Origin of the sequence: Massilia aurea, from assembly GCF_040790145.1 — a bacterium.
In the GTDB taxonomy this organism is placed as follows: domain Bacteria; phylum Pseudomonadota; class Gammaproteobacteria; order Burkholderiales; family Burkholderiaceae_D; genus Telluria; species Telluria aurea_C.
The window spans coordinates 1-55,820 of sequence record NZ_JBFMMP010000012.1 but is presented as its reverse complement, the minus strand read 5'-3'; the positions used below and the strand labels follow the sequence as shown (position 1 = coordinate 55,820).

Genomic DNA, 55,820 nt, shown 5'->3' with positions numbered 1-55,820 from the left:
CTACGGCGTGGCCGGGGCGCTGGAACCCGTCGACGTCATCAAACTGGCCATCGAACGGGCGCGCCTGATGGACGCCTGCGTGGTCGATGGCGCAGGGCAGGGCATGGTGGCGCTGTCCGGCATGCCATCCGGGAGCATCGACGACTTGCTGGCCCGCTGCGGTTTTTATCCCGCGATCGTGACGGGCGACGACGCGCTGGTGGCGGGCGGCCCCGCCGAACGACGCGCCGAGTTGGCGCAGGCTGCCATTGCCGCCGGTGGCCACGCTACCGTGCTGCCAGTCGCCGTCGCGTCGCACACGCCCATGCTGGCAGGTGCGGTTGCGCCATTCGCAGCGCGCCTGGCTGATGCGCATTGGCTTACCCCGGCATTCCCGTTGTTGTCCGGCATCTCGGCCGAACCGGTCTTCGATGCGTACAAGGCAGTGGCCGAACTGCCGCGCCAGATCGCCGAACCGATCCGCTGGCGCGAGTGCATGGACGCCTTGACCGAGGCCGGCGTGACGGTGGCACTGGAACTGGGGCCGGGCGCCGCATTGTCGCGCATGTTGCAGTCACGCAACCCGGGTATCGCCTGCCGCTCGGTGTCCGAGTTCCGCTCGCTCGATGGAATACGGGCCTGGCTAGAGAGGCAGCTCGACTAACATTCACGAGGCTGATGTCTGATATTGCTACTCAGAATTGGAAAACACACTGAGGCGCCTATATAACGGTTGTATTGCAACCGAATAATCAGGCGTTGCCCACGCGGGCGATGCAATCGAAGGAGCCTCACGTGAAGAAAATTGTCCACGCACTGGTCGCCGCTGCCGGCAGCCGCGCCAAGTATGTCCTGCGCAAGCAGGCCGAAGCCTGCAAGCCATTGAAAGTCGACTACCGTCTGAACGCCGGCGGCTGGAACTAAGGAGCACTGACCGCTGCTTGATGGCGGTTCAACACACAGCGGGTGTCAGGTCTGACATTCGGACACGACCTCTGCGTTGTGCCCATCCGTCCCGAAGCATGTCATTCCAAATTTACCGGCTCAGCGCCAAATGCATGCCTATGGCTGAGGCCGTGTCCGAATGTCAGACCTAACACCGGCTTTTCGGACACCGGCTTTTCGTTGCCGCGCCACCGTGAGCCTCAAGCCGTTTCAAACGTCGTGCTCATCACCCCAACCAGTTCCACCATCTCGGCCGATTCGGCCAGCGCCAGCAAAACGTCGCCGCGATCGACATACCCTTGCGCGAGCAGCCCCGTCCAGTCTGCCAGTTCGGTCGCCGTCGCTTCGCGTTCGAGCGCTGTCCGGTACAGCTGCGCGACGAACGTCGGATCATCGAGCCGGTCAGTCGATTCGGTGGCGTCGACAAAGCTGTCGGCGATGTCCGCCAGCGACGTGCCCGCTTCCGAGACACCGATCCAGTAATTCAGGCCATCCAGATCCGGACTGCGGTCATACAGCGCGTTGTACATGCGCATGATCACGCCCACGTCGGTGGCGCCGAACGCGATCTCGTTCGACGCGTCCATCGCCAGCTTTTCGTCCGAATCGACCAGTGCCAGCGCCAGGCCGGCGCGGCTGATGTCGCCGCTGGCCAGCGTCGCCATCCAGTAGGCCAGGCCGCCGGCGTCGGCGGCGCGGCCCAGCACCTGGCCGTACAGCCACGTGACATATGCGCCGTTTGCCTGCGGTACGTCGGCGGCCAGTTCGGATGACGCCAGTATCGATTGCGTCACGTCTTCAAGCGAGGCGGCGCCGGCCAGCGTGCGCATCCAGTAATCCAGGCTGCCGGCGTCGGGCGAGCGTTCCAGCAGGGTTTCATAGAGCCGCGTCACGCTGCCGCGCCCGCCCGTGTCGGCGACTGCCTCGGCAAAGTGGAAGGCTTCGATATTGTGCGCCTCGTAACTCATATTGAGAAGGTTTCCCGGGCGCATGCCGAAGCTGGCATTGCCGTCCAGTGTGTCATAGGCAAAGAACGCGTAGTCGTCACGGCTAGCGCGTTTGAGCTGCAGGGTGTCGTAGCCCTCGCCGCCGTCCATGATGTTGAACGAGATGTGCCCGATCGTGTCCTGGATGCTTTCACCTACGATGATCCGGTCATTGCCGCCGCCGGCGCTGACCCGGTCTTGTCCTCCGTCGAGAATAAAGGTCTGGCTGGCGCCGTCGGCGATGATATTGGCCTGCCCCGGCACCTGCTCGAACGTTCCGGCCCCCGTGACGAGGGTAATATTGAAGCCACTCAGTGCCAGGTGCGCCGCGTCGCCCTGGCCGTTGGTATCGATCAGGACCGCGCTCAATGACGTGCCGGGGCGGCTCGTGAGCCCCATGACCGCGTCCGGTGCGATGCTCGTGGCGGTCGTCGGAGACACCGCCGACAGCAGGAACACCGAATTGAAATCCCAGTAAGACAGCGCAGAGAGGGCGTCGATCATCGCGGCCTGGCCCGCTGCGGGGGCGTGCGCGGTGATCTGCGCGCTCAGCATGTCGAGCGTGCGCAAGGCCGTCTGTGGCGCCTGCGGCCCTTCCATGCGCACGCCGTACCCGGTGGGCAGGTGGGCCGTGAGCGCCGCAGCGCCGCTGGTCAGGTTCAACAGCGGAATATCGGCGACATCGTTGCCGTTCTGGTCCTGGCGCCCTGGCTGGATGATCGGGACGACCACCGTGCGCGTCACGTCGCCCAGCGGCGCCGTCTCGATGGTGATCTGTACCTCGGCGCCATCGATGATGACGGTGGATGACTGGGATGCCATGGGCGGTCCTCGCAGGTGAGTAATGTTGAAGTATCAACTATATGCGGGTTGCAGTGCGCACACGTTATTGCTGGAAAAACTATTCACCACGCATGCCGGCGCCTAGAACCCCACGCCCACGAGCGCGGCCATCTCGGCCGAATCGGCCAATGCCAGCAGCATGTCGCCCCGGTCGGCCTGGCCGCTGGCGAGCATATCGCGCCAATCGGCCAGTTCGTCCGGGCTGGCCTGACGCGCCAGTGCCGTCTGATACAAATGGGCAATGAATGTCGCGTCATCCTGGCCTGCCGGGCTTTCGCCCGCGCCGATGAAGGCGTCCGCGATGTCGGCCAGCGCGGCGCCGCTTTTCGCCTGCCCGATCCAGTAGTTCAAACCGCCAAGGTCGGGACTGCGGTGGTACAAGGCCGCGTACATGCGCGCGATCACGCCGATCTCGCTGGCAGCGACATCGACGCCGGCGGCGGCTTCCTGCGCCAGCTTTTCGCCCGACTCGGCCAAAGCCAGCGCAACGCTGGCGCGCGTCACGCTGCCATCGGCCACGACACTGGTCCAGTAAGCCAGCCCGCTGCCATCGGCCTCGCGGCCCAGTACGCGTGCATAGGCCCACGCCACGAACGCGGCGTCGCCCTCCGGCACCTCGCCGGCCAGTTCAGCGGATGTCATGATCGCCTGCGCGACCTGTTCGAGCGTGGCGCCTTTGCTGGTCTGGCGCACCCAGAAATCCACACCCGCCGCGTCCGGTGTCCGGTCAAGCAAGCCTTCCATCAGGCGCAGCACGCTGCCCTGGGTCGAGGTGTCGGCCGTCGTATCGGCGAACTGCAGGGTCTCGATACTGGACATGAACGTGCTGGCGTCGATGTTGCGGGTCGGGTAGGCCGCGAGGTATGTACCCGGCATCAGCGCGTCACGCTCGACGCGCAGCGAATAGCTTGCGCGTGCGCCGGAAAATTCGGCGACGTCCAGCCCGTCGCCGCCATCGATCAGGCTGATGCTGGCCGGTGGAATGAATGTAGCGGCCGTACCGAGGATGATCCGGTCGTCGCCGCCGCCGGCATCGACCACGTCGCCCCCTCCCGCGAGCACGATGGTCTGCGCGGTGCTGTCGGCCAGGATCTGCACCCGGCCTTCCAGGTGCTCGAAGCGCCCGCCGCCGGCAATCACGGCAGCGGGGATGCCGCGCAGGTCGATGTGCACGGTGTCGCCCTGGGCGCGGGTGTCGATCATCACAACGCTGCGCGCGGTATTGGCGTTACCGATGCCGTCCAGGACCAGCGGCGCGGCCGGCGCCAGTGCGGGATCGGCGGCCAGCAACGGGACGATCGCCTGCACGTAACGCGCCAGCGGCGCGTTCTGGAAGAGGGTCGTGGCGCCCGCGATCAGCGCGGCATGGTCAGCAGGCGAACTATGCGCCTGGATCGCCTGGATCATCCTGAGCAGGCCGACGGAGGCCGACAGCGCCTCGGTGGATCCGGTCACGTCGAGCCCGTAGCCCGTCGGCAGATGTGCCGACAGGGCGTTGGCGCCAGTGGCGGCCAGCAAGAGCGGGATATCGGCCAGGTCGTTGCCGTTCTGGTCCTCGCGGCCGGGGTCCACCACGGGGATCGTCACGGTGCGCATCGCGCCGTCGCTATCGACGAACGATGCGGTGCGCACCACGACGCCATCGATGATGGTGGTCGTGACGGAGGTGGCAGTGCGTGCATCGGTGGGCGTCGTGTAGCTGGACATGGTGGCTTCCCTATGCAGGATTAACTGAAGTTGATTATAAGGCAACTCGGCGCCGGCATGCGAAGCTACCCGGCCCGCTGCCGGAACGGACTACGTTCGTTCAACTCGTCGAGATAGTCATCGATCCCGCCCGCCTCGCGCTGCAGGAAATTCTCCACCGCGTTCGCAAACGACGGATGCGCCAGCCAGTGCGCCGACCAGGTCTTGGTGGGCAGGAAGCCGCGCGCCATCTTGTGCTCGCCCTGCGCGCCGCCTTCGAACGTGGCGATGCCCTGTTCGATGCAAAATTCCAGCGGCTGGTAATAGGCTGCCTCGAAGTGCAGGCACGGCACGTGTTCGAGCGCGCCCCAGTAGCGCCCGTACAACGTGTCGGCGTCGTGGATGACGAGCGAGGCGGCAATTGCCCGGCCCCCGGCCTCGGCGATCACGAGCAGGATATTCTCGGGCATCGTCGCGCCGATGCGCAGGAAAAAATCCAGGTTCAGGTACGGCGTCGAATGGTGCTCCTGATACGTATTGCGGTAGCAGCGGTTGAACAGCACCCAGTCGTCGCGCGTGGCCTCATTGCCGCGCACGCGGCGCATGGTCACGCCGGCATCGACCACCTTGCGCCGCTCGGCGCGGATATTCTTGCGCTTTTTCGGCTCGAGCGTGGCCAGAAACTCATCGAAGCTCGCATAGCCCCGGTTCAGCCAGTGAAATTGCACGCCGCTGCGCAGCAGGAAGCCGGCATCCTTCAGCGCTTGGGCCTCATCCTCTGGCGGGAACAGGATGTGGGTCGACGACACTTCGGTGGCCGACTGCGTGGCCGTCAGCACGGCGATCAGTGCGGCGCGCGCGGCGGCATCGACCGCCAGCAGGCGCGAACCGGCCACCGGCGTGAATGGAATCGCCGACAAGAGCTTCGGGTAATACTCGAGCCCATTGCGCGCATAGGCGTCGGCCCAGGCCCAGTCGAACACGTATTCGCCATACGAGTGCCCCTTGACGTACAGGGGCAGGGCAGCCACCAGCGCATCGGCCGCGTCGTACAGCAGCAAGAACTGCGGCTGCCAGCCGCTCTCGGGCGAGGCGCTGCCCGAGGCGTGCAGCGCGTGCAGGAAGGCGTACGAGAGAAACGGCGTCGGCGCGGCCTGGGCCGCCACCAATGCGTCCCATGGGCCTTGCCCGACTTCGGACAGGCTCGAGACGATATGCGTGCGATAATCTGACATTGCTTTCAACATTGCTTCCAATTCTACGAAGTAAGTGGCGACAGGCAGCGATTCGCCGCGTCGGCACTGCGAGAGACCCATTCATGAACAGCCGATTCTTCAATCTCTATTCGCACCATTTTGCCCGCGTCGCGGTCGCCATTCCGCGCATCCGCGTGGCCGACCCGGCCTACAACGTCGAGCAGACGATCCTGCTGGCCCGGCAAGCGGCCGACGAAGGCGCGGCGCTGGTCGCGTTTCCCGAGCTGGGCTTGTCGGCCTATACCTGCGACGACCTGTTCCACCAGCGCGCCCTGCTCGATGCGTGCCTGGCCGGCTTGCAGAACATCATCGACGCTTCGCGCAGCCTGCCGCTGGCCATCGTGATCGGCATGCCGCTGCGCGTGAATCACATGCTCTTCAACTGCGCCGTCGCCATCGCCAATGGCCGCGTGCTGGGCGTGGTGCCTAAGAGCTATTTGCCTAATTATGGCGAGTTTTACGAATCCCGGCAGTTCACGCCCGCCGATTGCGCGCCAGTCGACCAGATCGACCTGTTCGGCGAGACCGTGCCGTTCGGCGTGAACCTGCTGTTCGAGGTCGCCAACCTGCCGCTGCTGCGCTTTCACCTCGAGATCTGTGAAGACGTCTGGGTGCCGGTGCCGCCGTCGTCGTTCGCGGCCCTGGCGGGCGCCACGGTACTGGTCAACCTGTCGGCATCGAACGTCGTCGTCGGCAAGAGCGGCTACCGCCACCAGCTGGTCGCGCAGCAATCGGCGCGCTGCATGGCGGCGTACCTGTACACGTCGGCCGGGCGGGGCGAATCGACGACTGACATGGCCTGGGACGGTCAATCGCTCATCTACGAAAAAGGCGAGCTGCTGGCCGAATCCGAGCGCTTCAGTGACGAGTCGCACATCATCTTCGCCGACGTCGACCTCGATCGCCTGTCTACCGAGCGCATGAAGGCGACCACGTTCGCGCAAACGGCGCAGCGCCATGCGGCCGAGGTAGCGGCGTTTCGGGTCGTGCGCTTCGAGCTCGCGCTGCCGCTCGAGCGCACCCTGCCGCTGGCGCGCGTGGTCGAGCGCTTCCCGTACGTGCCGGCCGACCGCACGCGGCGCGACGAGCGTTGCACCGAGGTCTACAACATCCAGGTGCAGGCCCTGATCCAGCGCCTGGCCTCGAGCGGCATCCAGAAGGTGGTCATCGGCGTGTCCGGTGGCCTGGATTCCACCCACGCGCTGCTCGTGTGCGCGAAGGTGATGGACCGCCTGGGGCTGCCGCGCACGAACATCCTGGCCTACACGATGCCGGGCTTCGCCACCAGCGAGCGCACGTTGAAACAGGCGCGCGACCTGATGGCGGCGGTGGGCTGCAGCGCGCAGGAGATCGATATCCGGCCGAGCTGCATCCAGATGCTCAAGGACCTGGGCCACCCGTACAGCGCGGGCAAGCTCGATTACGACATCACGTTCGAAAACGTGCAGGCCGGCGAGCGCACCAACCACCTGTTCCGCCTGGCGAACTTCCACAACGGGATCGTGATCGGCACGGGCGATTTGTCCGAGCTGGCGCTGGGCTGGTGCACGTATGGCGTGGGCGACCATATGTCGCACTACAACGTCAACGCCAGCGTGCCCAAGACGCTGATCTCGTATCTCGTGCGCTGGGTTGCCGAAACCGGCACGGTGGTTGCCGAAGGCCAGTCGCAGGTGCTGATCGATATCCTCGACACCGAGATCAGCCCGGAGCTGGTGCCGGGCGGCGGCGCCGATGCAGGCAGCGATGCAAAGCCGGCGCAAAGCACGCAGGAGCGCATCGGCCCCTACGAGCTGCAAGACTTCAATTTGTTCTACACGCTGCGCTACGGCTTCAAGCCGAGCAAGGTCGCGTTCATGTCGTATTCGGCGTGGCACGACAGCGCGGCAGGCCGCTGGCCGGACGACACCGGCGCGCGCAACCAATATGACATGAAAGCAATCAAGCGCAACCTGTCGATCTTTTTGTACCGTTTCTTCAAGACCAGCCAGTTCAAGCGTTCATGCGTGCCGAACGGCCCGAAGGTCGGCAACGGCGGCTCGCTCTCGCCCCGCGGCGACTGGCGCGCACCGTCCGACTCCGAGGTCACCGTCTGGCTCGACGATCTGGCGACCATCCCCGACTAACGAAAGGACCACCACCATGAAACAGATTACCTGCGTGATCAAACCGTTCAAGCTCGACGAAGTGCGCGAAGCACTGGCCGAAGTGAACGTCACCGGCCTGACCGTCACTGAAGTGAAAGGCTTCGGCCGCCAGAAGGGGCACACCGAACTGTATCGCGGCGCCGAATACGTCGTGGACTTTTTGCCGAAGGTGAAGATCGAAGTGGTGGTGGACGATCCGATGGCCGACAGCGTCGTCGACGCCATCATCAAGGCGGCGCGCACCGGCAAGATCGGCGACGGCAAGATCTTCGTGCAGAACATCGAGCAGGTCATCCGCATCCGTACCGGCGAGACCGGCGCCGACGCGGTGTAACGAAGTACAAACCCCGCCGGGGCGGTGCGACGTTACCGCCCCATCCGCATATCGAACTTCCATGTCAGCAGCCGCAGGCCGCTGATGAACAGGCAGCTCGACCACAGCGCAAAGTCCGCTGGCACGCCGTACTTGCCCATGAGCAGGAACAACCAGTTGCCGATGAACGCGCAGATCGCATACGGTTTGCCGTCCCGGAACACCATCGGCACTTCGTTGCAGACGATGTCGCGCAGCACGCCCCCGAAAATCCCCGTGATCACCCCCATCATCGACGCGATGAAGATCGGCATGTCCGCCGCCAGCGCGGCCGACACCCCGGCAATTGAAAACAGGCCCAGCCCCACTGCATCGGCGATGACGATCAGGCGTTCCGAGACGATCTGGCGCAGCGTGCGGATCAGTGGGGAGGCGACCAGGGCGAGAACGAAAATCGCGATGGCATATTCCTGGTGGGTGACCCAGAACAGCGGCCGCTTATCGAGCAGGATGTCGCGCAGCGTGCCGCCGCCGAATGCCGTGATGAACGCCACGGTGAATACCCCGACCAGGTCCATGCGCTTGCGTCGCGCTTCGATGAAGCCGGAAAACGCACCGACCAGGATCGCCATGATTTCGATGAACTTGATGAGCGTCATGCAGCAGGGGGGAGCAGATAGTGTTGTTAGACTACCACGCGGCCCGGCACTTGCATAAGGGTATTTCCGGCGCCGTGGTGGGTGGCCAATGGCGCGATTTGCCAACCGTGTTGTTTTACAGACAATCGCCCATCAATGTTAAGACTTTGCCACAACGATAAGGTAGATTGAGTCGATGTGTCGATGTGTCGATGTGTCGATGTGTCGTGGGGGCGTGGGAGCGCAGGCGGGCTTTCCTTGCCATTCTGCCCACGGCAATACTGACCTCAATGCCCCGGGCGTGCGGCCCCGTCGGGCGTAGTGCGAGGCTACCAGTGCCGCGTCCGGAACGGGGTAGGCATGTGCATTGTGATGCGGGCGGCACTGGGCGCCACGCTGCTGCTCTCCGGCTGCAGCATGTTCGACAAATCCCGCGACGAATATGACGAATTCGCCGACAAGCATTCGGCCTACCAGCTGCTGCCGCGCGAGCAGTTCGAACCCATCGACCTGGCCAGCCTGATTTCAGGCAACGATCCGTCGACCATGACGTTCGGCGCCGTTGGCAGCATCGCTGCTGCGGAGAACCGCAAGCAGGGCGCTCTCATCGACAAGGAATTTGCCGCCTTCGCCGACAAATACCGGGACGGCGGCGAATCCGGGCGTGCCCGCCGCAGCGCGATCCAGGAGCGCATTCTTGCGGCATCGGACCAGCGCTGCAATGACTTCAAGACGCTGCTGCAAAAGAAGTTTTCCAACGTGAGCTTCAAGACTGGCCTTCTGTCCTCGATCACGGCGGTGGCGGCCACGGTCGTGTCCAGTGTCGACACGTCGAAAGCGCTGGCTGGCGTTGCAGGTATTTCGAGCGCGTATCGGGCCGAATACAACCAGGCATACTTTGCCAATGCCGCCGTCCAGGTCGTCGTGGCCGGCATCGATTCCCGGCGGCGGACCGCTTACGAGCAAATACTCCTGGCGCGCAACGAGTCGCTTGCCGCATATCCGCTGGAAGCCGCTGTCAAGGATGCCATCCGCTACCATGGGTTGTGCTCGACCGTGAGCGGACTGCAAGAGGCCGGCGAGGCCGTGCGTTACTACAATGAACCGGGCATTACCGCAGCCACGCGCACGCTGGCGCGCTCGAAGATGATGACGGATATCCAGGGCGCGTCGGCAGACCAGGTCCTTGAACGCATCAAGCACTGGAATGAAGTGATTCCCGCCGAGCGCTATCTGGCCGGCAATCCGCTGGGCACGACGCTTGGTGGCCACAAGCTGGCCGGCGCGAAGCTGATCGACAGCTTCGTGCACACGCTCGCCAGCATTCGCCGGCATGCGACTGGCGTAGGCACGGCGCTCAAGGATCTTTCTGCGGACTTCGTACCGGCGGCCGATATCGAGACAGCCGGCAAGGTTGGGCAAGGGGTCGAGAAGGTGGTGACCGACGGCTGCGAGGGCATTGTCCAGAAGCGTGCTGCAAACCTGGATTTGCTGACGGCCAAGCTGGCGCTGGCCACCAATCCCGGCGAAGACCAGCTGCAGCTTGACGTCAAGCGGGCAATCCAGTCAGCCGAGATGGCCAGGACCGGCTTCGACTTCGTGACCGCTGCCTATCACGACCGCGCCGCCACGCTGCAACGCGCTATTGGAGAGCACAAGCGCAGCAGTACGAAGGACAACGCCGACGCCGTCAAACGTGCGCTGTCGCGCTGGAATGCCTTCATGCCTGCGATCTCGGCCGAATGCGAAGTGCAAAAGCTCGAGTAGGCGCCGTACGCGGCATGCCTGGTCAGCGGTCCAGCAACGGCAAACGCAGCGCAAAGATCACCCGCCCATCCGCATAGCGGTATGCCAGCTCGCCCTGATGCTCGCGCACGATCTGCTGCGCGATGTACAGGCCGAGGCCCATGCCGGTGCGGTTGCGCGGATTGTTCATCGACGCGCGCTTGAACGGATTGAACAGCGTGGCCACCGTCTCGGGCGCGATCGCCTGGCCGGCGTTGGCGACTTCGACCGAGGCGTAATCGCCTCCCGCGCGCAGGCACACGGTCACGGCCGTTCCCGGCTCGCCGTGGTGGCGGGCATTGCTCATCAGGTTCGACAGCACCTGGCCCAGGCGGCCGCTGTCGGCTTTCACGGTGGCCGCGTCGTCGCAGATCAGGTCGAGCGGAATCGACGGGTACGCCATGCGCGCCTCGTCCATCAGGTCGATCAGCAGCTCCTTGAGGTCGACCGGCACGAGCGAGACACCCAGGCCCATGCCGCTGTCGATGCGGCTCATGTCCAGCACCTGGCTGATCATGCGCTGCATGCGGTTGGTCGACGACTGGATGCGCTTGCCCAGCGTCGGCTGGCCATTGCCGCCGCCGTTGCCGGTGCGCTCCAGCACCATGCCGGCCATATTGATCGAGTGTAGCGGGTCGCGCAGGTCGTGGCCGAGCATCGCCAGCAATTGGGCGCGCGTGGCTTCGGTCTGCGAGCGGTGCGAATTCACGGCGCGCACCAGTTCGGCCAGCGTCAGGCGCACGTTGCCCATCACGGTCGCCTCCCACGGATGCGCACAGCCGCGCACCGTTTCATGCCAGGCGTCGAACGAGCCGCGCGGCGTCAGGCGTTCGCCCAGCGGGCCGAAGGTCGAGATCTTGTCGGGGCGGCCGCCCCAGGCCACGGTTTCGATCTGCTCCACGCGCAGCAGCACGCACCAGCCCTGGGCCATCGGGTCGAAGGGCAGGGCCAGCAGGCCGACCCATTTCCCCAGCTGATCTTGCAGCGCCTCGGGCCAGTCGTGCTTGCCTTCGCGGATCAAGAGGTCGTGCTGGTGCTCCGGCAGCGAGGCAATGATGGCCTTGGCCAGATCCGGCGCCAGATCGCCGTGCGCGACCACTTTGCCGTGCTGCGCCACGATCATCGCCTGGGCGCCACACGCGGCCATCAGCGACTTGCCGTGCTCGCCAAGCGCGTCGAGTGGATCGTCGTCGAGCAGCAGCGACTCGACCAGTCCCGTGCGTACCTGGGCCGATTGTTCGGCCAGCGTGGCGTCGGCGCGCGCTTCGATGCTGTGGATGGTCGAGGCCATTACCTGCGCCAGCACGTCAGCCGCCAGGCGCACCGCATACGGCACGATCTTCTTGGACAGGTGATGGCAGGCGATCAGCCCCCACAGGCGCCCGTTGATGACGATCGAGACGCTCATCGACGCCATCACGTGCATGTTTTTCAGGTATTCGATATGCACCGGCGAGACGCTGCGCAACACGGCGAAGCTCATGTCCAGCGGCGCGGCGCCCGGCGCGCCGTACAGCGGCACGGCGGTGTAATCCATGTCGCCGATCATGCGCAGCGTGTTGAGCGTGTACAGGCGGCGCGCCTGGGCCGGGATGTCGCCGGCCGGGTAGCGCTGGCCGAGGTAGGGCACCAGGTCGTCGCGCCGGCTTTCGGCCACCACGTCGCCGCTGTCGTCGGCGCGGAAGCGGTAGGCCATCACGCGGTCGAAACCCGTGAACTCGCGCACCTGGGTCACGGCGGCGTTCAGCAAACCTTCGATGGTTTTCTGGCGGCGCAGGCGGTCGATCGAGCCGTGCGCCTTGACGGCGAACTGCGACACTTCTTCGCTTGACGTTTCGCGCTGCTCGAATTCGACGGTGATGCGTCCGGCGGCGGCGTGCACGACGCAATCGTATTCGGCATCGCCGACCGACAAGCCGGCCACGATGGGGCCGGCGTCGTCGTCGTGCAGGGTGTCGATGCAGTCGGTGATGGCGTCGAAGGCGACCACCGGCAGGGCAAGTGCATCGAGGCTCAGGCCCAGTTGCAGCGAGACGCCCAGCATGGCGGGCGCGTTTTCGCTCCAGCCGGCCAGGCGTGCGTCTTCGGTAAAGAACAGCAGTGCCCCATGCGGCTGGATCGAGCCGGGAATATGAATCGGCTCGTCAGCACAGGACGACAAGTCGACCTGCTGCCCATGCTCCATGGTAACCGCTTGCATTGCCTTCAAATCACACCACCCATAGTCGAATGACCGGCAAATGACCGGTCGAGAGGGATTCTACAATCAACCGACAAATGGTGCGGGCACCGTAAGGACGAACATTGCAATTGTTATATCGCCATGTCGCATCGCCCACACAAAACGACGATTACTCGAGCAGTGCCGCACGCAGCAACGCAATGAGCGCCCCATGGCCACCATCGGAACGGCCGGCCGCGCAGAACGCGATGACTTCGTTTTTCTGCACCAGCCAGCTGTGCACGATCCCGCGCAGCACCGGCTCGCCGCCCGGCGAACCATAGCCGACGCCATGGATGATGCGCACGCAGCGCACACCGCGCCGGTTGGCGCGGTGCAAGAAATCGGTGAGGGCGTCGCGCGCGGCGTCACGGTTCAGGCCGTGCAGGTCGAGTTCGTCCTGGATCGGCCAGTGGCGTTTGCGCAATTTGCGTACGACGTCGGATCCGACGCCGTCGCGCGTGTAGCTCAGGGCCGGGTCTTCGTCCAGCATGCCTTCGACGTCGAACTGATCGGACAGCGACTCGCGCAGGACGGCTTCGGTTTCTTCCTCGGCCGACAGCACCGGACCCTTCTGGATGGGCCGGTTCGGGGCGACGTACACCGGGCGGTGCACGTAGCGGTCGGATTCGGGCAGCTTGCGCACGCCCTGCATCGAGCTGCGAAATTCCACCGCCCGTTCGCGCGCCAGGCGTTCGCGTTTTTCACGCTCGGCCTGTTCGATGGCGCGCACGCGCTCGTCTTCCTTGAGCTGGTCGCGCAAGCCTTTCAGCTCGGCGAAGTCTTTCATGCCTGCCATCGAATACGGTCCTCTTGCGAATTTACTTTGGATCGTCTTCCAGCGCTTCGAGGTAGCGCTGCGCGTCGAGCGCGGCCATGCAACCGGTGCCCGAGCTGGTGATCGCCTGGCGATAGATGTGATCCTGCACGTCGCCGGCGGCGAACACGCCCGGCACGCTGGTGGCGGTGGCCATGCCTTCCAGGCCCGACTTGGTCACCAGGTAGCCGCCGCTATGCATGTCGAGCTGGCCGTCGAAGATGCCGGTGTTCGGCTTGTGGCCGATCGCCACGAACAGGCCGTGCACGGTCAGGTCCTTGAATTCGCCCGTCTGGGTCGATTTCAGGCGCAGGCCGGTCACGCCGCTGTTGTCGCCCAGGACTTCGTCGAGCGTCTGGTTGTATTCCAGCACAATCTTGCCTTCGGAAACCTTGTGCATCAGGCGGTCGACCAGGATCGGCTCGGCGCGGAACTTGTCGCGGCGGTGGATCAGCGTGACCTTCGAGGCGATGCCGGCCAGGTACAGCGCTTCTTCGACGGCGGTATTGCCACCGCCGATGACAGCGACTTCCTGGTTGCGATAGAAGAAGCCGTCGCAGGTGGCGCAGGCCGACACGCCCTTGCCCATGAACGCCTGCTCCGACGGCAGTCCCAGGTACTGGGCCGAGGCGCCGGTGGCGATGATCAGGGCGTCGCAAGTGAAGGTGAAGCTGTCGCCCACCAGGCGGATCGGTTTCTCGTTCAGGTACGTCGTGTGGATCTGGTCGAACACGATCTCGGTATTGAAGCGCTCGGCGTGCTGCAGCAGGCGCTGCATCAGCTCTGGACCTTGCACGCCCAGCGGGTCGCCCGGCCAGTTCTCGACATCGGTGGTGGTCATCAGCTGGCCGCCTTGCTCCACGCCCGTCACCAGCATCGGCTTGAGGTTGGCGCGCGCGGCGTACACGGCGGCGCTGTAGCCGGCAGGACCGGAACCGAGGATGAGGACTTTGGCGTGTTTAGTTGTAGTCATGGCGGCGCTTCAATGATTGTTAATAGACACACGGCAATTGGGGGCGGCTTGAGAAGAATCAAGGTCCACACACAGGCCGATCAGGGTGTGCGAAAGAGGGCAGATTATAGACGATGCGGCGCACCGGCATGAATCGTGGGGGCAGCGCGACCATATATCGCTTAGAATGTCCGGATCGCCGATCCGTACTTACCACGTAGTTACCTAGTTGTGCCTGCAATGAGCAAGAATAGTCCAGCCGCCACCTCCGGATATACCCGCACCAAGCAAACGGCCCGCGCGCCGCTGCCAGGCCGCCTGTCGCGCCTGCTTTCCGAAGCGCGCTGGATTGCCGGCGCCGTCGCTCTATTGTATTTTGTTCTTATTCTGCTCAGCTACAGCAAGGGCGATCCCGGCTGGTCGCACGCCAATTCGGTGCCGCGCATCGACAACCTGGGTGGTCGCGCTGGCGCCTGGCTGTCCGACCTGCTGCTGTTCATCTTCGGCTTTTCGGCCTGGTGGTGGAGCGTCATCTTCCTGCGCCAGGTCTGGCGCGGCTGGCAGCGCCTCACCGACAAGCTGGGCACCGCTGCGGCAGAACCAGTGCACCATGGCGAAATCTATGTGCGCTGGATCGGCTTTGCGCTGATGTTCGCCGGCAGCGTCGGCCTGGAATACCTGCGCATGTGGTCGTGGGATGTCGAACTGCCGCGCGCGCCCGGTGGCGTGCTGGGACAACTGATCGGGCACGCGAGCCAGGTCACGTTTGGCGCCACCGGCGCCACGTTGCTGCTGTTGCTGCTGTTCGGGCTGGGCTTTTCGCTGTTCTTCCAGGTGTCGTGGCTGGCCGTGGCCGAACGCATCGGCGGCGTGTTCGATGACGCGTTCGACTGGTTCCGCCTGCGCATGGAAGACATCGAAGATCGCAAGCAGGGCGAAGTCGCGGCCGTCAAGCGCGACGAAGCCGTGGATCATGGCCGCGCGAAATTTACCGAGAAGCATTCGAACGAGCCGATCCCGGTCGTGAAAGCCGAGCCGTCGCTGGACATGGCGCCGGCGCCCGTCGTCAAATCGACCGCATCGCTGGCGCCAGCCGTCTTGCCGACCGGGCAGGCGGCGGCCTCGACGATCAAGATCGAGCCGCAAATGGTCAGCGTGCCCAAGTCCGAGCGCGCCGAGAAAGAGCGCCAGACGCCGCTGTTTGCCGATCACCGCGGCGACACCGACCTGCCGCCGCTGGCGCTGCTTGATGAAGCCCCGCCCGTGACCGAGACGGTCAGCGTCGAGACGCTGGAATTCACCAGTCGCCTCATTGAAAAGAAATTGTCCGACTTCGGCGTCGACGCCAAGGTCGTGGCCGCGTACCCGGGCCCGGTCGTCACGCGCTACGAGATCGAACCGGCCACCGGCGTGAAGGGCAGCCAGATCGTCAACCTGGCGCGCGACCTGGCGCGTTCGCTGTCGCTGACCTCGATCCGCGTCGTGGAAACCATCCCCGGCAAGAATTACATGGCGCTCGAATTGCCGAACCCGAAACGCCAGATCGTGCGTTTGAGCGAGATCGTCGGCTCCAAGGTGTATGGCGACAGCGCCTCGAGCCTGACCGTGGCGCTGGGCAAGGACATCGCCGGCAAGCCGGTGGTGGCCGACCTGGCCAAGATGCCGCACTTGCTGGTCGCCGGCACCACGGGCTCGGGTAAATCGGTCGGCATCAACGCCACCATCCTGTCGCTGCTCTACAAGTCCGATCCGGCCGATGTGCGCCTGATCCTGATCGACCCGAAGATGCTGGAAATGTCGGTCTACGAAGGCATTCCGCACCTGCTCGCGCCGGTCGTGACCGACATGCGCCAGGCCGGCCACGCGCTGAATTGGGCCGTGAACGAGATGGAGCGCCGCTACAAGCTCATGAGCAAGCTTGGTGTGCGTAACCTGGCCGGCTACAACAACAAGATCCTGGACGCCGCCAAGCGCGAAGAGCACATCCCGAATCCGTTCTCGATCATGCCCGATAATCCCGAGCCGCTCGAGAAGCTGCCGACCATCGTCATCATCATCGACGAACTGGCCGACCTGATGATGGTCGTCGGTAAAAAGGTCGAAGAGCTGATCGCCCGTATCGCGCAAAAGGCGCGCGCGGCCGGCATCCACCTGATTCTGGCGACGCAGCGGCCGTCGGTCGACGTCATCACGGGCCTGATCAAGGCGAACATCCCGACCCGGATCGCGTTCCAGGTGTCGTCCAAGATCGACTCGCGCACGATTCTCGACCAGATGGGCGCCGAGGCGCTGCTGGGCATGGGCGATATGCTGTACATGCCGCCCGGTACCGGCCTGCCAGTGCGCGTGCACGGCGCGTTCGTATCGGACGACGAAGTGCATCGAGTTGTAAAACATCTGCAATCGCTCGGTGAGCCGAACTATATTGAAGGCATCCTCGAAGGCGGCACGCTGGAAGAAGGCGGCGCTGCCGACGGGGCCGCAGCAGGCGAGGGTGGCGGCGAGGCCGACGCGCTGTACGACCAGGCGGTGCAAGTGGTGCTCAAGAACCGCCGCGCGTCGATCTCGCTGGTGCAGCGCCACCTGCGCATCGGCTACAACCGCGCCGCACGGCTGCTGGAACAGATGGAAAACAGCGGCGTCGTCTCGCCAATGCAGTCGAACGGCAACCGCGATATCCTGGTGCCGGCGACGAGCGCCGAATAAGCAGGAACGTTAGCCTTGAAACGTCGTTCCCGCGGACGCGGGAACGACGTGCGTGGGCTAACAGCCAGTTCAACCTGCCATTGCAGACCCCAAAAACAAGAACAGGATCTTCACATGCAATCAACCAAACTCACCATCGCCGCTCTGTTTGCCACGAGCGCGATCATGTTCTCGAACGTGGCCAGCGCCGCCGCCCTCGACCAGTTCAAATCCTTCGTGGCCAGCACCAAGTCGGCCAAGGGCGAATTCACCCAGCAACAACTGGGCAAATCCAAGAGCGGCAAGGCGTCCCCCGCATCGAGCGGCAGCTTCGTCTTCGCCCGCCCGGGCAAGTTCATCTGGACCTACCAGAAGCCATACGAACAAGTGCTGCAAGCCGATGGCGACCAGCTCTACATCTATGACAAGGACCTGAACCAGGTCACCGTGCGCAAGCTCGGCAACGCGCTGGGTTCGTCCCCGGCCGCGATCCTGTTCGGCAGCAACAAGCTCGAAGAGAACTTCACGCTGAGCGAAGCAGGCGAACGCGATGGCATGGAATGGCTCAACGCCACGCCGAAAGCCAAGGACACGTCGTTCGAGCAGATCAGCATCGGCCTGAAGGGCGGCGTGCCGCTGGCGATGGAACTCAAGGACACGTTCGGCCAGACTTCGCGCCTGACCTTCACGAACTTCCAGCGCAACCCGGCCCTGGGCGCGCAGCAGTTCAAGTTCGAGACGCCCAAGGGCGCCGACGTCGTCAACCAGTAAGCCGTACGGGAGCTTGCCGTGGATGACCTGTTCAAGACTGCGCCAGCGGCGCCGCTGGCCGAGGCGCTGCGCCCGCGCACCATCGCCGAGGTCGTGGGGCAGAGCCACCTGCTCGGGCCCGGCAAGCCGCTCAACCTGGTCTTCAAGTCGGGCAAGCCGCACTCGATGATCCTGTGGGGTCCGCCCGGCGTGGGCAAGACCACGCTGGCGCGCCTGACCGCGTATGCCTTCGACTGCGAGTTCATCGCCCTGTCGGCCGTGCTGTCGGGCGTAAAGGATATCCGTGCGTCGATCGAGCAGGCCGAGCAGTATCTGGCGCGCGGCAAGCACACGATCCTGTTCATCGACGAGATCCACCGTTTCAATAAATCGCAGCAGGATGCCTTGCTGCCGTTTGTCGAAAGCGGGCTGGTGACACTGATCGGCGCGACCACCGAAAACCCGTCCTTCGAGGTCAACTCGGCACTGCTGTCGCGCTCGCAGGTATACACGCTCAAGGCGCTCACCGATGACGAGTTGCGCCAACTGCTCGCGCGCGCCAAGGAGTCGGTGCTGTCTCACCTCGAATTCGACGAGGTCGCCATCGATACGCTGATCGGCTATGCCGACGGCGACGCGCGCCGCTTTTTGAACCTGCTCGAGCAAACGAAGACGTCGAGCGACACGGCCGGCATCACGCATATCACGGCCGACTTCGTCGAGAACGCACTGACGCTGAACGTGCGCCGTTTCGACAAGGGCGGCGACAATTTCTATGACCAGATCTCGGCGCTGCACAAGTCGGTGCGCGGCTCGCATCCCGACGCCGCGCTGTACTGGTTGTGCCGCATGCTCGACGGCGGCGCCGACGCCAAGTACCTGTCGCGCCGCATCGTGCGCATGGCCTGGGAAGACATCGGCATCGCCGACCCGCGTGCCATCCAGCTCGCCAACGACGCCGCCGCGACGTATGAACGGCTCGGCTCGCCGGAAGGCGAACTGGCGCTGGGGCAGGCGGTGATTTATCTGGCGATTGCCGCCAAGAGCAATGCCGGCTACAACGCCTTCAATGCGGCCATGGCGTTCGTGCGCAAGGACAAGTCGCGCGAAGTGCCCGTGCATTTGCGCAATGCGCCGACCAAGCTCATGAAAGAACTGGGCTACGGCCACGATTATCGCTATGCGCACGACGAACCGCATGCGTATGCGGCCGGTGAAACCTATCTGCCGTACGACATGCCCGAACCCGGCTGGTACCAGCCGGTGCCGCGCGGGATCGAAGCCAAGATCGCCGAAAAGATGGCGTGGCTGCGCGGCCTTGACGACGAAGCACGCCGCTAGTGTCCTGAATCAGAGATTCGTTGAATAAATACGGCGAGCGTCGCCCTGATACTGCGTCGCAAATGCGCGCAAGGCCCCGGCCTTGCTGTGCTTTGCTCCTTGTTTCAGGCCGACTTCGCCACATTTATTATTCAACGAACTTCCAATTCAGGACACTAGCGGCCCTCGGCCGCCTTCACCAGCAAGCCCGACAATTCATCGAAATAAGCCAGCGCCGCCGGCGTGAGGTCGACCTGCTTGCGCCGCGTATCTTCGGTGTCGGACAGTATCAGCCAACCCTTTTTGCGCATGGCAGTGACCCGCGCATGGATGGTAGCGGGCGCGCCTAATTGTTCTTGCGCCATCAGGTCGCGCACGCTCAGGCGTTCGTGTGCCTGCAGCGCGCGCGCGACGACAGCCAGGACGCGCTCTTCGCGCGCGTCGAGTGGGCCCAGCGTGGGCAATGTGCGCAGCGCGTCGACCAGATTCAGAAAGCGCAGGTAAATGTCGGCCGGCCGCGTTGGCGGATTTTCTTGACTCATTAAACTCCCATGTCCCATGTCCCATGTCCCATCCTATGTACCATTTTCCATTCGGGACAATGTCTGTTGCATAAGTGCCACGTGCAACAATTCGTTGCGCATCAGATAACATCGGCTTGTTTATAATCCGGCGTCCGTCCGTGGTCTGGACATTGTAAACAAAGCCTTTCGTTTCATGCCACATTTTAAGCTTAAACTCGCCATGGTGGCGGGTACGGCGACCCTGTTCCTGGCCGCCATCTTCCTCAACGAAATGCTGTTCACCCGCCTCGAATTCGCACCCGGCATCAACCCGGTCTACCTGCCCGCCGGCGTGCGCCTGCTGAGTGTCCTGCTGTTTGCCGAGGCGGGTGCAGTCGGCCTGCTGCTGGCGTCCTGGCTCATCTGCTTCTTCTACTTTTTCCCGAATGACCCGCTGCGCTCCTTTATCGGCGGCATTCTGGCGTCGCTGGCACCCTATCTTGCCTACCGCGTGCTGTTGCTGTCGGGTGTCGGCGCTTCGCTGCGCGGCATGAGCGGCCAGCGGCTGTTCTGCTTCGCGCTGCTGTTTTCCATCATGAGCCCAGCCATGCACCACATCTGGTTTGCGCTGATGGGCCACGAGGATTTGTGGCATGGCTTTCTGGTCATGGCCATCGGCGATCTGGCCGGCACGCTGATCGTGTTGTACGGCGCCAGGTCTGCCTTGAATATACTCTGGCCAGCCGGCGTTTCGCGCCGGTAATAATTTCTTTACAGAAAAAAAATACTTGTGTAGCATACGATCCCATTATTATAACGTTCTACTTTTTATAGCGATTGGGTCGAGCATGCGAACAAGATCAAGCCTGTTGTCGGCCGGCGTGCTGGCGCTGGCGGTAACGGCTACGTTGCTGGCTGGCTGCGATGGCGCGCGGCAGAGTGTGGCCGAAGCGATTCGTCCCGCCAGTGCGGCCGAAGTCGCGGGGACGCTGCGTGAGCAGATCGCCAAGGGCGACTTCAGCCGCGCCAGCGCCGATGGCGCCGCATGGCTGGCGAATCAGGCCGATCCGAGCGGCGTCGTCGCGTGGGAGACTGCCAAGGCGAGCGCCCAGGCAGGCAAGGCCGATGCAGCGATCCGCTTTGCCGGAATGGCGGTGCAGGGCGGGGCGGTGGACACCGTGCGGCTGATGACCGAGCCGATGCTCGAGCCCGTGCGCCTCGACGCGCGCCTGGTCGCGCTGGCTGCCGGCGGCGGCCCAGCGCCCGATGGCCGGGCCGGTAGCCTGGCGCCTGCCGTCACCCCGGCCCTCGCGCCGGCCCCATCCAATGCTGCAGCGGCGTCCATCGGCGCCGACGGTATCAAGGCCAGCGCTGGCGATGTCTCGGTTCAGCTTCCCGACTAATCTTTTTCTCCCAATACATTTCTCATGATCAAGAAACTTCTGCTGCCGGCGCTGCTTGCGCTGGGCATCGCCGCACCGGTCGCGGCCGAAACCTTTCAGGCCAATGGCACCAAGGAACTGAGTATCAAGGCGCATGGCGACTTGATCAACGCTCGTCGTATCGCGCGCGAGCAGGCCGAGAAGGATGCCGTGGCCAGCGTCCTCAAGATCAAGCTCAGCGCCGACATGAACGACCTCAAAGTGCGCAATGCGCTGCCTGACCTGCACAAGCAGCTGGCCGACAAACTGCGCACCTCGTTCAGCGCCGAAGGCGACATGCTCACCGCGCGCAGCGTGCTGCAGGTGGAATCGAGCGAGTTCCTGGATCTGGCGCGCTCGCTGGGCATCGGTTCGGGCACGGCCGTCGCCAACGCGAGGGTGCTGTTCCTGATCGACGAATACTATGGGGTCGGCACCCGCCTTGACCCGTCGCTGCCGCTGGTCACCGAAATCGATTATTCGCACGACAAGAGCGCGATGTCGGATCAGAGCACCTCGGTCGCCTCCTCGCGCAGCGCCTCGAGCTCGGCCGCCAGCGCCGCCAAGGGCAGCATGGCCGCCGCATCGTCGGACAAGGCAGCCTTCGCCGCCAGCTCGGCGTCGTCGGTTGCCGCGCGCGATCGCCAGGCCCACAGCGGCTCTGCCAGCGGCGCGATCGCAGTGCGCGACGGCTACGGCAATGCCGGCGCCGCCTCGCGCAGCGCCTCGTCATCCGGCGCGCGCGACACCCAGTTCGCCGGCGCCCAGAAATCGGCCGTCGCCGGCAGCGCGTCGTCGCAGGCGGCCATGAGTGCCAGTTACTCGAACGCCAGCGCCAGCAAATCGGCCAGCGCCGCGAGCTACTCGGCCCAGAATACCGATGTCCGGCGCCAGAATGACGTGGTCAACCTGAAGGTGCGCCAGGAGTTCGCCGGCATCGACAATGGTCGGCCGGTCGACGCCAGCAGCGCCCTGATCACCCAGAAACTGCAGCAGGTTGCGGGTGACTTTGGCCTGGCCTATACCGACGAGCGCGATTTCCGCGTCGAGGGCGGCCAGCGGCTGACTGTCAGCGACATCGAGCGCCTGCAGAAGTTCGATTCGTATCTGGCGAAAGCAGCGGCAGGCAGCTATCGGGCCAAGTTCGTCGTCTACGGGCGCGCCCGGATGCAAACCGAAGGAACGAGTCCGAGCGGCCAGACCGAATGCTCGGGCCAGTTGCAGCTGACTTCGTCGAACGTCGACACCGGCGCCGGCTTCGTGGCCGGCACGATCGTCAAGCGCGCCGTCGGCAGCAGCGACCAGAACTGCCGTGGCAACCTGTCCGAGTCGATGGCGCGCGCGCTGGCCGACACGATCGGCACCAGGGCCCAGCGCGTCCTGCAGCAGGGTGCGGTACAGGGCACGCCGTATTTCGTGTCGATCTACAGCGCGCTGCGCGTGCCGGGCAAGGTGCGCCGGGACTTCTCGAGCCGCATGAAGGCGCTCGAGGGCGTGGTCGAAGTCGGCGACGGCGACAATGCGACCGACGAGCTGCGTACCTGGAACGTCGTGGCCAAAGGTAACTTCAGCGAACGTGTCGAAGACATGATCGACGCGTTCAAGGAATCAGGCGACGCTGCCTACAAGGACGCCCGCTTCGAACGCCGTGGCGACCGCCTCGTGATGTGTATCGAGGGCAAGTGCCCGGCGAGTATCTGATGCGAGGCAGTCTGCGCATGATGGGCCTGGCTGCGGGCCTGGCGGCCGGTCTCGCAGCAGCCGTGCCAGGCGCAGCCGTGGCTGCGTCGTTCTACCTGTTTCCGGTGCAGGAAATCGAGGGCATGTCGGCCGAGGGGCAAAACGCACGCCGCATGCTCGATCCCGGCGTGATGGCGCGCCTGTTCGGCGACAAGGCCGGGCAGGAAGCGCAGGCCGCGTTGGTCACGCAGTTCGTCAATCAGTTGCATGCGGCCTATCCGGCCTCGCTGATCCATGCGCGGCAGGTCGCCGACAACAACATCGGCCAGGGTCACCGCTTCGTCAATGACGGCAGCCTGCAGTGCCGCGCGGCGCCATCGTTCAAGGTGGCCGATACCTATGCCGTGGTGCTCGGTATCACGCGCGCGTCGCTCTACAAGGTCGAGCGCGGCGACAACGTCGAGGTGCTGGTGCCGGTGACGCTCAGCCTGCAGTTCGTGCGTCCGAGCCTGGCCAAGGTGGTCTACACGATGAGCGAGACGGTGTACACGCCGTTTCGCTTCAGCCGCGCCGAGTACGCGTCGGGGGCGGTGGATGCGACCATCCGCACTGAAGTCCTCAAGAGCATCGGCGAGCAGATCGGTACGCTGGTCGCCGGGGCCCGCGCGGCCTTCGATCCCAAGTCGACGACGGTCAAGCTGGTGGACCGCGACGGCAAGTTCCTGGTCGCCGATCGTGGCGTCGAGGCCGGCTTCGTCAAGGGCGAGCAGGTCGAGGCGCGCCGCGCCGATGGCCAGGCCAGCATCTTCGACGTGCTCTACGCCGACAGCGGCTACGCCGTACTGCGCAGCGCCATGGGCACGGCCAGCGTGGGCGACAGCCTGCAATTCACGTTCGAGAGCACGGGCGACGACAGCCGCAAGCCGCGCCTGCTGCCGGTGGTTGCCGACGACGATCCTGCCGGCACGGCGGCGGCCGACATGTTCGGGCGCGCGATCGGCTTCAAGGCATCTTTCCAGCTCAGTCCGGTGGACGTGCATTTCGACCAGACCAAACAGCGCATTACCCGCGCCGCCAATTGCGTCGACTGGAACAAGCTGCCGAGCATGACGCAGGCTTCCGGTGAGCGGATCGATCCGCCCGACTTCTTCCTGCGCTTCACGCCGGTGAGCACGCCGTCGGTCGTCCTGAGCGGCGCGCGCGGCGCCGTGACCGAGGAACGCTTTCATACGCTCGTGAGTGCGCAAGTCGTCGACCGCTTCGGCAAGGTGGTGTTCTCGGAACTGGGTGACGACGACCACCGGATCGAGCGCGTCGGCGGCAACGGCCTGGGCCTGCCTGAAGCGCGCGAAGTCGCGCTCAAGAATGCTACCGGCAAGCTGGCGGACAACTTCATTGCCAACGTGCGCTTTGCCGCGCGCGAACTGCGCGTGGCCAAAGTCGACGCAGAACGGCTGTGGGTCGAGGGCATGGACGGCGTGCCGACCGAACTGCCCAGCTTCGGCGTGCTTCATCCGCTCTCGGCGAAGGCCGGCAACAAGCCGGCGCTGCTGGATCTGGATGTCAATCCGGGCAGCGCAAATGCCGTCGGCGATGGCGCCCTTGTCGGCTTGTCGTACTCGGCCGTCAATCCGGCATTGCCGCGCCCGCAGCGCGGCGACATCGTGCGTCTTTATGGCCAGCAACTGGGGGGCGAGACGCGCGTGACCGATTGCCAGGAGCCGCTGTACGTGGGCCAGAACAACGTGGCCGAGGCGGCATTTGCCGGGCCGCTGGTGCGCCACGCGGTGTACCGGTCGCGCAAGTATGCCGGCCATGTGGGCGATCCGGCCTTCTATGACGCCGCCAACAAGCTGCTGGGCGCCGGTCTGTTCGACCTGCGCCTGCAGGCGCCGGCGATCGGCCTGTGCGTGCAGCCGGGGTATGTCATGCGCGAAGAAGTGGCGCAGTGCGCCGGCGCGGCATGTGGCGCCACGGTGATGCTGGGCCTGCAAGCGCGTTTCAAGGCTGGCGGCGAGCTGAAACACACTGCGGCCTCCGGCCTGCGCACCGAATTCAGTGGCGTGCCGCCGCAGGGCAGGGCGGCATTCTACGGATACAAAGGACTGGGCAACGGGCTGTCAATGCAACCCGACCTGCTCAAGAAAATCGAGAACTGATCAACGTTTCAACACAGGGATACCAAAAAATGAACAAGATTGCACAAGCTGTCGTCATCGCCGCATGCCTGATGGGCACAGGCGCAGCCCAGGCCCAGTTGGGTGGCCTTGGCGGCATGCTGGGCGGCGCGAAGAGCGGCGGCGGCGATATCGGCGCCAGCGTTGGCACCTTCGTCAGCCAGAGCGCGACACTGGGCGCGCTGACCAGCCAGTCGCTGATGGCGATCAATTCTGCCTTCCTGAGCAAGGAAGACAGCGCCGTCGTCAAGGCCGAACTGGATGCCATCAACAAGCTGACCAATACCGGCGAGAAGAACGTGCGCACGAAGGACCTGTATGAGTCGCAGTCGGCCGTCACCAAGCGCCTGTACGACTCGGGTGAGATGAAGACGCGCATGGCCTCGCTCGACGCCGACGGCCGCAAGCAGATCGGTAATGCATTGCTCAACTTCGGTATCGGCGGCCTGCAAGCGGTCGAGTTGAGCAAGACCGGCCAGGCGCTGGTGAGCCAGGCCGGCGCCAATCCGATGAACCTGCCGAAGATCATGCCGGTCAAGGACTCCTTGCCGCTGCTGGGTAAAGTGGTCAGCGATTCGGGCGGCATCATCGCTGGCGTGGCGAAACTGGCGCAGGGCGCCAAGATCGACGTGCCGAAGGTAACGGCAAGTTCCAAGCCGGTCGATCTGGCCTTCTAAGCCTTGCCAGGGGCATCTATCAAGTAATGCCCTGCCTGGCGCGCCGCGCCGGGCAGGGCGACATTGCGGCCGGTCGCACGGCGGCGCATTCTGCGCCGCATATCGTGCGCTTTGTCGCAAGTCGATGGCGATGCAAGGGGGCGGTGGCTACAGTACCACCATACCGCAGCACTTCCGAACCTTGAAACCACCCCTGAAGGAGTCATCATGAACATCCGTAAAAACGCCGAAGTCCTGTTCCTCGCCATCGCCGCACTGGGCCTGGTCGGCAGCTACGCCACCGCCAACGACCGTCCAATCACCATCGCCGCATCGACTGTATCGACTGCGCCTGCGCTCGACATGGCCAGCATCCAGACCGTCGTCGTGAGCGCCCCGCGCTTGACCGCCACCCTGTAAATCGCCGCTGAGCGGCGGGCAGGCGAGGGCCCGGCAGAACGACTGCCGAATCTCGCAAAGAATACTGGTCGGCTTGGTACAATTGTGGTTTCGATACACACAGCCTGGTCCAACCCGACATGATTGACATCCAACTTCTCCGCAAAGACATCGACACCGCTGCTGCCCGCCTGGCGACGCGCAAGTACCAGCTCGATGTGCCCGCCTTCAATGCGCTGGAGGCCGAACGCAAGGCGATCCAGACCCGCACCGAAGAACTGCAGGGCAAGCGCAATTCGCTGTCCAAGCAGATCGGCATGCTCAAGGGCAAAGGCGAAGACACGACAGCCGTGATGGCCGACGTGGCGGGCCTGGCCGACGAGCTCAAGGCCAACGAAGTGGCGCTGGCGAAGGTCCAGGAAAGCATGGCGCATTTCATGGCGGCCGTGCCGAACCTGCCGCACGAAAGCGCCCCGCAAGGCCTGGATGAAAGCGGCAACATCGAAGTGCGCAAGGTCGGCACGGTGCCCACCTTCGACTTCGAAGTACGTGACCACGTCGACATCGGCGAGCGCCTGGGCCTGGACTTCGAGACCGCCACCAAGATCACCGGTTCGCGCTTTTCGATGATGAAGGGCGGCATGGCGCGCCTGCACCGCGCGCTGGCGCAGTATATGCTCGACACGCACACCGGACAGCACGGCTACACCGAGTGCTACACCCCGTACATGGTCAACGCCGATTCGCTGCGCGGCACCGGCCAGCTGCCGAAATTCGAAGCCGACCTGTTCTCGGTGAAGAAAGGCGGCGTCGAAGGCGAGGGTGAAACCTTCTACCTGATCCCGACGTCGGAAGTGTCGCTGACGAACGTCGTGCGCGACGAAATCCTGCCACTGGATGCGCTGCCGCTCAAGATGACGGCGCACACGCCATGCTTCCGCTCCGAAGCCGGCAGCTATGGCCGTGACACGCGCGGCATGATCCGCCAACACCAGTTCGACAAGGTCGAATTGGTCCAGGTGGTGCATCCCGAGCAGTCGTACGCGACGCTCGATGAGATGGTCGGCCACGCCGAGTTCATCCTGACCTCGCTCGGCCTGCCGTACCGCGTCATGCTGCTGTGCACGGGCGACATGGGCTTCTCGGCCGCCAAGACCTTCGACATCGAAGTCTGGCTGCCGGCGCAGAACACCTACCGCGAGATCTCGTCGCTGTCGAACTGCGAAGCCTTCCAGGCGCGCCGCATGCAGGCCCGCTTCCGCAACGCACAGGGCAAGCCGGAGCTGGCGCACACGCTCAACGGCTCGGGCCTGGCCGTGGGCCGCACGCTGGTCGCCGTGCTGGAAAATTACCAGCAGGCCGACGGCAGCGTGATCGTGCCCGAGGTGCTGCGTCCGTACATGGGTGGGCTGGAGCGTCTGGCGCCAGCGGCTTGATGCGGGTGGTTCGAGGAGAAATCAGCCATGGCGCATTTTCTCCCTTCCATTTCTCATTCAATCCGCTATAATGGCGGTCTCTTGCAGCTCATAGCAAGAATCGACCGAATCAGGAGAGGTGGCAGAGTGGTCGAATGTACCTGACTCGAAATCAGGCGTACGCGCGAGCGTACCGTGGGTTCGAATCCCACCCTCTCCGCCAAGTAGCATGGAAACAGCCACCGCAAGGTGGCTTTTTTCATTCCGGAACGTCCCAGAGGAGCAGGGCGCCTGCGCGCCCTGCGTGTGGGATGCGAAGGCCATCGCGTACTCGCGATGGCGCGGCCTGCAGCATGTAGGCGAATCCCACCTTCTGCGCCAAGTAGCATGGAAACAGCCACCGCAAGGTGGCTTTTTTCATTCCGGAACGTCCCAGAGGAGCAGGGCGCCTGCGCGCCCTGCGTGTGGGATGCGAAGGCCATTGCGTACTCGCGATGGCGCGGCCTGCAGCATGCAGGCGAATCCCACCTTCTGCGCCAAGTAGCATGGAACAAGCCACCGCAAGGTGTAATGCCGTTCAGTTAAGCGCAGCTAATTCTTCGCTAACCTAAAGACCGTCATCCCGCACAGGCGCACTGCTATCCGGAATATTCATACGCAAACTATGCACGTCATTCCCGCGCAGGCGCACTGCTGTCAGGAATATTCATACGCAAACTATGCACGTCATTCCCGCGTAGGCGGGAATCCAAGTGAAGTCACAGAATGTTCATTCTCTTGCGTGGCCCGTACGTTCTTTGAAGGGCGGTTTTTAGGCCGCTAGCCGGCGAAACTTAGGTTCCCGCCAAGGCGCCCGGCGAGCGCGGGAACGACGTGGTTTTCCCTATGAGGCGGCCTCATTCAAGCACTCAAAATTATTCCGGACAGCAGTGCGCGCAGGCGGGGATCCAAGTTTTTCACATATACCACGAACGCATATCGCCGTGGCCGTGCAACTGACTTGGATCCCCGCTTTCGCGGGGATGACGGCTTTTTGGCTAACTGAACGGCATTACACCGCAAGGTGGCTTTTGTCATTCCGCATGGTGGTCTCGGGTGGGTCAGTGAGCGGATCGTGGATATCTCAAGATTTCAGTAGATATCGAGGCGTTGCAGTGTAATCCGCCCGGGCGGATAGTTCAATCGCCAACCAAGGGGAGGCCGGCCGCGCGAAAAGTGCGGTTACAATCGGCTTTTCGCTCGCTTCGAACATGGATGCCAAACACGGACTGGCGGCGGTGTCCGCCCTGGCCCAGGAAACCCGACTGGGCATCTTCCGGCTCTTAAGCCAGGCTGGCCTGGTCATGGCGCGCCAGGAAAGCCGCTTCGTGATCTATATCGCCGAATTCGCCACCATGGCTTTCTTGTCGAGAACTGCTGCGCCGGCGCCCCGTGCGGCATCGACAGGGCTGCCTGCAGTACCGCGCGTTAAGCACGCCGCCCGGCGCGCGACGCAACCGATATTCCCAATCGAGGAGCCGCCATGGCAGCCGACACCGCAGCGCATCCGTATTACGACCGCCTGATCGAAGCCGGCCGCGCCAATGGCCCGGTAACGGTGGCGGTAGCGCATCCCTGCGACCGCTATGCGCTGGAAGCGGCGCTCGACGCGGCGCGCATCGGCCTGATCACGCCGCTGCTGGTGGGGCCGACGGCGCGCATCCACGCAGCCGCCGATGCGGCCGGCCTGGACATCGGCGCGCTGCGCCTGATCGACACGGCGCACAGCCACGCCTCGGCCGCGCGCGCGGTGGAGCTGGTGCGCGAAGGGCAGGCCGCCGCGCTGATGAAGGGCAGCCTGCATACCGATGAACTGATGGGCGCCGTCGTCGCCGCCACGACCGGCCTGCGCACTGCGCGGCGCCTGAGTCACTGCTTCGTGATGGACGTGCCGGGACGAGACGAACCCCTGATCATCACCGACGCCGCCATCAACATCATCCCCACGCTGGCCGACAAGAAGGACATCGTGCAGAACGCGATCGACCTGGCGCACGTGCTGCGCTTCGAGGGCGTGCGCGTGGCGATCCTGGCGGCGGTGGAAACGGTGAGCGACAAGATGCCGTCGACGATCGATGCGGCGGCGCTGTGCAAGATGGCCGATCGCGGCCAGATCACGGGCGCGATCCTCGATGGCCCGCTGGCGATGGACAATGCGATCGACCCGCAGGCCGCCGCCATCAAGGGCCTCGACTCGCCGGTGGCCGGGCGCGCCAATGTGCTCGTCGCGCCCGATCTGGAGGCCGGCAATATGCTGGCCAAGAGCCTGACCTTCATGGCCGGGGCGGCGGCGGCCGGCATCGTACTGGGCGCGCGCGTGCCGCTGATCCTGACCAGCCGCGCCGACTCGGTCGCCGCGCGCCTGGCCTCGTGCGCCGTGGCCGTGCTGCTGGCGCGGCACCAGCTGGCCAGCGCCAGCCTCGCAGGACGCTGAGATGGCGAACCAGGACTGCATCGCGGTCATCAACGCAGGCTCGTCGAGCATCAAGTTTTCGGTGCATGCGCTGCCAGACCTGGCACGGCTTTTCACGGGCAAGATCGACCAGCTGTATCGCGGCAATACCAGCTTTATCGCGCGCGACGCCGGCGGCCAGACCGTAGGCGAGCAGACCTGGGCCGCGTCGCTCGACCACCACGCCGCCATGGCGTTCCTGATCGAGTTCGCCGAGAGCCACCTGGACGGCCATCGCGTGCGCGCCGTCGGCCACCGCATCGTGCACGGCGGCGTCGACTTCAGCGGGCCGGTTCGACTGGACGATGCGGTGCTCGCGCGCCTTGCGCGTCTGATTCCACTCGCACCGCTGCATCTGCCGCACAACCTGGCGCCGGTGCGCGCGTTGATGGCGCTGAGCCCCGGGTTGCCACAGGTCGGCTGCTTCGACACGGCGTTTCACACGGCGCAGCCAGCGCTGGCGCAGGCGTTCGCGCTGCCGCCGGCGATCACCGACCTGGGCATCCGCCGCTACGGCTTTCATGGCCTGTCGTACGAATACATCGCGGCCACGCTGCCGCAATGCGATCCGGCGCTGGCCGGCGCGCGCGTGGTGGCTGCGCACCTGGGCAACGGCGCCAGCATGTGCGCCATGCTGGGCGGGCGCAGCATGGCCAGCACGATGGGCTTCACGGCGGTCGACGGCCTGCCGATGGGCACGCGCTGCGGCGCGCTCGATCCGGGTGTGGTGATCTACCTGATCGACGAAATGGGCATGGCGGTGGGGGACGTGCAGCGCCTGATGTACAACGAGTCGGGCCTGCTCGGCGTGTCGGGCGTGTCGTCCGACATGCGCGTGCTGGAAGCGAGCAGCGCGCCGCGTGCGCAACTGGCGATCGATCTGATGGTGTATCGGATCGGGCGCGAACTCGGGTCGCTGGCCGCCAGCTTGCAAGGTCTGGACGCACTGGTGTTCTCGGGCGGGATCGGCGAAAACAGCGCCCGCCTGCGCGCCGCCGTGTGCCGCGACGCGGCCTGGCTCGGGGTCGAACTCGATCCCGCTGGCAACGCGGCGCCACTGGCCGGCCCGGCCTGTATCAGCCTGCCATCGAGCCGGGTAGCGGTCTGGGTGGTGCCTGCCAACGAAGAACTGATGATCGCGCGCCATGCGCGCGACCTGCTCGCTGCATCACCCGGCGGCAACCGGGCGGACGTGTAGGCCGCGCTGCAGCGCCCTGGTTTGTCCGACGCCTTCGCGCCGCGCCGCCTCGTGCCACTGGCAGCCGGGCAGGCACTGCAATAGCTGCGCCTGCAGCGCCGTTGCGGCGTCGCGTTCGACGCACAGCAGCGCGCGCACGGCGCCGCCGCTCGGGCAGGCGTCGATGCGTAGAAAACGCACCGCGTCCAGGCCGGCGCGGATCACCGCCTGGCGCAAGCTTGTCGCCGATGCGGTATCGACCTGCAGCCAGACCAGGATCGTGCGATCGGCTGGCGGCTGGCGCCGCACGGCGGGGTAGTCGGAAGTTGCGTGCCACATCATCATTCTCCTTCGGTTGCTGTGCTAATCAGCGTGTAAATAAACTGCAAAAAGTCGCGCCCGGCGCGTGAAGGCCTTGTCAGCGCCACAGTGCGTGCGCGGCGCCCATCTGTGCCTCGACTGCGAACACCATCTTCGGCACGGTCGCGTACACCTCGTCGTACAGCGTACGCATCTCGGCGGCGGCGTCGGGGTCGCACGTTGCGGCGTCCAACACGCAGCGCCCCGGCCCATAGTCGAAGGCGGCTGGCGCATGCAGGACCGTCTCGGCGAGCGTGGCGTCACGCACCCGCGCCACGTGCGCGAGCACCGCGGCGCGTTCGCTGGCGTCGGGCCCGGCCGGGCCGCTGACGGCGACGAACAGCACCCGCATGCCCGGGTTGAACGCGCGGGCGCCGTTCAGGCGGGCCAGCAAGCGGTATTGCAGGTCAAGGTCGAGCGCACCGCCGCGCACCGGCACCACCACCAGCCGGCTTGCCGCCAGCACGCAGCGGCAGCCGTCGGTGTCGCGCGTGCCGGCGTCGATCAGGATGTCGTTGAACAGCGGCCGCAGTGCGGCCAGGCGCGTCCTGACCGCGCGGCTGCCCACCTGGCGCGTGTCGATCCACGGCCGCACGCCGGCGTTGCTGCGCTCATTGCACCAGTCGCTCTCGCTGGTACCGCCCGTGGTCATCAGGCACACGCGACGGCCGCTGCGGGCACGCAGCACCGCCAGGTTACGCGCCACGACCGTGCGGTCAGGGCTGCTGTGCTGGTTGACGATGGCGATGATCATGGCAAGTCTCCGGGGCAGATTCGATACGACCAGCGTAGCCGTGCGTCCGTAAAAACAGGACAAAATAGCGAGGTGAGGTCGTCAATGCCATGTAAACGCGGCCTGTCGGGCGTTGCAGGACAGGGCAAAGCCAAGATGGCGGGCGGATGGCGCATTGGCCCGGCCATGAAAAAGTTGCAGCTCATAACTTGCATGGTTCGCCAAGGTGTCGGTATAATGCGGCCTCTCGCAGCGATGCGAGACGACCGAATCTGGAGAGGTGGCAGAGTGGTCGAATGTACCTGACTCGAAATCAGGCGTACGCGCGAGCGTACCGTGGGTTCGAATCCCACCCTCTCCGCCAAGTAGCATGGAAACAGCCACCGCAAGGTGGCTTTTTTCATTCCGGAACGTCCCAGAGGAGCAGGGCGCCTGCGCGCCCTGCGTGTGGGATGCGAAGGCCATCGCGTACTCGCGATGGCGCGGCCTGCAGCATGTAGGCGAATCCCACCCTCTCCGCCAAGTAGCATGGAACAAGCCGCCGCAAGGTGGCTTTTTTCATTCCGGAACGTCCCATGGGACTAGCTTGTCTCCGTAAATAAGTCCGGCCGTCTACACAACGGTACTGTATTGACATTGCCCGTACAATCGCCCGATTCAATGTGCTGGCCATCCAATGTCGACCATCCACTGGTTTTTCTCGATCGGCATGCTGATGCTGGCGCGCGGCCTGGCGGTGTCGACGCTGGCGCGCTTGCCGGTCACGTCGGCCATCATTTATCTGGGTGTCGGGTTGTTCCTCGGCCCGGCTGGCCTGCACGTCTTTTCGTTCGATCCCATCGGCCAATCGCATCTGCTGGAAACGCTGACCGAAATCGCCGTGCTGGTCTCGCTGTTCTCCGCCGGTGTCAAGATGCCGGTGCCGATACGCTGGCCACGCTGGGTGCCGGCGCTGCGGCTGGCCTGGTTGTCGATGTCCATCAGTGTCGCGCTCGTGGCCGCGTTTTCGGTGTGGGTGCTCGGGTTGCCGCTCGGAGGCGGCATCCTGCTGGGTGCCATCCTCGCGCCCACCGATCCGGTGCTGGCCACGGACGTCCAGGTGCGTCATCCCGACGACCGTGACGAACTGCGCTTCACCTTGACCTGCGAAGCCGGGATGAACGACGGCTCGGCGTTTCCGTTCGTGATGCTGGGCCTTGGCCTGCTTGGTGTGCATGAGCTCGGCGAATTCGGCCTGCAATGGCTGGCGGTGGAAGTGGTCTGGGCCACGTTTGGGGCGATCCTGATCGGGGCGCTGGGCGGCTATGCGGTCGGGCGCGTGGGTTGGCTGCTGCGCGGACGGGAACCGAAGCACGAAGTGCTGGACGATCTGGTTGGCCTGGGGCTCATCGCCGTCGTGTACGCCGTGACGGTGCTGTGCATGGCGTGGGGTTTCCTGGCCGTGTTCGCCGCAGGCGTGGCGCTGCGCCATACCGAACTGGCGGCTTCCGGCGCGCACAAGGACGGCCAGGGCCTCCTCGTGCCGGAAGCGCCGCCGACCAACCCGGCGCCGAATGCCCAAGCGCCGCTGTCGGTCAGCTCGGAATCGCTGGTGTTCAAGGAGCACATCGAGCGCCTGTCGGAATTGACGCTGGTGCTTCTGCTCGGTGGCATGCTGACAATCCAGAGCTGGACCTGGCACACCGGCTTGACGGCGCTGTTCCTGTTCGTGGTGGCGCGGCCGCTGAGCGTGGTGCTGGGCCTGCTCGGCTGCGGGCGTTCGCCGCGCGTGACGTCGATGATCGCGTGGTTCGGCGTGCGGGGGATCGGCTCGCTGTATTACCTGATGTATGCAATCAACCATGCGTTGCCGCCCGACCTGGCGCGCGAGCTCAGTCAGATCACGATTGCCGTGATCATGCTGTCGATCCTGGTCCATGGGCTGAGCGTCAAGCCGCTTCTCGATCGCTTCTGGCGGCGGCGCAAGAACAATCCGGGATGACCGGATCTAACGCTTGCGCGCCTGCAGCCACACGGCCGCAATCCGCTCGACCTCTTCATAGCCCGGCTCGCCGAGCTGCCCGCCGAAGATATCCGGATCGAGTTCTTCATACGACCAGGCGGCGCACTGTGCATCGAGGGTTGCGCGCACGCTGTCCAGGAAATGATCGTCTGCACCACTCAGCGCCACGCCGGTGTACAGCATCAGCCGCCCGCCGGGGCGCAGCCGCGCCAGGCCTTCCTCGACGATCCGCCGTGACAGTTCGGCGCCGCGCTCGCCGCCGCCATGCCGGTAGCGGCGTTCATCGGGATCGACGACGAACGGCGGATTCGATATCACCAGGTCGAAGTCGCCCGTTACCCCGTCGAACAAGTCGCTCTCGTGCGCCGCAAAGCTGGCGGCGCCGTTCAAACGGGCGTTCACTTCAGCCAGCGCCAGTGCGGCCCGGTTGACATCCGCCCCGATGACATCAGCGCCGGGGAACGCCTGCGCGATCGCCAGCGCGCCGGCCCCGCCGCCGCAGCCGATATCGATCGCGCGCGTGGTCACGACATCCAGTGCCCCGAACGCGCGCCGCATGGCGCCGATGAAGCGGTAGGTGTCCGGCCCGAAGAACACGGCGTCGTCGTCGTGCGTCGGGAAGGCCGAGTGAAACAGCAGCAGATCGGCGAGCGTCGAGGCCCGCACGGTCGAGCGCAGGTTGTCGCCTGCGCCGGCCAGCACGCCGGCGGTCGCCATCAGGTCGAGCATGCCGGGCGGGAGCGCGGCGGCGGCGAACGGCCGGCTCCAGCCGAACACGTCGCGCAGGTCGCGCGCTTGCTCGTTGCCGGGCCGGGCATTGATGCGCCGGTGCGTCGATGGCGTGACGGTCATGAAGCGGTAACCGGCCTGGCGCAGGGTAGCGCCAAGGGCAAGCAGGGCGTCGGCTTGGGAAGGAGTCATGACATCAGCATCGCATGGATTGAACCGGACTCGGGCGCGCACGAACGGTGTCGTATGCAGTCGGAATTTGATGCATTATGTGATGACTCGAACATACCGGATGACGGCGACCAACCATACTCATCAATACAGTCGGACACCGACAACGAGAGAGAGAACCTGCACGATGAAAACTTTTGACATGGACGACGTCCCGCGTGGCCGCATGGACCGCGAAATCGCCCGCGAACGCCGCGAGCGCGCGCTGAACGACGAGCAGCGCGCAGGCCTGGCGCCCATCGACGACCTGCGCGGCAAGGATGCGCGCGAGCGTGCCGATACCTGCAACCTCAAGCGCAACAGCCGCTAATCCTCTACCGGACAACAAGGAGAACCTATGCGTTGGGATGGCGACCGTGAAAGCAGCAATGTCGAAGACCGTCGGGGTGATAGCGGTGGCGGAGGCGGCGGCTTCGGCATCGGCGGGCGCTCGATCGGCGTCGGCACCATCGTCATTGCGCTGGTCGGTTCCTATTTTCTGGGTGTCTCGCCGGCCACGATCCTGAGCCTGCTGTCGGGCGGCGCGGCGCCACAGCAGCAAGCGTCGCAGCCGCGCACGGCGCCGGCCGACGACCGCGAAAGCAAGTTCGTGCGCACCACGCTGGCGTACACCGAAGATGCCTGGGCCCAGATCTTCACCGAGCAGAATGCGCAGTACCAGCCGGCCACGCTGGTGCTGTTCGACGACCGTATCCCAACGGCTTGCGGCCTGGGCCAGAGCGCTACCGGGCCGTTCTATTGCCCCGCCGATGCCAAGGTCTATATCGATCTCGGCTTCTTCCGCACGATGCAGGAACGCTTCAACGCCGGTGGCGAATTCGCCCAGGCGTATGTGATCGCGCACGAGGTCGGGCACCATGTGCAGAACCTGCTCGGCATTTCCGACAAAGTCCATGCGGCCCAGCAGAGTGCGTCGGAAACGCAGGGCAATGTGCTGTCGGTCAAGCTCGAGCTGCAGGCCGACTGTTTCGCCGGCGTCTGGGCCAAGCGCACTGATCAGCGTGCGAAGATCCTGGAGCAGGGCGATGTCGAGTCGGCGCTCACCGCGGCCAGCGCCATCGGCGACGATGCGCTGCAAAAGCAGTCGCGCGGCGTGGTGGTGCCCGATTCGTTCACGCACGGCACGTCGGCGCAGCGGGTGCGCTGGTTCCAGCGAGGACTCGATAGCGGCGAAGTGGCGTCATGCAATACATTCGATGCCGGCAAGTTATAAAAGCCATGTAAGAGTTTCCAATTGGATATAATATGCAAATTTAATTTGCATCAATCGCTCCAATATGCGTGTTCGTTTCCGTGCGCATATGGCAATTCTCGAGACTTTGACATAAGTTAATGTCAGCTCGGCCGCAGCGCCGGGATCCCGTCAAAGAACTTGCGAAGGAGTATTCATGCTGGCCATGAACTACCGCGGGCCGTACCGTGTCCGCGCCGACCAAAAACCCGAACCCGTCATCGAGCACCCCGGCGACGCCATCGTGCGCGTCACCCGCGCTTGCATCTGCGGCTCCGACCTGCACCTGTACCACGGCCTCGTGCCCGACACGCGCGTCGGCCATACCTTCGGCCACGAATTCATCGGCATCGTCGAAGAAATCGGGGCCGACGTCCACAAGCTGAACGTCGGCGACAAGGTGCTGGTACCGTTCAACGTCTTTTGTGGTTCTTGTTTCTTTTGCCAGCACGAGCTGTACGGCAATTGCCACAACACGAATGCGCAGGCGACCGCCGTGGGCGCCATCTACGGCTACTCGCACACGGCCGGCGGCTACGACGGCGGCCAGGCCGAGTACGTGCGCGTGCCGATGGCCGACGTCGGCCCGATGATCATCCCGGCCGATATCCACGACGACGACGCCGTGCTGCTCACCGATGCGCTGCCCACCGGCTACCAGGCCGCGGAAATGGGCGACATCAAGGAGGGCGACACGGTGGTCGTGTTCGGCGCTGGGCCGGTGGGCATCTTTGCCGCCAAGTCGGCCTGGCTGATGGGCGCGGGCCGCGTGATCGTCGTCGATGAGATCGAGTACCGGCTCGAGTTCGTCAAGCGCTATGCGCAGTGCGAGACCGTGAACTTCAAGGAAGTGCGCGACATGGCGCTGCACATCAAGAAGATGACCGACTGGATGGGCGCCGACGTGTGCATCGACGCGGTCGGCTGCGAAGCGGCGGGCAACACGATGCAGACGATCACGGGTGTCTACACGATGATGCAGGCGGGCGCCGCCACGGTGCTGCACTGGTGCATCAACTCGGTGCGCAAGGGCGGCAATGTGTCGATTGTCGGCGTGTACGGTCCAACCTTCAATGCGGTCCCGATCGGCAATGCGCTGAACAAGGGCCTCACGTTGCGCATGAACCAGGCCAGCGTGCGCCGCCACCTGCCGCGCCTGATCGAACACATCCGCGCCGGGCGCATCGATCCGAAGGCGATCATCACGCACCGCGTGCCGCTCGAGGAAGTGTCTGATGCGTATCACATCTTCTCGAGCAAGCTCGACAACTGCATCAAGACGATCCTGATTCCGCCGCGCGCCAATGAGGTCCGGGCTGTCACGGCCAGCATTGCCGCCTAATCGACCCCGAGGGAAACATCATGCAGACACGTAACGACATCGTCGCCGCCAACGACCAGCACGACGGCCAGCACGCCCCCGGCGAACACGACAGCGACGGCCACGTCGCCCACGTCCACGGCGCCATCGCACCGCGCCGTCCCACCCGCGCGCAGCTGACGCACATCCAGGGCTGGGGTGCCGACCTCGACCGCAAGGACCGCCCCGGCGTACCGATGGAACGCACGCCGCCGCGCTTCATCAATGTGCCGGCCGGCGATCCTGCGCCGCAAGCGCAGCACGTCGAGGTGCTTGTCTCGACCGAGCGTCCGGGCCGTACGCCGCTGTTCGGCGCCGTGCAACCGCCGGCCGGCTTGTCCGGCTCGGTTCGGCGCCAGGCCTTCAAGTTCACCGAAAACGACGTTCGCCACTGGCTGCTGCTGTTGCTGGCCGACCGCGTCAACGTGGTCGAAGGCATTGGGGAAGACCTGGCCAAGGGCACCATTCCGAACGTGCTGGCCGAGATGGGCATCAAGGCCGAGTTCCGGCACAACAAGGCCGGGCTGGCGAAAAAAATCGCGCTTGGTACAGTCATCGTCGGCGCAGCGGTGTATCTGATGAAGCGCCGCAGGTAGGGGACATTGTTCTTAAGCAAACCCTCGTGGTTTTGCGCGTCCATCATGGTCGATGACCGGCGCCAACTGGCCCGGCTGACCGGATGGAGCCGAGATGATTCCTCAACCGTTTTTCAGGGCAGTCGTTCTGGCTGCCGCCTTCGCGCTGACCCCTTTCGTACACGGCGCGCCGATGATGGGCGCGCCACTCAAGCTCGACACCAGGGCGCAAGCGCAAGTGCTCAGCCAGCTCACTGCGCGCCGGTCGGCTGTTGGCCTTGACCTGGATCACAGCTATAAAGTCGTCGCGCAGCACCCCGGCGTGCAGGGTACGCACGTGTTGCGCGCGGCGCATCTGTACAAGGGCGTGCGCATCTTCGGCTCGGAATCGGTGATCGTGATCGACGCGCGCCAGCAGATCATGTCCGAGAGCGCCTCGCCGCGCCGCCTGCACCTGGGGCGTGGCGCGGCCAATACGCTGGGCGCGACCACCGCCGGCTTCGACACCACACCGGTCGTCAAGCGCAAGGCGGCCATCGGCGTGGCGCTGAAGGGCATCCCGCCCGGCGCCGTCAACGTCAAGGCGCCCACGGCCGAGCTGGTGATCTATCCTTCGATGCGCGACGAGCGCGCGCCAAGCGCCGTGGCCAAGCCTGACGCCGAACTGAACGCGGTCGACCTGGTCGAGACGGTCGAGCGCTACGCGCTGGCCTGGCATGTGCGCGTGCGCATGCACAGCGGCGAGCAGCCGATCTACTACGACGCCATCGTCGACGCGCGCAGCGGCGTGATCATCGACCGCTGGAACATGCTGCAGACCGTGGAGGGCATCGGCAAGAGCCAGTACAACGGCGCCGTGCCGCTGAGCACGACCTTTGCCGACAATCTGTACCAGATGCTCGACCCCGAGCGCGGCAAGGGCGGCACGTTCGGCGCGATGGCCATTACCAACGCCAACCATGGCACCACCAGCGGGCGCGTCTATGCCAATACCACCAATACCTGGGGCGACGGCCAGCAGTTCGTCGAAGGCGCCGGCACGACGGGCGCCAACGGCCAGACGGCGGCCGTCAATGCCATGTGGGGCCTGATGAACACCTACGACCTGCACAAGAACGTGCTGGGCTGGCGCTCGCTCGACGGCCAGGATACGGCCACCCACATCGCCGTGCACGTCAACCGCGGCTACGACAACGCCTACTACAGCGACACGTGCCGCTGCATGTTCATCGGTGACGGCACATTCTTCACGAACCTGGGCGCGATCGACGTGGTTGGCCACGAAATGGGCCATGGCGTCACGGCGGCCACCTCGAACCTCGTCTACACGGGCGAATCGGGCGGCCTGAACGAATCGAGCTCGGACATCGCCGGCGAAGTGGTCGAAGCGTATGCGCGCGGCGGCGGCAAGGGCGAGGTGGTGCCCGAGACAGGCAATGACTGGATGCTGGGCAGCGAAATCGCCCGCAACGCCGAACCGCTGCGCTGGATGATCAAGCCGAGCAAGGACGGTAGTAGCCAGGATGCGTGGAGCACGGGCCTGAAGCGCCTCGACGTGCATTACAGCAGCGGCCCGAACAACCGGATGTTTTATTTCCTGGCGCGGGGCTCGAATGCCGACAATACCAGCGAAGCCTGGAGCAGCTACCTGAAGGGACTGCCTGCCGCGATGACGGGCATCGGCATCGACAAGGCGTTTCGGATCTGGTTCCGCGCCAACACGACCAAGTTTACGGCCAGCACCAATTACGCCGATGCGCGGGCGAAGATGATCGAAGCGGCGCAGGAGCTGTATGGCGCGGCAAGCCGCGAAGTGGTTGCGGTTACGCGTGCTTATGCAGCGATCAATGTCGGGGCCGACATCGACGAACCGGCGGCCGAACCCGTTCCCGGGGCGGCCGCGGCAATCACAACGACAACGTCGGCAGCAGTTACTGGTCGCTCATCAGTGGGAACGGATTGAGCGGCGTGCCTTTCCACCACTGCTTCTCTGGCGTCAGGGCGACGACGGCAAAGTGCAGGTGCGGCGCGTTCGGATCCGAATTGCCGGTCACGCCGACATAGCCGATCACGGTGCCGCGCTTGACCTCCATGCCTTCGGCGATGCCGTCGGCGTAGCGGTCGAGGTGGGCGTAGTAGTACGCGAACTGCTCGCTCGGATCGAACTGGTACACGGTCAGGCCGCCCGGTTTGCTGTGGAACAGTTTGGCGACCTTGCCGTCGGCCACGGCGACGACGGGCGTGCCGGTCGGGGCCATGATGTCAAGCGCCTCGTGCTGGCGCTGCTCGCCGCGCGGCTGGTCGAAGGTGTCGGTCAGCTGGGCTGACTTGATGCCTTGCACCGGCACCAGGAGCTTGCCCGGCACCGTCATCGGAGCCGACGTACCGGCAGCTGCCGTAGCGTCAGGCGCAGGCCGCAGCGGCAGGTCGGCGTCTTCCAGGTTCGGCACGACGACCGGCGCCGGCGGCAACTGGCCCTCGATCTGCGACGCCGGGATGCCAGGCGCCGTCACCGCCACCTCGGTCGCCGGTTGTTCGGGCACGTCCTGCAGCGCGACGAACAGCACCGCGGCGCCGACCAGCGCGCCGAGGATAAACGTGATCAACCATTTCATCTTGTTCTCCGTGCAGCGCCACCGGCGCCGCGTGTGGGCTTATTTTTCCAGGATCACTTCAGTGCCGGCGCTGACGGCGGCGCCTACTTCGGCGGCGCTCCAGTTGGTCAGGCGGATGCAGCCGTGCGATTCGGTCTTGCCCACATGGCCCGGCACCGGCGTGCCATGGATGCCGTAGTGCGGCTTGGACAGGTCGATCCACATCACGCCGACCGGATTGTTCGGGCCCGGCTTGACCGGTGTGGCCTTGTCGCCCGGCTTGGCGTCCCAGAACAGTTTCGGATTGTAGTTGTAGACCGGATTGGCGTGCACGCCCTCGATCTTCCAGGTGCCGATCGGCAGTGGGTCGCGGCTGCTGCCGGTCGAGGCCGGGTACTGGGCCAGCAGGCGCCCCGACGCATCATACAGCTGCAGCGTCTTGGCGCCATCGCGCACGATGACCTTGGTCGCCTGCGCCAGCGGTTCCTTGCCGCTCACGTTCGGCACCATGATGCGCTCGCCCGCGCGGGCGAAGGTCTTGCCGGGATTGAGGCGCTGCAGCAGGGCAGGGCTGGCGTGGAATTTCTCGCCCAGGCCTTCGAGCACGTTGGCATAGCCGAGCTGGTCCAGCTTGGCCTTTTCCATCATCGTGTCTGGCACCGGCTGGAACGGGCCTTCGACATCCTCCGGGATCAGCGCGTATTCGGCCAGGGTCGGGGTGGTGTCGGTGGCGAGCGCATTCCAAGTCGCGTCGTCGAGCTTGCCGGTGACCGGCAGCTTGCGCTGGGCCTGGAAGGTGTTCAGGGCCTGGCGCATATTCGAGCCGTAGGCGCCGTCGAGTTCACCCGGAGACAGGTAGATGCGTTCCAGTAGTACCTGGGCGCGCAGCAGTTTTTCGAATTCGGCCTGCTCGGCGATCGCCGGGTCTTGCACCGCGCCGGGGGCAGCGGTAACCGCCGTCGACATCGTCGTGTTCTGGGCCGTCGTCGCCGGCTGGGCGGCGGGCGGCAGTGGCGCTGGCTGCTGGGCCACGGCGTGGGTCAGCGTGCCTCCAAGGGCGGCGATCAGGGTCAGGGCGGTCATCTTGTTCATGCGGTCTCCGGGTTTTGCTTCTGGAAAACCTCAGACTAGTGGTATGCACGGGATGGGTCTGTGCGTCAGCGTACTCACAACAGGTCAACTATTTCATTGAGGCTACAATTGCACGATGGAACACACCATGTATGCCGTCACCGTATTGCCGCTCGGCGCAACCGTTGCCGCTGGCGCATCCACGACCTTGCTGCAGGCGCTCGAGGCGGCCGGCATCGAACTGCCCAGCTCGTGCCGCAATGGCACCTGCCGCACCTGCCTGTGCCGCCTGCAATCGGGCACGGTGGCCTACACGGTCGAATGGCCGGGATTGTCGCTCGAAGAGAAGCGCGACGGCGATGTGCTGCCCTGCGTGGCGCTGGCGCGCAGCGATCTGGTGCTGAACGTCCCGCTGGCGCGGCGCGTGTGCACCGACCATCGATAGCATGGTGATACTATTGGTAGCAACCACATTCAATGGAGCACTACCATGAGCAAAAGTCAGGATGCGAAGAAGGCGACCAAGAAAGAACCGGCCAAGAGCATGAAAGAAAAGAAGGAAGCCAAGAAGGTCAAGAAAGAAGAAAAGTCGCGCCAGCAGTAAAGATGGACGTCAGACCGCGTCGTCTCCCGGCGACGCGCGCCGCACCGCTTATGGCTTGCCCGCAGGTAGCCCGAGCGCTCCCTCGATCACCCCCAGCACCGTCGGCCACGCCGGTGAACTCGTCGCCACCTCATCGTAATGGCTTGCCTCCGGCAAGATCACCACCTCCGCCACATCCCCTAGCTTGCGTGCCCGTGCTGCGTAGTCGTGCGCCACGCGCGGTGGCGAAATTGTGTCGAGTGCACCCGTCACCAGCCAGGTGCGACTGCCATTGGGCATCAGGTCGCCCGCGTTGGTGTCGACCAGCACGTCCGGGCGCGCCGCGCTCGGCTCACCGGCCAGTTGCGCGATGTCGCGGTCGCAGCTTGACTTGATCAGGTCCGCCTCGTGGCGCAGGTCGGCCAGGCCGCCCAGGCTCACGATGCGCTCGATCCCGAGCGGATTGGCGTGGTGCAGCGGGCTGCCGGCCGGGATGCGCGTGCGACCGGCAATCCACTGCACCAACTGACCCCCGGCCGAGTGACCCACCGCCACGATGCGTTGCAGGTCGAGCTTGTGCGCAGGGGCATGCAGCGCCAGCAGGTCGAGGGCGGCATGCATGTCGAGGTACATGCCGGGGTAGCCGCCGCCCGGTTCATCGACGCGCCGGTATTCGACGTTCCAGACGGCAATGCCGCGCGCGGCCAGGGCGCCGGCCATATTGCGAAACTGGATGATGCCGCCGAACTTGCTGTTCCAGCAGCCGCCGTGCACCAGCACCGCGACGGGGAACGGCCCGGCGCCGGCAGGCACGAACAGTTCGGCGTACTGGGAAGGGGCGGGGCCGTAGGCGAGTCTGGCGGTGGGGGCAGGGCCGCGCAGGGCCAGGTAATCGTCGAGTTTCATCGGGGCGGCGTGGGCGATTGAGGCGACGCCAAGCACGAGGGCAAGCAGCAGGCTGGAAAAGCGCATCGCAGGGGCGGAAAGAGTGGTGAAAACAGCACTATAGCTCAGTGGCCAGGCGGCGGTACAGTAGGGCTAATACGCAGCAATCGTACGGCCCTGACGTGCCGGCCATGCTAGTCTGGCCATAACGACATCACTTATCGAAAGGCGACCATGAACCAATACCAAGGCCAATCCCACGACGCCTGGCGCACTCCGGTCACTCACCACGCGCACACCACGCCCGACCCGGATGCACCGAACGACCCACCGGCACCGCAAACGCCGTCGCCGGTGCCGGACGATGTTCCCGACCCGGTCAATGCACCGGTCGAAGAGCCGCGCATGCCCGAGCCACCGATCCGGGCACACTGACGTTACACGATCAGGCGCCAGATTCCTGGCGCTTGCCTTCTGCTTTCTCTGCTTTCTCTTGTTTATCACCTTCGTCAGCCTTGCCCGCCGATGGCGGCAGCGTCGGAATTTCACGGATCAATGCTTCGGTGTCGTGCTGGCCCGGCGAGCGCTCGCCGCTGCCGATGTCGGCTTCGTCGAAGATGGCGCGGCCCTTGTTCTTGGGGTCGACATTGGGTGTCGTGTCAGTCATGCTGGGCTCCAATAGCGTTATCAATGTTGTACGATCCTAACAGTCCCCGGGCGCGCCTGTCGCGCGCGAGGCCACCGTGAAAACTGTTGCTTTTTTGTCGGCACGCGGGGCGCATGTGCTACCTGTCACAGAACCGCAACAATGCGGTTTCTATAATGGCTGTGACATCAAAAACAGGAGGAGATCATGGGTTCCACGCTGTACAACAAGATTTACCTGGGCCGCAGCCCGCTGCTCGGTTCCCGCAGCGTGCAACTCGCGCTCGTGCTCGCTGTGCTGGCGAGCGCCGGCCTGGGTTGGCTGGCACTGCGTTCGCTGCGCTGAGGTTGCCCCGGGGCGCTGTGACGCGTACCATGCGCCCTTTGGTCAACGAAACGCGGTAATGAAAAACGAAAAGCTCACGACGGACGAATACGATGCACTCGATATGGTGCGTCGCGGCGGTAAACAAGAGATGGCCAGTGCCTGTGTCGGGCGCAATTCGAAGCGCCTGTGCGGCATCAAGCTGATGTCCTACGGTCGCGACAAGCGGCTGACGCTGACCGACAAGGGTGAAGAAGTGCTGTTCTTGCGCCGCTGCGTTACCGGCTTGCGTGCGCTGGCGGCAGATTCGCAGGTGGTGCTCGATGAAGACGTGCTGCGTTTCCTGAACCGCAAATCGCACATCGTGCCGCTCGAAGACGGCGGCCATGGTCTGAGCGACAAGGGCCGCGAATCGCTGGCCGATATCGCCCAGCAGGAAGAGCGCCGCTGACGGCGCCGGCCGTCCCGCGCGGACGGCCTTTTGTACACCAGCTTCAGCTTTCTGTGCGAAGCCTCGTGCGCGTCCTAGTTGGCGCGGCGGCGGCTCGGGTACACCAGCACCCGCACCGCGACTTCGGCCGGCACGTTCATCGTGGCCAAGAACTCCGCCGCGCGCTGCAGGCCCAGCGTCGGGATCGAGGCGATGGCTTGGTTGACCAGATCGGACGTGCGCCCATCGACGCGCTGGTGGCGGGGCGTGACCGCGTTGGTATTCATGGCCAGTTCAGGCATGTCGTTCATTATCATTTTCTGTCCAGGTATCGTGGTTGTGCCATTGGCACGCTGATTGTACGGCCAATAATGTTTATTTAGCTATACAAATGTTTCGCCACAAGCGTAATGACATGACTTGATGATAACTCTCGTGGCGGCTGTGCAACTACCAGTGCTTAGGCAGGCAGTGTTTCCGATGCCGGCGCTGGCGTCGGCAGGCAGCGGCCCTCGATCAGCAATGCTTCAAACTCGGCGGCTGGTAGCGGCTTGCTGAAGTAATAGCCCTGCATCTCGTCACAGCCGTGGCTGCGCAGGTAGTCGAGCTGCTCGAGTGTCTCGACCCCTTCGGCGATCACGGCCAGCTTGAGGTTGTGCGCCAGCGCGATGATGGACGTGACGATTGCCGCGTCGTTGGCGTCGTGCGTGATATCGGCCACGAACGAGCGGTCGATCTTGAGCACGTCGATCGGGAAGCGTGACAGGTACGAGAAGCTCGAGTAGCCGGTGCCGAAGTCGTCAATGGACAGGTTCACACCCAGCGCCTTCATCCGGTGCAGCAATTCCACTGCCGGCGTGACGTCGCTCATGAACAGGCTCTCGGTCAGCTCGATCTCGAGGCACGCGGCGTCGAGCCCGGTTTCTTGCAGCGTCGCTTCGAGGCTGGCCATCAGGTCGGCTGCGCCGAACTGGCGTGCGGATAAGTTCACTGCCACCCGCAGGCGCTGGTAGCCAGCCAGCTGCCAGGCCTTGTTCTGGGCGCAGGCGGTGCGCATTACCCAGGCGCCGATGGGCACGATCAGGCCGGTCTCTTCGGCCACGCCGACAAAGCGCCCCGGCGGCACCATGCCGAGCTCGGGATGGTTCCAGCGGATCAGCGCTTCCATGCCGACGATCTGGCCTGTCTTCATGTCCACCTGCGGCTGGTAGTGCAGCACGAATTCGTTCCGCTCGAGCGCATTGCGCAGCGCGCCCTCAATGCGCACCCGCTCCTTGGCTTCATCGTTCATGCTCGGCGTGAAGAACTGGAAGTTATTGCGCCCCAGTTTCTTGGCGCGGTACATGGCGATGTCGGCGTGTTCGATCAGGTTCTCGCTCGACGTGCCTTCGGTCGGGAACACGGCCACGCCCACCGAGCAGGTGACGAAGAATTCCTTGTTGCCGAGCATGACCGGCTGTGCCACCGCATCCATGATCCGCTGTACGATGGCTGGCGACAATGGCTCATCGGTGTGCTCGTTGAGGATCACCACGAATTCGTCGCCGGACAGGCGCGCCACGGTGTCGGCATCGCGCAGCGATGCACGCAGGCGTGCCGCCACCGTCACCAGGAGCACGTCGCCGGCCTTGTGGCCCATGCTGTCGTTGACGAACTTGAAGCGGTCGAGGTCGATCAGCATGACCCACACCGGCCGGTTGCTGCGGCTGGCGAACGCGATCGACTGGCCCAGGCGATCCTGCAGCAGCGAACGGTTCGGCAAGCCGGTGAGCACGTCGTGCTGGGCCACGTGGTGTACGCGCTGCTCGGTCAGCTTGCGCTCGGTGATGTCGCTGCCGGTGCCGCGGTAGCCCGCAAGCAGGCCCGCCTCGTCGAACACCGGCTCGCCGTTGACGCAGAACCAGCGCGCGTTGCCGTCGTCGTCGACCACCTGGTACTCGAGATCGTTGAACGCCTCGCGCGCCTGCATCTTGGCCAGGTGGGCGCGGCCGCTGTCGCTGTCCAGCAGGCCCGGGACGTATTCCCAGCGCGTCTTGCCGATCAGGCCCTGCACGGCAACGCCCGATTTTTCGGTGAAGCCGCCGGTGATCATCGTGAAGCGCAGCTCGGCGTCTTGCTCCCAATACCAGTCGGACGACATCGACACCAGCTGGCGGAACCGCTGCTCGCTGTGCAGCAGCGCTTTTTCGGCGCGCTCGCGCGCGGTCACGTCGTCGATCAGGCGGCGGTTGCTGCGACGCAGTTCCGACGTGCGCTGGCGCACCAGTTGCTGCACCTTGCGCGCCCGTTCGCCGGCCGACTGCACGAAGGCGGCGCCCATCAGCGTGACCAGGATGCCGCCGATCAGCAGCGACAGCGAGGCCAGGTGGTCGGCCAGGAACGGGCGCTGCGCCGCCGCGACCTCGACCCGCCACGGCCGCCCGCCCGCGCGCAGCACGGTGCTGTGCATGCCGTGGTCCGGGCGCAGCCAGCCGGCGAATTCGCGCCGCGATGCGCTCGACGTGGGGCCGTTCGAGAACAGCAGGGCGGCCGGGTCGGCATGGTCGCTGGCATACACCGACACGAAGATGTCGTCGCCACTCTCCAGCCCGGCGGCGGCGAGCGACTCGCGCACCAGTTCCTTGCCCCGGATGACGACCGCTGTATTGCCGCGCAGGACGCCATTCTTGTCGAACACCGGCTGCACCAGGTCGAAGCTGGCCTGGCTCGTGGGCGCCTGGGCCAGCGCGAACAGGCCGCTGGCAGCCGGCTGGCCGGTGCTGCGGGCCAGGTCGAGCGCGCCCATCACGGCGATATTCTGACTCAGATTCAGGCCGAAGGCCGGCTCGTTGCCAACCATCGGCTCGAGGTATTCGATGACGTGGTAGCGGCTGCGGGGCGGGGCCGGCACCAGGCCGGCGGGCGTGTTTTCGGTCAGGATCGTGCCGGGACGGATGCGCTGCAACTCGGCCTCGAACGCCGCGCGCTCATCGCCCGGCACCACGCGGTGGAAATTGAAGGCCTGGACAAAGCGATGACGCTCGAGCAGGGCCAGCGTGAAGTCGGCAAACCGTTCGCGGCTGACCGGCTCGCCCTTGGAAAACAGCTGGTTGGTGACGGCCAGCACTTCGAACGCCTGGCCCATGCCCTGGCGTACCGCCGCCACGCGCTCGTCGGCGCGCTGCCCGAAGGACAGCGCCATATTGTCATACTCGAGGTGGCTGACACCGAGGAACAGGCCGAAGGAGGCGGCCAGGCCGCCGCCCAGCGTGAGGGCCGCCGCGAGAGTCAGCGAACGGGGCAGGCGGCGCGGCATGGTGTCGAATGGTCCAGGAAAATCCGTACAAAAACAGTCAGGGTGCGTTCGACAATCGGTGCTTGCCGGCGGGCATTAGTGCGCGCAAGTGTGTCATAAACGACTTGGCGCCGCAAACTTATCGTATTGTGCGTGACAATCCATGCGCCGTGGGTAAAACCATGTCATGCCCGGCACCGCGCCAGCCACGCGACCCACCCGCGCGCCAGCAAGCGGTTGCTCCAGCCGATGCCGACGCCAGCGCCGCCCCCACGGCGCGCCAGCCTTGCCAGCAGGCGTTGCCCGCGGGTGGGCGGCGTGGCGGGTCGTATGGCGAACAGGATCCGGTTATTGCCGGCGATGTTCCGGAACCAGGCAACGCGCCCGTCAAACGTGTCGCGCAGGCGTTGTAAGCAAGACACAAAATCGGGATCATACGTAAAGATATTCGCCACCAGCACGCCGCCCGGACGCAGCGCGCGCTGGCACGCCGCATAGAACGCGCTGCTCGCCAGCGTCGGCGGCAGGCCGCCCCGATCGAAGCCATCGACCAGCAGCACGTCGGTGTCGCCGTGGCAGCGCGCCAGGTAATCGGCTGCGTCGCAATGCAGCACGCGCAGGCGGGCGTCGTCGGGCGGCACGCAAAACACATCGCGCAGGGCGATCACGTCGGCGCGGATCTCGAGCACCGTGATGCGGGCGTGCGGAAAATGGCGATGGCAGAACTTGGCGAGCGAGCCGCCGCCCAGGCCGACCATGACGATGTGGCGCGGGCGCGGCGCGAACAGTGCGAAGCACATCATGGCGCGGGTGTAGTCGAGCACCAGGGCGTCGGGCCGCGCCAGCAGCATGTCGCTTTGCACGTCGCCCGGCGTGAATTCGAGCGTGCGGTGCGTGCCGTCGTCTGTCACCAGCGGGGCGCTGGCGACAGGCGGTTCGGGAAGATCCAGGGGCGCGGGCATTCGTCAGTATATGCCGGCGCGCCCCTGTGCGATTACGCGGCGCTGCCCATCAGCGGCACCACGCCGAACACCAGCGCCGCCACCAGCATGACGAGGGCCGCCGAGATCGACCAGATCAGCGTGAAGCGCTGGTGGTCGCCAAACTCCACCTTGCACATGCCCACCAGCAGATAGGTCGATGCCACCAGTGGGCTGAGCAGGTGGACCGGCTGGCCGATCACCGAGGCGCGGCCGATTTCGGCGGCCGTGATGCCATACACTTCGGCGGCCTTGGCCAGCACCGGCACGATGCCGAAGTAGAACGCGTCGTTCGAGATGAAGAACGTGAACGGAATGCTCAAGAGACCCGTGACGACCGCGAGGTAAGGCCCCATCCACTCCGGCACGGCGGCGATGACGGACAGCGCGATCGCGTCGACCATCTTGGTGCCTTGCAGGATGCCGACGAAGATGCCGGCCGCGAAGATCAGCGACACCACCGGCAGCACGTTCGACGCATGGTGCGCGATGCGCTCTTTCTGTGCTTCGAGGCCCGGGTAGTTGATCATGATCGCGACGGCGAAGAAAATCATGAACAGCACTGGCAGCGGCAGCACGCCCATGATCAGGAAGGTCATGAGGAGCGCGGTCATGGTGAAGTTCACCCAGATCAGTTTCGGGCGCTTGATGGCGGCGTTCGAGACGCCATCGTCACCGCTAGCGCCTGCCACGGCCGGTGCAGCATCTGCCGGCGGCGTCACGTTTGATTCGATGCGGCCCGCGGCCAGATGGTGCACATTGCCTTCGCGCGCCGCACCGGCGGCAGATGGCGTCCAGTGGCCGGTCGTACCGGTCATTTCAGCGGCCAGCGCGACGTCGGCCACCGCTGGCTGCAGCACGGCGACATTCGGCGCCGCCTTGGCTTCTTGTTTCGCCTGCGCCGGCAGCGTCATGATGCCCAGGCGCTTGCGCTCCTTCATGCCCAGCACGCCGGCGACGAACACCACCCAGACCGCGGTGACGGCCATCGGCAGGATCATCGGCACGAAGATGTCGCTCACGTCCACGCCCAGGGCCGTGGCGGCGCGCGCCGTCGGCCCGCCCCACGGCAGGATGTTGAAGACGCCGCCGGCGAGCATGATGACGCAGGCCAGCACCAGGCGGCTCATCCCCAGGCGCACATACAGCGGCAGCATGGCAGCCACGGTGATCATATAAGTCGTGGCGCCGTCGCCGTCGAGCGAGATGAACATCGCCAGCACGGCGGTGCCGACGACGATCTTGAGCGGGTCGCCGCCGACGATTTTCAGGATCAGGCGCACGACCGGATCGAACAGGCCCGAGTCGATCATGATGCCGAAATAGAGGATGGCGAACATCAGCATGACGCCGGTCGGGGCCAGGTTGCGGATCCCGTCGAGCATCATCGGGCCCAGCTCCGGACCGAAGCCGCCGATCACGCCGAAGCCGATGGGCACGACGATCAGCGCCACCAGCGCGGGCAGGCGCTTGGTCATGATCAGATACATGAACACGACGACCATGGAATACGCCAGGATGGTCAACATCATCATCATTCTCCTTGCCGGTGCGCTTGCGGCACGCGGTTTCTGGGCCGGTATGGCCCGGGGTGTTGGTACGGGTGCGGCGCCGTTGGCGGACGCCTGTGAATTCAGGCGCCGGCGATTGCGGTGCTGTACGCTGCCAGGACGGCGCGCGCGGGGGGTGGGATGTGCATGGTGTCTCCGATCGTTGTCGTTGGTGTTCTGCTGTTTGTACCAACTATAGGCGCGCCTGCCTTTCAATTGGCTTTCAGTGCACTTGACATCTCAATGATCGGTGGGTGCGGCGAAGAGCACGCTGACCTTCAGGCCATGCCCGCCGGCGCCCTGGCCCAGGGCCAGCGTCGCGCCGTGCAGGTTGGCGATATCGCGCACGATGGCCAGGCCCAGGCCAGTGCCGCCCGGATTGGCTTCGAGCGTGGCCTGCGCGCGGTAGAACGGCGTGAATACCTTGTCGGCGTCGGTTGCGCCGATCCCGGGGCCGCTGTCGCTCACGGCGAGCAGCACGCCGGCGCTGTTGCGCCCGACCTGCAGCAGCACGCTGCCGCCGGCCGGCGTATAGCGAATCGCGTTGTCGACCAGGTTCGATACCAGTTCGTGCAGCAACAGTTCCTGGCCCATGATCGTCGTGAGCGCGTCGGCGTCGGCTTCGAGTGCCAGGTCGAGCCCTTTCTGTACCGCCGGCAGCGCCAGTTCGAGCCCCACCTGGCGCGCCACTGCCGCCAGCGATACAGGGGCATGGAGCGCGCTGCCGCCGCCATGCTCGATGCGCGCGAGCGTCAGCAGGCGGTTCGCCAGGTGGATCGCCGAATCGGTGGTGCCGGCAATCGAGCCGACGATTGCGCGCATCGCAGCCGGATCGTTTTCGCGCAGGGCCAGTTCGGCCTGCGTCTTGAGCACCGCCAGCGGCGTGCGCAGCTGGTGCGAAGCGTCGGCGATGAAGCGGCGCTGGCTGGCGATCAGGTCTTGCGTGCGCGCCATCGCGCCGTTCATCGCCGCCACGAGCGGGCGCACTTCCTTGTGCACGAGCGCCGCGTCGATGTTCGACAGGTCGGACGGTGCACGTGTCTCGACCTCGTTCTTCAGCCGCATCAGGGGCCGCAGAACCAGGCGCACGGCGAACCACACCATCGCCGCCACGGCCAGCACCAGCAAGGCCTGGCGCAGCAGCGTGGAAAACAGGATATCGCGCGACAGCGCCTGGCGCGCATCGAGCGTCTCGCCCACCTGGATCAGCGCGATGCCGCGCATCGAATCGTCATACACCGGTTGCAGCAGCGCCGCGATGCGCACCGGCTCGCCGTTATAGGTGGCGTGATAGAAGCGCACCAGCGCCGGATACAGGTCGCTGCGCGGCACGTTCTTCGGCACGGGCGGCAGGTCGCCATAGCCCGACACCGTCTCGCCCTGCAGCCCGGTGACCTTGTAATAGATGCGCCCGAGCGTGTCGGTTTCAAAACTGTCGAGCGCCACGTAGGGCACGTTGGCGACCACCTTGCCATCCTGGACCGAGACGCGCTCGGCCAGCGCGCGCGTGGACGACAGCAGCGAACGGTCATAGGCGACATCGGCCGCCTCCAGCGCATCGCGGTACAGCGAGACCGCATTGAGCGCGACGAGCAGCACCAGAGGCAGGATCAGCCAGCGCAGCAACTGCCCGCGCAGGCTGCCCGGCGACTGGCCGGCCGCAAAGCGGAGCAGGGAGGCGCGCAGGGTCATCGCGTATGGCGGCTTACGCCGGGCGTTCCTGCATCAGGTAGCCGATGCCGCGCAGCGTGACGATCATCGCGCCGCCTTCCGGGACGCGATCGAGCTTCTTGCGGATGCGGTGGATATACAGCTCGATGGCGTCGAGGTTGACGTCGTCGGCCAGCGCGAACACTTCGTCGAACAGCTTTTCTTTCGACAGTGCGCGGCCCGGGCGCGCAATGAGCGCTTCCAGCACGGCGTGTTCGCGTGGCGTGAGCGCGAGCGGCTCGCCGCCATACGTAAACATCCGCGAGACGGTGTCGAAACTCAGGCCGCCGCACTGGTGCACGAGTGCCTCGTTGCCGCTGCGGCGGCGCAGCAAAGCCTTCACGCGCGCCTCGAGTTCGGCCAGCTCGAACGGTTTGGGCAGGTAATCGTCCGCGCCCAGGTTCAGGCCCTGCACGCGGTCTTCCAGCCCGCCGCGCGCGGTCAGGATCAGCACCGGCGTGCCGCCACGCGTGCCGCCCCGTGCGCGCAGGCGGCGCAGCACGTCCAGGCCGTCCATCTTGGGCAGGGTCAGGTCCAGGATCACCAGGGCGTAGTCCTGGGTATGCAGCAGGGCGTCGGCGTCGGCGCCGGTAGCGGCGCATTCGACGGTCAGTTTGGCATCGCGCAGCGCCTTGGCTACCCAGTGCGACAGTTCGACATGGTCTTCAACGAGCAGGATTCTCATCGCGCCAGTGTAAGCGCAAAGCAGCCGCTTTTGATAGTGCCCTTGACGCGCCACTGAAAGCGAACTGAAAGGATCGGGCACATATAGTCGCCACATAAATAGTTCACATCCATAACAAAGTTCGGAGACACATGAAACACTCGGCCCTCGCGCTTGCCGTCCTGGCAGCGCTTTCCCTTTCCACGCCAGCACTCGCCCAGAGCAACGTCCAGGTCTATGGCCTGATCGACGCCGGCGCCGAATTCGTCAACCATGCCGGCGAAGACGGCGGCAACGCGGTGCGGGTCATCTCGGGCGGCAAAAACACGTCGCGCTGGGGCTTTCGCGGCAGCGAAGACCTGGGGGGCGGCCTGAAAGCCGTCTTCAATCTGGAAGGCGGCATCCTGATGGACACGGGCGCCAGCGACGGCGCCATCTTCAAGCGCCAGGCGTATGTGGGGCTGGAAGGCGACTTTGGCCGCGTGGTCATCGGCCGCTCGTTCACCACCGTGTATGAACTGGTGATCAAGTTCGATCCGCTGGGCTTTGCGCCCAATTATTCGTGGGCCACGGGCGGCAGCGCCACCAGGCCGTCGCGCTACGGCATGACGACCCAATTCGATAACCTGGTCAAGTACACGGGCCGCACGGGCGGCTTCACGTATGGCGCCACCGTCGGCCTGGGTGAGGGCTCGGGCAGTTCGCGCGACGGCCGCAAACTGGCCCTGGGTGGCTCGTGGTTTGGCGACGGCCTGGGTGTCATGGCCTCGTGGGAGCAGATCAACGGCGCCCCGGTCGCCGGCGTGGGCGCGCTCGATGAAACGACGGCGTACCACGTGGCAGTCGATTACCGCAGCGGCCCGTGGCGCTACACGGCCGGCAAGCGCGGCTACAAGCTGGCGCAGGGCCGCGCCAATATCGCCGACCTGCGCGGCGACACCTATTGGGGCGGCATCACGCGCACGATCGACGCGGTGACGCTGACCGGCGCGGTCTATCACATCAACACCAAAAACCTGCCGGCTGCGCAGGACGCCGACCCGACGATGTTCGTCGCGCGCGCAATGCTGGCGCTGTCCAAGCGCACCGATCTGTATCTGTCGGTGGCGCACGCGAAGGCGGACAACGGGCAGTTGATCGGCCTGTCGCGCGACGACCCGGGTTTCGGATCGACCCAGAGCGGCATCACTGCCGGCATGCAGCACCGCTTCTGAGTCGCCGCGATTACTGGTGCGGCGGGTATCATGGGCGCCATGAATCTCCTGCACGCGCTCCTGCACGCCTTCCTGTTGACCATCCTGGCGTTCGGTGGCCTGCCGCTCGCCGGCGCCGCCGAATGCCTGATCCCGTCGAAGCCCGGCGGCGGCATGGACCTCACCTGCAAGCTGGCGCAAAAAGCCCTGCACGCGCAACCGGGCGCGCCCGAACTGGAGCTCAACTACCTGCCGGGCGGTGTCGGCGCGGTGGCCTGGCACACCGTCGTCTCGCAACGACGGCGCGAGGCCGATACGCTCGTCACGTTTTCCGGCGGCTCGGTGCTCAATCTCGCGCTGGGCAAATTCGGCAAGGCCGACGTCGACGACGTGCGCTGGGTCGCGGCCTTTGGCGCCGACTACGGCATGGTCGCCGTGCGCGCCGACTCACCGTACCGGACGCTGGGCGACCTGCTGGGCGCGATCAAGCGCGATCCGAAGCAGGTCTTGATCGGCATGTCCGGCACGGTCGGCAGCCAGGACTGGATCAAGATGGCGCTGCTGGCGCGCATGGCCGGCGTGGACCCGCGCAAGCTGCGCTTCGTCGCGCTCGAAGGCGGCGGCGAGCAGTTCATCGCGATGGGGGCGGGGCATGTGCAGGCGGTGTCGGGCGACACGTCCGAAGCACTGCTGGCTGCGGGCGCAGGCAATGTGCGGGTGCTGGCGGTGCTGTCCGAACAGCGCCTGCCGGGCGCGCTGGCCGGTGTGCGCACGGCGCGCGAACAGGGGTACGACGTGGTCTGGCCGGTGATACGCGGCGTGTGGATGGGGCCCGATGTGCGCGAGGCCGATTACCGGCGCTGGGTAAAGGCGTTCGATGGCGTGGAAAATTCGCCCGAATTCGCGCAGATGCGCGAGCAGGCGGGCTTGTATCCGTTTGCGCTGACGGGGGAGGCGCTGACCAGGTATATCAGGCAGTCGGTGGAGGGGTATCACCGGCAGGCGAGGCAGTTCAAGTTGTTGCGCGAGCCTTGAGTCGGCCGCTGGGTTCTTGCCGCTAATCCAGCGCTTGGGTCAATAACTGAAGAATATATCGAGAAATATGTAACTAACCAACATTGGCTGTCCGGCAGCGCTGGATATTCCGTGGCCCGCATGCATTGTTCTGCAGGGCTGGGGGGGCTGATACGGTGCGCAGTCCGGGATCGGGCATGGCGGTGAGCGCGATATGCTTCGGACGTCGGGAAGTGACCGGCCTTGAATAAGGCGCTGTTATCGTTAAATAGTGACGAGAGCCGAACCGCTGAGCTGTTACGCAGTCCAACCCCTGTTGCCATCGACAGGAGCGGTCCATGAAAGCGCCTCGTTTCACTGGCTGGTTCGGCAAGCTGCGCTTGTTGAACCAGCCACAGCGCCTGCGGGTGCTCGATGCATTGCACCCGGCAGCCGGCCT

At 65.1% G+C, this 55,820-nt stretch carries 51 protein-coding genes and 2 tRNA genes (1 of these 53 running past the window's edge); 32 read left to right on the top strand and 21 right to left on the bottom strand.

What is annotated here, in order from left to right; all coding sequences use genetic code 11:
* Both AB2N08_RS16300 and AB2N08_RS16295 read left to right on the top strand, forming a co-directional pair.
* A protein-coding gene (locus AB2N08_RS16300; protein WP_367611806.1) for an ACP S-malonyltransferase crosses the window boundary here: on the top strand, nt 1-643 show its 3' portion. It extends 284 nt beyond the left edge of the window; the window shows 643 of its 927 coding nt (coding positions 285-927); its start codon lies beyond the left edge, outside the window; its stop codon occupies nt 641-643.
* 131 nt (nt 644-774) lie between these two features.
* Nucleotides 775-903, top strand: coding sequence for a hypothetical protein (locus tag AB2N08_RS16295; RefSeq protein ID WP_367611804.1), 129 nt, complete (start codon nt 775-777; stop codon nt 901-903).
* A 221-nt stretch (nt 904-1,124) separates the two neighbouring features.
* Here AB2N08_RS16295 and AB2N08_RS16290 read toward each other — a convergent pair whose 3' ends face one another.
* From AB2N08_RS16290 to AB2N08_RS16280, 3 genes are all read right to left on the bottom strand, one after another.
* Nucleotides 1,125-2,732: a DUF4214 domain-containing protein gene (locus AB2N08_RS16290; protein ID WP_367611802.1), complete on the bottom strand. Its 1,608-nt coding sequence runs from the start codon at nt 2,730-2,732 to the stop codon at nt 1,125-1,127.
* A gap of 102 nt (nt 2,733-2,834) precedes the next feature.
* Nucleotides 2,835-4,460, bottom strand: coding sequence for a DUF4214 domain-containing protein (locus tag AB2N08_RS16285; protein ID WP_367611800.1), 1,626 nt, complete (start codon nt 4,458-4,460; stop codon nt 2,835-2,837).
* A gap of 65 nt (nt 4,461-4,525) precedes the next feature.
* Nucleotides 4,526-5,674 carry a GNAT family N-acetyltransferase gene (locus AB2N08_RS16280; protein ID WP_367611798.1) on the bottom strand — a complete coding sequence of 383 codons (1,149 nt, stop codon included), beginning with the start codon at nt 5,672-5,674 and terminating at the stop codon, nt 4,526-4,528.
* Nucleotides 5,675-5,757: 83 nt separating this feature from the next.
* Between AB2N08_RS16280 and AB2N08_RS16275 the strand changes: the two genes are divergently transcribed.
* Both AB2N08_RS16275 and AB2N08_RS16270 read left to right on the top strand, forming a co-directional pair.
* Nucleotides 5,758-7,821 carry an NAD(+) synthase gene (locus AB2N08_RS16275; RefSeq protein WP_367611796.1) on the top strand — a complete coding sequence of 688 codons (2,064 nt, stop codon included), beginning with the start codon at nt 5,758-5,760 and terminating at the stop codon, nt 7,819-7,821.
* A 16-nt stretch (nt 7,822-7,837) separates the two neighbouring features.
* The gene (locus AB2N08_RS16270) at nt 7,838-8,176 is read left to right on the top strand and encodes a P-II family nitrogen regulator (protein ID WP_367611794.1); all 339 of its coding nucleotides are present in this window, start codon (nt 7,838-7,840) and stop codon (nt 8,174-8,176) included.
* A gap of 32 nt (nt 8,177-8,208) precedes the next feature.
* On the opposite strand, the gene AB2N08_RS16265 is transcribed toward AB2N08_RS16270, so the two are convergent.
* Nucleotides 8,209-8,814, bottom strand: coding sequence for a trimeric intracellular cation channel family protein (locus tag AB2N08_RS16265; RefSeq protein ID WP_367611792.1), 606 nt, complete (start codon nt 8,812-8,814; stop codon nt 8,209-8,211).
* 339 nt (nt 8,815-9,153) lie between these two features.
* On the opposite strand from AB2N08_RS16265, the gene AB2N08_RS16260 reads away from it, so the two are divergent.
* On the top strand, nt 9,154-10,560 hold the full coding sequence (locus AB2N08_RS16260; RefSeq protein ID WP_367611790.1) for a hypothetical protein: 1,407 nt from the start codon (nt 9,154-9,156) through the stop codon (nt 10,558-10,560).
* 22 nt (nt 10,561-10,582) lie between these two features.
* Here AB2N08_RS16260 and AB2N08_RS16255 read toward each other — a convergent pair whose 3' ends face one another.
* The 3 genes from AB2N08_RS16255 to trxB all read right to left on the bottom strand — a co-directional run bounded on the left by AB2N08_RS16255 (nt 10,583) and on the right by trxB (nt 14,589).
* Nucleotides 10,583-12,778: an ATP-binding protein gene (locus tag AB2N08_RS16255; RefSeq protein ID WP_367611788.1), complete on the bottom strand. Its 2,196-nt coding sequence runs from the start codon at nt 12,776-12,778 to the stop codon at nt 10,583-10,585.
* A 151-nt stretch (nt 12,779-12,929) separates the two neighbouring features.
* Nucleotides 12,930-13,598, bottom strand: coding sequence for a Smr/MutS family protein (locus AB2N08_RS16250; RefSeq protein WP_367611786.1), 669 nt, complete (start codon nt 13,596-13,598; stop codon nt 12,930-12,932).
* Between the two features lie 22 nt (nt 13,599-13,620).
* Nucleotides 13,621-14,589, bottom strand: a complete 969-nt coding sequence (gene trxB / locus AB2N08_RS16245; RefSeq protein ID WP_367611784.1) for a thioredoxin-disulfide reductase — start codon at nt 14,587-14,589, stop codon at nt 13,621-13,623.
* Nucleotides 14,590-14,808: 219 nt separating this feature from the next.
* Between trxB and AB2N08_RS16240 the strand changes: the two genes are divergently transcribed.
* The 3 genes from AB2N08_RS16240 to AB2N08_RS16230 all read left to right on the top strand — a co-directional run bounded on the left by AB2N08_RS16240 (nt 14,809) and on the right by AB2N08_RS16230 (nt 19,344).
* Entirely contained in the window at nt 14,809-17,274 is a 2,466-nt protein-coding gene (locus AB2N08_RS16240) for a DNA translocase FtsK (protein WP_367611782.1), read from the top strand.
* Nucleotides 17,275-17,388: 114 nt separating this feature from the next.
* The gene (gene lolA / locus AB2N08_RS16235) at nt 17,389-18,024 is read left to right on the top strand and encodes an outer membrane lipoprotein chaperone LolA (RefSeq protein ID WP_367611780.1); all 636 of its coding nucleotides are present in this window, start codon (nt 17,389-17,391) and stop codon (nt 18,022-18,024) included.
* Between the two features lie 18 nt (nt 18,025-18,042).
* Nucleotides 18,043-19,344, top strand: coding sequence for a replication-associated recombination protein A (locus AB2N08_RS16230; protein ID WP_367611778.1), 1,302 nt, complete (start codon nt 18,043-18,045; stop codon nt 19,342-19,344).
* 155 nt (nt 19,345-19,499) lie between these two features.
* Here AB2N08_RS16230 and AB2N08_RS16225 read toward each other — a convergent pair whose 3' ends face one another.
* Nucleotides 19,500-19,865 (bottom strand): winged helix-turn-helix domain-containing protein, encoded by a 366-nt coding sequence (locus AB2N08_RS16225; protein ID WP_367611776.1) that lies wholly within the window; start codon nt 19,863-19,865, stop codon nt 19,500-19,502.
* Between the two features lie 175 nt (nt 19,866-20,040).
* Between AB2N08_RS16225 and AB2N08_RS16220 the strand changes: the two genes are divergently transcribed.
* From AB2N08_RS16220 to AB2N08_RS16170, 11 genes are all read left to right on the top strand, one after another.
* Complete coding sequence (locus AB2N08_RS16220; protein ID WP_367611774.1) at nt 20,041-20,589, top strand: hypothetical protein; 549 nt, start codon at nt 20,041-20,043, stop codon at nt 20,587-20,589.
* A gap of 85 nt (nt 20,590-20,674) precedes the next feature.
* Entirely contained in the window at nt 20,675-21,229 is a 555-nt protein-coding gene (locus tag AB2N08_RS16215) for a hypothetical protein (protein WP_367611772.1), read from the top strand.
* Nucleotides 21,230-21,253: 24 nt separating this feature from the next.
* On the top strand, nt 21,254-22,948 hold the full coding sequence (locus AB2N08_RS16210) for a hypothetical protein (RefSeq protein ID WP_367611770.1): 1,695 nt from the start codon (nt 21,254-21,256) through the stop codon (nt 22,946-22,948).
* The gene (locus AB2N08_RS16205) at nt 22,948-25,086 is read left to right on the top strand and encodes a hypothetical protein (protein WP_367611768.1); all 2,139 of its coding nucleotides are present in this window, start codon (nt 22,948-22,950) and stop codon (nt 25,084-25,086) included. Before AB2N08_RS16210 ends, AB2N08_RS16205 begins: the two co-directional genes overlap by 1 nt.
* Before the next feature lie 29 nt (nt 25,087-25,115).
* Nucleotides 25,116-25,781, top strand: coding sequence for a hypothetical protein (locus tag AB2N08_RS16200; RefSeq protein ID WP_367611766.1), 666 nt, complete (start codon nt 25,116-25,118; stop codon nt 25,779-25,781).
* 207 nt (nt 25,782-25,988) lie between these two features.
* On the top strand, nt 25,989-26,180 hold the full coding sequence (locus AB2N08_RS16195; RefSeq protein ID WP_367611764.1) for a hypothetical protein: 192 nt from the start codon (nt 25,989-25,991) through the stop codon (nt 26,178-26,180).
* Nucleotides 26,181-26,299: 119 nt separating this feature from the next.
* Nucleotides 26,300-27,595 (top strand): serine--tRNA ligase, encoded by a 1,296-nt coding sequence (gene serS, locus AB2N08_RS16190; RefSeq protein ID WP_367611762.1) that lies wholly within the window; start codon nt 26,300-26,302, stop codon nt 27,593-27,595.
* A 112-nt stretch (nt 27,596-27,707) separates the two neighbouring features.
* Nucleotides 27,708-27,797, top strand: a tRNA-Ser gene (locus tag AB2N08_RS16185).
* Nucleotides 27,798-28,824: 1,027 nt separating this feature from the next.
* Nucleotides 28,825-29,139, top strand: a complete 315-nt coding sequence (locus AB2N08_RS16180) for a hypothetical protein (RefSeq protein WP_367611760.1) — start codon at nt 28,825-28,827, stop codon at nt 29,137-29,139.
* The gene (locus tag AB2N08_RS16175; RefSeq protein ID WP_367611758.1) at nt 29,097-30,047 is read left to right on the top strand and encodes a phosphate acetyltransferase; all 951 of its coding nucleotides are present in this window, start codon (nt 29,097-29,099) and stop codon (nt 30,045-30,047) included. The genes AB2N08_RS16180 and AB2N08_RS16175 overlap by 43 nt, the downstream gene beginning before the upstream one ends.
* 1 nt (nt 30,048) lies before the next feature.
* On the top strand, nt 30,049-31,263 hold the full coding sequence (locus AB2N08_RS16170; RefSeq protein ID WP_367611756.1) for an acetate/propionate family kinase: 1,215 nt from the start codon (nt 30,049-30,051) through the stop codon (nt 31,261-31,263).
* Here AB2N08_RS16170 and AB2N08_RS16165 read toward each other — a convergent pair.
* Entirely contained in the window at nt 31,234-31,581 is a 348-nt protein-coding gene (locus AB2N08_RS16165) for a hypothetical protein (RefSeq protein WP_367611754.1), read from the bottom strand. The two genes, AB2N08_RS16170 and AB2N08_RS16165, sit on opposite strands and share 30 nt — an antisense overlap.
* Before the next feature lie 79 nt (nt 31,582-31,660).
* Entirely contained in the window at nt 31,661-32,356 is a 696-nt protein-coding gene (locus tag AB2N08_RS16160) for a hypothetical protein (protein ID WP_367611752.1), read from the bottom strand.
* Nucleotides 32,357-32,609: 253 nt separating this feature from the next.
* Here AB2N08_RS16160 and AB2N08_RS16155 point away from each other — a divergent pair.
* Together AB2N08_RS16155 and AB2N08_RS16150 are read left to right on the top strand one after the other, a co-directional pair.
* Nucleotides 32,610-32,699 (top strand) — tRNA-Ser (locus AB2N08_RS16155).
* 312 nt (nt 32,700-33,011) lie between these two features.
* Complete coding sequence (locus tag AB2N08_RS16150) at nt 33,012-34,316, top strand: cation:proton antiporter (RefSeq protein WP_367611751.1); 1,305 nt, start codon at nt 33,012-33,014, stop codon at nt 34,314-34,316.
* A gap of 6 nt (nt 34,317-34,322) precedes the next feature.
* On the opposite strand, the gene AB2N08_RS16145 is transcribed toward AB2N08_RS16150, so the two are convergent.
* A complete protein-coding gene (locus AB2N08_RS16145) occupies nt 34,323-35,258 on the bottom strand; it encodes a methyltransferase (protein WP_367611749.1) in 936 nt (311 codons plus the stop codon).
* Between the two features lie 166 nt (nt 35,259-35,424).
* Between AB2N08_RS16145 and AB2N08_RS16140 the strand changes: the two genes are divergently transcribed.
* The 5 genes from AB2N08_RS16140 (at nt 35,425) to AB2N08_RS16120 (ending at nt 40,426) form a co-directional block, all read left to right on the top strand.
* Nucleotides 35,425-35,607: a hypothetical protein gene (locus AB2N08_RS16140; protein WP_367611747.1), complete on the top strand. Its 183-nt coding sequence runs from the start codon at nt 35,425-35,427 to the stop codon at nt 35,605-35,607.
* 27 nt (nt 35,608-35,634) lie between these two features.
* The gene (ypfJ, locus tag AB2N08_RS16135) at nt 35,635-36,510 is read left to right on the top strand and encodes a KPN_02809 family neutral zinc metallopeptidase (RefSeq protein ID WP_367611745.1); all 876 of its coding nucleotides are present in this window, start codon (nt 35,635-35,637) and stop codon (nt 36,508-36,510) included.
* Nucleotides 36,511-36,685: 175 nt separating this feature from the next.
* Nucleotides 36,686-37,870 carry a zinc-dependent alcohol dehydrogenase gene (locus AB2N08_RS16130; RefSeq protein WP_367611743.1) on the top strand — a complete coding sequence of 395 codons (1,185 nt, stop codon included), beginning with the start codon at nt 36,686-36,688 and terminating at the stop codon, nt 37,868-37,870.
* 20 nt (nt 37,871-37,890) lie between these two features.
* Nucleotides 37,891-38,484, top strand: a complete 594-nt coding sequence (locus AB2N08_RS16125) for a hypothetical protein (protein ID WP_367611741.1) — start codon at nt 37,891-37,893, stop codon at nt 38,482-38,484.
* Nucleotides 38,485-38,578: 94 nt separating this feature from the next.
* Nucleotides 38,579-40,426 (top strand): M4 family metallopeptidase, encoded by a 1,848-nt coding sequence (locus AB2N08_RS16120; RefSeq protein WP_367611739.1) that lies wholly within the window; start codon nt 38,579-38,581, stop codon nt 40,424-40,426.
* On the opposite strand, the gene AB2N08_RS16115 is transcribed toward AB2N08_RS16120, so the two are convergent.
* Entirely contained in the window at nt 40,395-41,078 is a 684-nt protein-coding gene (locus AB2N08_RS16115) for a M23 family metallopeptidase (protein ID WP_367611737.1), read from the bottom strand. The two genes, AB2N08_RS16120 and AB2N08_RS16115, sit on opposite strands and share 32 nt — an antisense overlap.
* 39 nt (nt 41,079-41,117) lie before the next feature.
* Nucleotides 41,118-42,149, bottom strand: a complete 1,032-nt coding sequence (locus AB2N08_RS16110) for a L,D-transpeptidase family protein (protein WP_367611735.1) — start codon at nt 42,147-42,149, stop codon at nt 41,118-41,120.
* A 115-nt stretch (nt 42,150-42,264) separates the two neighbouring features.
* On the opposite strand from AB2N08_RS16110, the gene AB2N08_RS16105 reads away from it, so the two are divergent.
* Nucleotides 42,265-42,573 (top strand): 2Fe-2S iron-sulfur cluster-binding protein, encoded by a 309-nt coding sequence (locus AB2N08_RS16105; RefSeq protein ID WP_367611733.1) that lies wholly within the window; start codon nt 42,265-42,267, stop codon nt 42,571-42,573.
* Between the two features lie 207 nt (nt 42,574-42,780).
* Here AB2N08_RS16105 and AB2N08_RS16100 read toward each other — a convergent pair whose 3' ends face one another.
* Nucleotides 42,781-43,683, bottom strand: a complete 903-nt coding sequence (locus AB2N08_RS16100) for an alpha/beta hydrolase family protein (protein WP_367611731.1) — start codon at nt 43,681-43,683, stop codon at nt 42,781-42,783.
* A gap of 147 nt (nt 43,684-43,830) precedes the next feature.
* On the opposite strand from AB2N08_RS16100, the gene AB2N08_RS16095 reads away from it, so the two are divergent.
* Nucleotides 43,831-44,031 (top strand): hypothetical protein, encoded by a 201-nt coding sequence (locus AB2N08_RS16095; protein WP_367611729.1) that lies wholly within the window; start codon nt 43,831-43,833, stop codon nt 44,029-44,031.
* Nucleotides 44,032-44,041: 10 nt separating this feature from the next.
* Here the strand turns inward: AB2N08_RS16095 and AB2N08_RS16090 are convergent, their stop codons facing one another.
* Complete coding sequence (locus AB2N08_RS16090) at nt 44,042-44,263, bottom strand: hypothetical protein (RefSeq protein ID WP_367611727.1); 222 nt, start codon at nt 44,261-44,263, stop codon at nt 44,042-44,044.
* Nucleotides 44,264-44,449: 186 nt separating this feature from the next.
* On the opposite strand from AB2N08_RS16090, the gene AB2N08_RS16085 reads away from it, so the two are divergent.
* Nucleotides 44,450-44,587 (top strand): hypothetical protein, encoded by a 138-nt coding sequence (locus tag AB2N08_RS16085; protein WP_367611725.1) that lies wholly within the window; start codon nt 44,450-44,452, stop codon nt 44,585-44,587.
* A 58-nt stretch (nt 44,588-44,645) separates the two neighbouring features.
* Nucleotides 44,646-45,017 carry a hypothetical protein gene (locus AB2N08_RS16080; RefSeq protein ID WP_367611723.1) on the top strand — a complete coding sequence of 124 codons (372 nt, stop codon included), beginning with the start codon at nt 44,646-44,648 and terminating at the stop codon, nt 45,015-45,017.
* Between the two features lie 74 nt (nt 45,018-45,091).
* Here AB2N08_RS16080 and AB2N08_RS16075 read toward each other — a convergent pair whose 3' ends face one another.
* The 6 genes from AB2N08_RS16075 to AB2N08_RS16050 form a co-directional block, all read right to left on the bottom strand.
* Entirely contained in the window at nt 45,092-45,307 is a 216-nt protein-coding gene (locus AB2N08_RS16075) for a hypothetical protein (protein WP_367611721.1), read from the bottom strand.
* Between the two features lie 149 nt (nt 45,308-45,456).
* A complete protein-coding gene (locus AB2N08_RS16070; RefSeq protein ID WP_367611719.1) occupies nt 45,457-48,291 on the bottom strand; it encodes a bifunctional diguanylate cyclase/phosphodiesterase in 2,835 nt (944 codons plus the stop codon).
* A gap of 164 nt (nt 48,292-48,455) precedes the next feature.
* Nucleotides 48,456-49,232, bottom strand: coding sequence for a fused MFS/spermidine synthase (locus AB2N08_RS16065; protein WP_370662430.1), 777 nt, complete (start codon nt 49,230-49,232; stop codon nt 48,456-48,458).
* Between the two features lie 32 nt (nt 49,233-49,264).
* Nucleotides 49,265-50,779 (bottom strand): CitMHS family transporter, encoded by a 1,515-nt coding sequence (locus tag AB2N08_RS16060; protein WP_367611990.1) that lies wholly within the window; start codon nt 50,777-50,779, stop codon nt 49,265-49,267.
* Nucleotides 50,780-51,040: 261 nt separating this feature from the next.
* The gene (locus AB2N08_RS16055; RefSeq protein ID WP_367611717.1) at nt 51,041-52,492 is read right to left on the bottom strand and encodes a sensor histidine kinase; all 1,452 of its coding nucleotides are present in this window, start codon (nt 52,490-52,492) and stop codon (nt 51,041-51,043) included.
* Nucleotides 52,493-52,505: 13 nt separating this feature from the next.
* Nucleotides 52,506-53,195 carry a response regulator gene (locus AB2N08_RS16050; protein WP_367611715.1) on the bottom strand — a complete coding sequence of 230 codons (690 nt, stop codon included), beginning with the start codon at nt 53,193-53,195 and terminating at the stop codon, nt 52,506-52,508.
* A gap of 131 nt (nt 53,196-53,326) precedes the next feature.
* Here AB2N08_RS16050 and AB2N08_RS16045 point away from each other — a divergent pair, with 131 nt between their 5' ends.
* Entirely contained in the window at nt 53,327-54,388 is a 1,062-nt protein-coding gene (locus AB2N08_RS16045; protein WP_367611713.1) for a porin, read from the top strand.
* A 39-nt stretch (nt 54,389-54,427) separates the two neighbouring features.
* Entirely contained in the window at nt 54,428-55,402 is a 975-nt protein-coding gene (locus AB2N08_RS16040) for a tripartite tricarboxylate transporter substrate binding protein (RefSeq protein WP_367611711.1), read from the top strand.
* Nucleotides 55,403-55,820: the final 418 nt, after the last annotated feature.

What these genes read in the sequence shown, in the direction of transcription:
- AB2N08_RS16290 (WP_367611802.1), bottom strand. Translation starts at nt 2,732, where the DNA reads ATGGCATCCCAGTCATCCACCGTCATCATCGATGGCGCCGAGGTACAG.
- AB2N08_RS16285 (WP_367611800.1), bottom strand. Translation starts at nt 4,460, where the DNA reads ATGTCCAGCTACACGACGCCCACCGATGCACGCACTGCCACCTCCGTC.
- AB2N08_RS16280 (WP_367611798.1), bottom strand. Translation starts at nt 5,674, where the DNA reads ATGTCAGATTATCGCACGCATATCGTCTCGAGCCTGTCCGAAGTCGGG.
- AB2N08_RS16275 (WP_367611796.1), top strand. Translation starts at nt 5,758, where the DNA reads ATGAACAGCCGATTCTTCAATCTCTATTCGCACCATTTTGCCCGCGTC.
- AB2N08_RS16270 (WP_367611794.1), top strand. Translation starts at nt 7,838, where the DNA reads ATGAAACAGATTACCTGCGTGATCAAACCGTTCAAGCTCGACGAAGTG.
- AB2N08_RS16265 (WP_367611792.1), bottom strand. Translation starts at nt 8,814, where the DNA reads ATGACGCTCATCAAGTTCATCGAAATCATGGCGATCCTGGTCGGTGCG.
- AB2N08_RS16260 (WP_367611790.1), top strand. Translation starts at nt 9,154, where the DNA reads ATGTGCATTGTGATGCGGGCGGCACTGGGCGCCACGCTGCTGCTCTCC.
- AB2N08_RS16255 (WP_367611788.1), bottom strand. Translation starts at nt 12,778, where the DNA reads ATGCAAGCGGTTACCATGGAGCATGGGCAGCAGGTCGACTTGTCGTCC.
- AB2N08_RS16250 (WP_367611786.1), bottom strand. Translation starts at nt 13,598, where the DNA reads ATGGCAGGCATGAAAGACTTCGCCGAGCTGAAAGGCTTGCGCGACCAG.
- trxB (WP_367611784.1), bottom strand. Translation starts at nt 14,589, where the DNA reads ATGACTACAACTAAACACGCCAAAGTCCTCATCCTCGGTTCCGGTCCT.
- AB2N08_RS16240 (WP_367611782.1), top strand. Translation starts at nt 14,809, where the DNA reads ATGAGCAAGAATAGTCCAGCCGCCACCTCCGGATATACCCGCACCAAG.
- lolA (WP_367611780.1), top strand. Translation starts at nt 17,389, where the DNA reads ATGCAATCAACCAAACTCACCATCGCCGCTCTGTTTGCCACGAGCGCG.
- AB2N08_RS16225 (WP_367611776.1), bottom strand. Translation starts at nt 19,865, where the DNA reads ATGAGTCAAGAAAATCCGCCAACGCGGCCGGCCGACATTTACCTGCGC.
- AB2N08_RS16220 (WP_367611774.1), top strand. Translation starts at nt 20,041, where the DNA reads ATGCCACATTTTAAGCTTAAACTCGCCATGGTGGCGGGTACGGCGACC.
- AB2N08_RS16215 (WP_367611772.1), top strand. Translation starts at nt 20,675, where the DNA reads ATGCGAACAAGATCAAGCCTGTTGTCGGCCGGCGTGCTGGCGCTGGCG.
- AB2N08_RS16210 (WP_367611770.1), top strand. Translation starts at nt 21,254, where the DNA reads ATGATCAAGAAACTTCTGCTGCCGGCGCTGCTTGCGCTGGGCATCGCC.
- AB2N08_RS16205 (WP_367611768.1), top strand. Translation starts at nt 22,948, where the DNA reads ATGCGAGGCAGTCTGCGCATGATGGGCCTGGCTGCGGGCCTGGCGGCC.
- AB2N08_RS16200 (WP_367611766.1), top strand. Translation starts at nt 25,116, where the DNA reads ATGAACAAGATTGCACAAGCTGTCGTCATCGCCGCATGCCTGATGGGC.
- AB2N08_RS16195 (WP_367611764.1), top strand. Translation starts at nt 25,989, where the DNA reads ATGAACATCCGTAAAAACGCCGAAGTCCTGTTCCTCGCCATCGCCGCA.
- serS (WP_367611762.1), top strand. Translation starts at nt 26,300, where the DNA reads ATGATTGACATCCAACTTCTCCGCAAAGACATCGACACCGCTGCTGCC.
- AB2N08_RS16180 (WP_367611760.1), top strand. Translation starts at nt 28,825, where the DNA reads ATGGATGCCAAACACGGACTGGCGGCGGTGTCCGCCCTGGCCCAGGAA.
- AB2N08_RS16175 (WP_367611758.1), top strand. Translation starts at nt 29,097, where the DNA reads ATGGCAGCCGACACCGCAGCGCATCCGTATTACGACCGCCTGATCGAA.
- AB2N08_RS16170 (WP_367611756.1), top strand. Translation starts at nt 30,049, where the DNA reads ATGGCGAACCAGGACTGCATCGCGGTCATCAACGCAGGCTCGTCGAGC.
- AB2N08_RS16165 (WP_367611754.1), bottom strand. Translation starts at nt 31,581, where the DNA reads ATGTGGCACGCAACTTCCGACTACCCCGCCGTGCGGCGCCAGCCGCCA.
- AB2N08_RS16160 (WP_367611752.1), bottom strand. Translation starts at nt 32,356, where the DNA reads ATGATCATCGCCATCGTCAACCAGCACAGCAGCCCTGACCGCACGGTC.
- AB2N08_RS16150 (WP_367611751.1), top strand. Translation starts at nt 33,012, where the DNA reads ATGTCGACCATCCACTGGTTTTTCTCGATCGGCATGCTGATGCTGGCG.
- AB2N08_RS16145 (WP_367611749.1), bottom strand. Translation starts at nt 35,258, where the DNA reads ATGACTCCTTCCCAAGCCGACGCCCTGCTTGCCCTTGGCGCTACCCTG.
- AB2N08_RS16140 (WP_367611747.1), top strand. Translation starts at nt 35,425, where the DNA reads ATGAAAACTTTTGACATGGACGACGTCCCGCGTGGCCGCATGGACCGC.
- ypfJ (WP_367611745.1), top strand. Translation starts at nt 35,635, where the DNA reads ATGCGTTGGGATGGCGACCGTGAAAGCAGCAATGTCGAAGACCGTCGG.
- AB2N08_RS16130 (WP_367611743.1), top strand. Translation starts at nt 36,686, where the DNA reads ATGCTGGCCATGAACTACCGCGGGCCGTACCGTGTCCGCGCCGACCAA.
- AB2N08_RS16125 (WP_367611741.1), top strand. Translation starts at nt 37,891, where the DNA reads ATGCAGACACGTAACGACATCGTCGCCGCCAACGACCAGCACGACGGC.
- AB2N08_RS16120 (WP_367611739.1), top strand. Translation starts at nt 38,579, where the DNA reads ATGATTCCTCAACCGTTTTTCAGGGCAGTCGTTCTGGCTGCCGCCTTC.
- AB2N08_RS16115 (WP_367611737.1), bottom strand. Translation starts at nt 41,078, where the DNA reads ATGAAATGGTTGATCACGTTTATCCTCGGCGCGCTGGTCGGCGCCGCG.
- AB2N08_RS16110 (WP_367611735.1), bottom strand. Translation starts at nt 42,149, where the DNA reads ATGAACAAGATGACCGCCCTGACCCTGATCGCCGCCCTTGGAGGCACG.
- AB2N08_RS16105 (WP_367611733.1), top strand. Translation starts at nt 42,265, where the DNA reads ATGGAACACACCATGTATGCCGTCACCGTATTGCCGCTCGGCGCAACC.
- AB2N08_RS16100 (WP_367611731.1), bottom strand. Translation starts at nt 43,683, where the DNA reads ATGCGCTTTTCCAGCCTGCTGCTTGCCCTCGTGCTTGGCGTCGCCTCA.
- AB2N08_RS16095 (WP_367611729.1), top strand. Translation starts at nt 43,831, where the DNA reads ATGAACCAATACCAAGGCCAATCCCACGACGCCTGGCGCACTCCGGTC.
- AB2N08_RS16090 (WP_367611727.1), bottom strand. Translation starts at nt 44,263, where the DNA reads ATGACTGACACGACACCCAATGTCGACCCCAAGAACAAGGGCCGCGCC.
- AB2N08_RS16085 (WP_367611725.1), top strand. Translation starts at nt 44,450, where the DNA reads ATGGGTTCCACGCTGTACAACAAGATTTACCTGGGCCGCAGCCCGCTG.
- AB2N08_RS16080 (WP_367611723.1), top strand. Translation starts at nt 44,646, where the DNA reads ATGAAAAACGAAAAGCTCACGACGGACGAATACGATGCACTCGATATG.
- AB2N08_RS16075 (WP_367611721.1), bottom strand. Translation starts at nt 45,307, where the DNA reads ATGAACGACATGCCTGAACTGGCCATGAATACCAACGCGGTCACGCCC.
- AB2N08_RS16070 (WP_367611719.1), bottom strand. Translation starts at nt 48,291, where the DNA reads ATGCCGCGCCGCCTGCCCCGTTCGCTGACTCTCGCGGCGGCCCTCACG.
- AB2N08_RS16065 (WP_370662430.1), bottom strand. Translation starts at nt 49,232, where the DNA reads ATGCCCGCGCCCCTGGATCTTCCCGAACCGCCTGTCGCCAGCGCCCCG.
- AB2N08_RS16060 (WP_367611990.1), bottom strand. Translation starts at nt 50,779, where the DNA reads ATGTTGACCATCCTGGCGTATTCCATGGTCGTCGTGTTCATGTATCTG.
- AB2N08_RS16055 (WP_367611717.1), bottom strand. Translation starts at nt 52,492, where the DNA reads ATGACCCTGCGCGCCTCCCTGCTCCGCTTTGCGGCCGGCCAGTCGCCG.
- AB2N08_RS16050 (WP_367611715.1), bottom strand. Translation starts at nt 53,195, where the DNA reads ATGAGAATCCTGCTCGTTGAAGACCATGTCGAACTGTCGCACTGGGTA.
- AB2N08_RS16045 (WP_367611713.1), top strand. Translation starts at nt 53,327, where the DNA reads ATGAAACACTCGGCCCTCGCGCTTGCCGTCCTGGCAGCGCTTTCCCTT.
- AB2N08_RS16040 (WP_367611711.1), top strand. Translation starts at nt 54,428, where the DNA reads ATGAATCTCCTGCACGCGCTCCTGCACGCCTTCCTGTTGACCATCCTG.